The following is a 50,876-nucleotide window of genomic DNA, read 5'->3' on the forward strand; positions in this document are numbered from 1 at the left end:
ACGACCCCGCCGCCTACCGGCGTCTCGCCGGTCGCGGCCAACGGCCAGCTCCGGGTCTGCGGTCGCCAACTCTGCAACCGCGACGGCCGGGCGATCCAGTTGCGCGGCATGAGCACGCACGGCCTCCAGTGGTACGCGAACTGCGCCACCCCGACCTCCCTGGACGTGCTCGCCAGGGAGTGGAACGCCGACGTGCTGCGCATCTCGATGTACATCCAGGAGGGCGGGTACGAGACCGACCCGCGCCGCTTCACCGACCTGGTGCACCAGTACATCGAGCTGGCCACCGCCCGGGGCATGTACGCCGTCGTCGACTGGCACATGCTCAGCCCCGGCGACCCGAACCACAACCTGACCCGGGCGCGCACCTTCTTCGCCGAGATCGCCGACCGGCACAAGGACAAGGTCAACGTGCTCTACGAGATCGCCAACGAGCCCAACGGCGTGTCGTGGAGCGCTATCAAGAGCTACGCCGACCAGGTCATTCCGGTCATCCGCAGCCGAGACCCGGAGGCCGTGGTGCTGGTCGGCACCCCCGACTGGTCCTCTCTCGGCGTCTCCGGCAGCGGCGGCGGGGTGGACACGATCGCGGCGAACCCGGTCGCCGGCGGCAACCTGATGTACGTCTTCCACTTCTACGCCGCCTCGCACGGCAACGCGTACTACGACACCTTCGCCCGGGCCGCCGACCGGCTGCCGCTGTTCGTCACCGAGTTCGGCACCCAGGACTACTCCGGTGACGGCCCGAACGACTTCGCCATGGCCCAGCGCTACCTCGACCTGATGGCCAGCAAGAAGATCAGCTGGACCAACTGGAACTTCTCCGACGACTTCCGTTCCGGCGCGGTCTTCACCACCGGCACCTGTGGCAGTGGCCAGTTCGGCGGCACCAGCCGCCTCAAGCCGGCCGGTGCCTGGATCCGCGACCGCATCCGCACCCCCGACACCTTCCAGTAGCGCCTGGTCAGGCCTTCGGGCGTACCGCCTGTACGGACATCGTGGCGATGTCTGGCTGCGGCGCTTGGATGAGCGGGAACTCGCCGTGGTGCGGGCGCGGTCGAAGGACTTCGCGGCAAGGGTCTTCGCGGGGCTGCGACGGTCGGGCCAGCGGACGACCGGTCTGCGGTATCTGCGTGGGCTGAGTGTTCCGGTTCGCCGGTTCGGCTCGGCGAACACGTGCATGAGGATGTGGTGCAGCGTCACCGGCGTGTGGCGCCACCACCGCACCGAGCCGGGCGCGTCGACCGGAAGCGCCTCGATCGTCGCGTCCGCGCGCGCCCAGGCTCGATGCCACAGGCCGATCCGACGGTCACCAAGGCCGCGTGCCTGACCAGCCCGAGCAGCTTCGTGCCGGTCGGCACGAGCGGGCGCCGAGGTCTGTCGTGGCGCCCAGGCTCTCACCGCCACGTCCACCACGATGCCCCGTACGCCCGAATTGAGAGACACGGCTCTGCGACGGTGACCGATCGCGGTGGGTGATCGCGCCGAGTTTTGTCCGTCGCCAAGCAAGGGACTGGTGCAAACGGGTTTGCTGTGGAAACCTATTGCTATGACCACTGACTCGTTGTCCGCCGGCGATGACCCTCACCGCCTCCTCTCCGACGTGCGCGACCTGGCCGGCCGCGTGCGCCGCGACCAGCGCCTGACCTGGGTCGCGCTGCTGGTGCTGGCCGCGGTGACCTTCGTGGCCGTCGTGTTCGACTGGCTCTTCATGAAGGTGCAGTGCGACGGCGATGGCTGCTCGTTCGCGCGCCGGGGCATGCTCTACTACTGGCCGGCCGCGCTGCTGCTCGCCTACACGGCGATCGCCGTCAGCTACGTGCGGGCCGCCCGGGCGCGAGGGCTGGGTGCCCGCGTGCTGCCGTACGCGATCACCGGTGCCGCGACGGCCGTCGTCCTCACGGCCGCGTACACGGCGGCGGCCGCCTATTTCCCGAGCCACCCGCCTTTCGGGGGCGGCCCGATGCCGTTCTGGTGGATCGTGCTGGACCGGCTGATCGCACCGTGGGGTCTGATCGGGCTTGCGCTGCTGGTGCTGGCCCGCCTGGAACGCAACGTCGCGCTGCTGCTGTTCACCCTGGGCTACCTGGCGCTGGTGCTGCTGGTGCTGCCGACGACCGAGGGCATGGGACTGCCCGATTGGGTGATCCCGTCGTTCATGTCGGGGGCGGACACCCAGCTCCGGCTGTCGATGACGTCACCCCAGCTCATCACCGGCACCGTGCTCCTGGCGGGCGGGATCGGCTTTGCACAGGCCCGCCGGAGGCAGCGGTGACTGCCGAGGCCGACACCCCGGACCCGTCCGACCACCCGGTCACCGGCCTCAACGAGGTCGTGCACCAGCGGGTGCGGCTGGGCATCCTCGCCATCGCGCACGAGGCACGGCGCGTCGAGTTCGGCTACCTGCGCACCCAGCTCGACCTGACCGCCGGCAACCTTTCCAAGCACCTCACCGTGTTGGAGACGGCCGGTCTGATCGACATCGAGAAGGGCTACGAGGGCAAGCGTGGCCGCACCTGGATCACCCTCACCCCCGAAGGCAAGACCGCCCTCGCCGAGGAGATCGGCCGCCTGAAGGTGCTGATCGCCCGCGTCGAAACCACCACAGAGGGCAAATGAGCAGCTGCGGGGTGCTCAGGGCCGCCGGGAGTCGAGCAGCGCGATCCTGCGTGCCCCGGCCGTACGTCGGTAGCTGGCGTCGAGTAGCTCGCCGACCTCATCCCAGCCGGTCTCATCGGTCAGGTCCACCCCGACCCACCCAGAGACACCCAGGTAGGCCGGCACGAAGCAACGGTCTTCCGCCAGCAGCGCCGCGCGCTCGTCGGGGTCAACCAGCACGATCACCGACTGTTCGTGCTGTTGATGAACGCCGTCGACCTTCACCGATCCCCCGTAGTAGGCGAAGACCTTGGTGGTGTAGAAGGCGGGACGCCCGTGGGAGATCTTCTCGGCCGCGTCGGGAAAGGCCAGGGCGAGCGTCCGCAGCCGGTCCAGGAGCGGATCTGCCTCGTCGAACATGATGGGATGCGGCATGTCAGAAGGTAAGCACATCCCGGGCGGCCACGGCGCCCTGCACCGCGCGTCCGCGGCAGGAGCGGATGTTGTCGCGGCGGTGCGATCTTCTTGGCGGAGCGGGGGTACGGTGCCTGAGCGGTGAAGCCCGCTGGGGTGTGCCCCTACCCGGTCACGGTGTTGTGGGCGCTGCGACGTGCGCTAAGCAGGACGACCATCACGGCCAGACCCGGTCCGAGCAGCCGGGCGATCGGCTGACGGCACCAGGCGAAGGACGTCACCTGCCTGACGTACTTCGCCTGGTGAAGTGGGACGGTTCGGCTACTGATGCGTGGATCAAAGCACCGCTTCAGCTCGCCACCGGCGTCGGCGTGTGAACGGTTGGCGGCGCTTCGTCCAGTGCCTTCCGGCGCACGCCGGGTTGGTCGACACACCGGCGATCGAGGCTGCCGATACGGAACTGCCACGCGAGGTCAGCGCGGCACCGGGCCGCAGCGATCGCTGGCCACTGAGGGAGCGCTTTCCGTACGTCGAGGACGGGGCCGGTGGGCCACTACCATCCGAGCATGGCTCACGTTGCTCGGGCCCGCAGGCCGTACTCGCTGCTCGTCGCCGCGGCGGTCCTGCTGGCGCTCGGCGCGGCCACGGCCTGGGGGGTCGGCGACACGCTGGGGCTGAGCCACTCCCCCGCCGCCGTGCCGCGCGAGGACGCCGTCGCCGCCCCGGCGCGGACGCCCGCACCGGTCCCGCCGTTGGCGTCCCTCGTCGTGCCCGACGAGCCGCGCGTCAGGAAGGCCGCGGCCGCCGTGGCCGACGCGGTCGTCTCCCGCGGCCTGCCCCGGCCGGTGCTCGCCCCGGCCGCGCCGCGCCCGGCCAGGTCCGCGCCGGCCGCGCCGGGGACCGGCGCGGCCCCGGACCTGTCGGCGGTGACCACGCTGCGGGCGCGCGTGCTGGCCACCCTCGGCGGGGCGCCCGAGTCGTACCGGCTCGACGTGCACGGCGCCGAGCTGGCCGTCCAGGGCGGCGATGTCGCGGGCGTGGCAGCCGGGATGTACCGGCTGGCCGACCGGATCCGCTCCGGTGCCGAGGCGCTTCCCGCGGCGGACGCGGGTCGGGTGGTCGTCCCCCGGCTCGGCCTGCGGCTGACCGACGCGGGCTCGGTGGGGCGCGAGCCCGATCCGGCCGCCTTCGCCGCCGGCGACGACTACGGCCTGAACACCGACGTGGTCGCATCGGCGGTGCTGCCTGACGCGCCGTGGGTGGACGCCGGCGCGGTGGCCCGCATCGACGCGCAGTTCCGGCAGTTCGTCGACCACTCGGTGGCGCAGGGATTCAACGGAATCGTCGTGCCCGGCTTCCTGGAGTACGTCACGTTCGCGAAGGTCGGCGACGGGCGCGCGGTCTATCCGCCCGGCGACCCGCACGTCGACCGCGCGCGGGCGATGGTCGCGGCGTTCGGCCCCGTCTTCCGGTACGCCGAGGACATGGGCGTACGGGTCTTCCTGCTGACCGACATGCTCGCGGTGTCGCCCCCGCTGGAGGCGTACCTGACGCGGACCGTCGGCGGCCTCGACGTGGCCGACCCTCGGCTGTGGGCGGTCTACCAGGCCGGTCTGGCCGAGCTGTTCGAGAGCATGCCGTTCGTCGACGGCCTGATGGTCCGCGTCGGCGAGGGCGGCGAGGTGTACGCCGGGGCCGGCTGGGACTACTCGTCACGGCTCGCGGTCACCACGGAGACGTCCGTGCGCGCGATGCTGCGGGCGCTGCTGGACACCGCGGGCGCGGCCGGCAAGGAGATCATCTTCCGCACCTGGACGGTGGGCGTCGGCGCCGTCGGCGACCTGCACACCAACCCGGAGTCGTACGCGCGGGTGCTCGGCGGGCTCGACGACCCGCACCTGATCGTGTCCACCAAGTACACCCTGGGCGACTTCTACAGCCACCTGCCGCTGAACACCACCCTGCTCGGCGGCGGGCACCGCCGCATCGTGGAGTTCCAGGCCCGGCGCGAGTTCGAGGCGTTCGGCTCGCTGCCCAACGACCTCGGCCCGCTGCACCGCCAGGCGCTGCGCGCGTTCCTCGCCGCCAACCCGAACGTCGAGGGCGTCTGGAACTGGACCCAGGACGGCGGGCCGCTGCGTGCCGGGCCCATGTCGCTGCACCTGCGTGCCGGCTTCTGGCAGCTCTACGAGCTCAACACGTACGCCGTCGGCCGCCTGGCCTGGGACCCGCACGCCGACCCGGCGCAGGTCACGGCGGACTGGGCGTACCGCACGTTCTCCGGCGACCCGGCCACCGTCGCCGCGATCGGGCAGGCCATGGCGCTGTCCCGGCAGGCGGTCACCAAGGGCCTCTACATCGGCCCGTACGCCGACCGGTCGGTGCGGGCGCTCGGGCTGGAACCGCCGCCCATGATGTGGATCTTCGAGTGGGACATCCCGACCGGCGACTCCGCCGCGCTCGACAGCATCTACGCGGTGACCGGCGGCCGCGTCGACGAGGCGATCGAGGAGGGCACGCAGGCCGTCGCGCTGGCCCGGCGCATGCGCGACCTGGTCGCCGCGACCGACCCGGCGACCTGGCGCGACGCCGAACTGCGCGGGCGCTTCACCACGACGCTCGACTACCAGGTCGACCTGTTCGAGACGCTGGGCGCGTACCGGGCCATGGTGCTGCGGCACGCGCAGTGGCTGGACACCGGCTCCCCCGCCGCCCGCCACGACTGGCGGCTGGCCGCGGCGGCGTACCACGACGCACGCGACGCGCACCGGCAGCGCTACGGCGCCGACCTGGACCTGCCCGCGTACAACTTCACCGCCGCCGACCTCGGGGCACGGCGCGCCGACCGGGACCCGGCGATGGCCTGGGCGGCCCGGGCGTTGCTCGGGTCGATCCTGCTCGTGGTGCTGCTCGGCCTGCGCGGGCGCGGGTTCGGCGCGGCCGCCGCGCGCGGGCTGCTGCTCGGCGCGCTCCGGCCGTGGCGGGTCGCCGCGCTGCCGACGCCCGGGGCGCGGGCGGACCGGGTGTTGGTGTGGCTGGTCCCGGCCGTGGTGCTGGTGGCGAGCCGGCTCGTGCTGACCTGGTTCGCCGCGCCAGCGCACCTGCTGGTCACCCTCGGTGGGTGGGCGCTGTTCGCCCTCGTCGTACGCCTCGTCGTCGGCCGGCGGGAACCGTTTCACCTGTGGGCCGTGATCGGTGGCGTCGCGCTGCTGCGCAGCGTGCTGCTGCTGGCCGCGCTCGCCGGGCGCGGACCGGGCGGGTACTGGTTCGCCTTCTGGACCGCGCCGGGTCTGCGCGCGACGTACGTCACCGTCGCGTTCGCGGCGTTCTGCTGGCTGTTCGTGGCCGCCGCCGTGGTCCTGCGGGACCGGTACGGCCTGCGCCGCCGAAGCGCCGTCGGGCTGACCCTCACCGCCGCGGGCGTGCCCCTCGGCGTGTTGTCCGCCCTGGTCTCGGTGGTGGGCCTGGAACGCGCGCTGACGGTGTGGAACGACCAGCTCGCGCTGCTGCCCTGGGGCCTGTCCCGCATCCTCGGCATCACCGTCCACCTGGGCATCCCCACCCAACTCCCCGCGTACACCGCTGCCGCAGGAGCCGCCCTCGCCGCCGCCGGCCTGCTCCTGTCACTCGGCCGCCGCCGGCAATCCGCCCGACTGTCCCACCCCGACCCCGCTCTGACGTCGTAAAGCCCCGTCGGCGCGGGCCGCTGGTGACCGGGGTCCGCGCCGGGACCTCGGCCGACGGCACTGCGAGCCGCTGTGGACCGTCTGTCATGGAGTTGTGCCAAGCGCTCAGCGCGACGCGCGGGCATGCGCCCAGCCGATGAGTTCGTCGACGTATTCGGCCGCCCGGGGCCGCTCGGCGAAGGCCGCGCGTAATCCGGCGCAGGCAGCATCCAGTTCCGGTGACGGTCCTCGCCCGGAGAGCAGGATGACCAGTGGTGGCCAATGGCCGATCTGCTTGTTGGGCAATGCGTTCAACTCGGCCAGGTAGCGGCCTGGCTGCAGGAGTTCTACCAGCCGATCCGCTGCCCGCGTCACGCCAGTGAGGAGATCAGCGCGCAGCCGATCCACATCGGTGTCGGCTGTCACCTGCCAGCGCTCGCGGTCACTGTCGGCGGGGTGCGGGCACGGCACGCGGCGTTCCATGAGGCCGATGCGGTAGATATCGCTCGCTTTGTTCATCGGCTGGGTCTGCCCGGTTCGGTAAGCCAGCCAGTCCCACCACTCCTTGGGGGCTACCGCAGTATCGATGTAGAACATTCTTGCGTCGGGCCGTGACCGCTCCGACGGCTGTTTGTGAATGACGGCGACGCCCTCGGGCCTGATCAGTCGCCACACCGCACCTGAGCTGTGAAAGCCCCGCGGGTGCAAGGTGACGCCGAGGTCATGCAGCAGGCCGCGCATCACCACATCGAGTTCCGCCATGACCCGACGATACGGTCCGTCCACCGAAGCCCGGGCAGCTCGGCAAGCCGACGCGGACTTCCCCGCGACGATGTCACTGCTGGGACTACTGCGGCACCTGATCGAGGGCCGCATCCTCGCACGTCCGTTCGACGAGCGGCTGTTGACCTGCCCGGACGGTGGCCGGCCGGCGGAGGGCTCCCGCCGGCCGGCCGTCGGCGTCACCGGCCGTAGACCTCGAACTCGTGCAGCGAGAACCCGTACGAGGTGGCCCGCTTGACCCCGTACACCCGCACGTAGCGGGCGGCGACCGGGGCGAAGGTGGCGTTGTCGACGCCGCCGTTGCCGGTGGTGGTGGCGAACACCGGCGTCCAGGAGCTGCCGTCGCCGGAGACCTCGATCCGGTACGACGTGCCGTACGCCGACTCCCAGCGCAGCACCGCCCGGCTGACGGTGCGGGCCGCCCCGAGGTCGACCCGGAGCCACTGGTTGTCGTTGTAGCTGCTGGCCCAGCGGCTGCTCAGGCTGCCGTCGACCGCCTTGTCCGGCGTGTGACTGGTCAGGAACTGGGTGCTCGACGCGGTGGCCGGGCGGCCCTGGGCCAGGTTGGTGACGTCGTCGCCCCGGCGTGCCGGGAACGAGACGACCTGCTGGTAGGTGGGGCGGTTCTGCCAGGCGATCACCGGGTGGGTGATGCCGCCGAGCCCGGAGTGGGCGATCGAGTCGGCGCACCACTGGTCGCCGGCGGAGCAGGACTTGTCGCCCGGGTAGACGGTGGTGGCCGGCACGGCCGCCGCCTGTCCGAGCGCGCCGAGCAGCGTCGTCCGGCACGCGGCCAGGTTGCCGCCGCCGCAGTACGCCCGCCCGGGGCCGCCGGCCACCGGGTCGCCGAGCACGGTGCGCACGTCCTTGTCGACGTAGCCCCACCAGCCGTACTGGAACGACGAGCCCTTGTGCGCCTGACCCTGCAACGCCCAGCTCGCGGCGCCGTCGCGCCCGCCGTTCTGGCCGCCCGACGGCGCCTCGTTGACCTCGATGGCGTCGACCAGCGCGGCGTAGAGGTCCGGCCCGAGGCCGGGGCGGAACTGCGCCGAGGCGAGCAGCGGCCACCACGCGTCGAAGATCCGGATGGCGTCGGCGTGCTGGTAGACCTTCGAGCCGGACGTGCTCTCCACCCGCCGGGCGCCGGCCTGCTGCCAGGCCCGCAGCTTGCCGATCGCGTCGGCCAGCGCCGGGTCGGTGACCGGCGCGCTGTCGAGCACCCGCAGCAGGTCGCCGAGGACCTGCTGGCCGCGCAGGTCGGTCACCGCCGCGTCCGCCATGATCTTGACGACGTCGGCGCGGCCGAGCTTGCGCTGGGCGATCGCCGCGCGCACCGGACCGTCGAGCAACTGACCCCGGTGTACGGAGCCGAAGCTGAAGTTGCCGTCCGCCGCCCCGAAGTCCCGCGCCTGCTTGTTGTTCCAGCTCACGTAGTAGTCCTGGTTGACCGACTGCGGGTGGGCCGAGAGCGGGGCGTAGGTGGCGTCGTTGGTGTCCGGGTTCCAGCCGACCCACTCGTACGCCGGCTCGGCCCTCGCCGGCAGGTTCGGGTCGGCGGTGGCCGGGCGGACCGGGTTCGAGCCGGAGTTGAAGTACGCCGCCTCGGTGGAGTTGACGTAGAACCAGTTGAACGCGTACCCGACGCTCGCGGCGGACGTCTGGAACGCCGCCGCGCTGCCCATCGCCGACGGGTCGTTGAAGGCCTGGAAGCCGATCGCCGAGTCGGCCTCGTGCCGGTAGGTGGAGCGCAGCTTGGTGAACGCGGTCGGCTGCCCGTTCACCAGCCCCCGGTAGGCGACCAGCCCGTACTTCGTGCGCAACGCGCGCAGCGTGTAGGACCCGGCCGGGGTGGAGTCGGCCAGCGTCGGCGACCAGGAGTTGCGCTGCTCCAGCGTCTCCATGGCCAGGCACTGCCCGTGGTAGAGGTAGCGGTTGGTGCGCAGCGTCGGCGCGCTGCCGTCGGTGGTGCACAGCGGCACCGCGTACGTGTCGGTGAGGTCCTGCGAGGCGGAGGTGGCGCTCCACGCGTAGTCCTGGCCGCGGCCGAGCAGCACGTAGAGGTTCAGCCCGGCGAACGCGGCGCCGCGCGCGCTGATGCCCGGTCCCTGCAACTCCTGGAGCATCAGCAGTTGCGGGGCGAAGTAGCCGGTCTGCGGGCCGAACACGGCGACCGGGTTGCCGGTGGTGGTGTGCCGTCCGGAGACCACGACCGCGTTGGACATGCCGTGCGCGCGCAGGTTGGCCAGGCCGCCGATCAGCTCCTGGGTGGCGGTGCTGGCGCCGGTGCGCGCGGCGGCCCCGCCGGTCTGGTCGTAGGCGAGGGGCTCGGCGACCACCGTGCCGGCGTCGGGGAGCACCGCGCTGGTCGCGCCGGGCGGCGTCGCGCCGTACGGGAAGCTCTGCCCGTCGTGCAGGGTGAGCACGGTCTCCGGGTCGTTCTGCGACCGGAACGCCGCCCACACCCGGTCGCCCTCCGTGGCGCCGTACTTGGCCCGGGCGGCCACCCGGACCAGCGCGGACTGGATCTCGCTGCCGCCGCCCCCGCCGAAGAGGCCGCCGATCACGCCGGCGGTGGCGATCAGGTCGGTCATGGTGAAGTGCTTCGGTTTGCCGGCGCCGGCGAGCACGTACTCGCCGGGGTAGTTGTCGTCGGCGATCGACTTGTCGATGTAGGCGTTGATGCCGGCGATGTAGTCGACCACGTCGGTGTAGAGCTGCTGGCCCCGGGCGCCCTTGGTGCGCAGCGCGTTGACCTGGGCCTGGAGGTCCGCCTCGGTGTAGGGCGAGTTGGCCCAGACACTCTGCTCCAGCTCCCGGTTGCCGGGGGCGCCGCCGGCGAACGAGGTGACCTTGCCGCGGCCGACGTGCCGCAACAGGTCCATCACCCAGAGCCGGTCCTGCGCCCCGGCGTAGCCGGCGCCGAACATGGTGCCGGCGCGGGTGGTGCCGGTGACGCGCGGGACGCCGGTGGCCTTGTCCCGCACGATGGTGACGTCGGCGCGCGGCGAGACGGTGCTCTCGACCTGCGCGGCGGGGACGCCGAAGGAGGCGTCGTTGAAGAAGTGGGCGATCTGCTCGTCGGTCAGCCCGGCGTAGTTGTAGACCAGGTTCGCGTACTCGTCGAGCTGGTCGCTGGAGTGCGCGGGGCGGGTGCCGAGCGCCTGGTGGGCCAGGATGGCGGCCAGCGTGGCGTTGCCGTTCTGCCCGGGCGGCAGGATATCGGCGCACTGGCCGAGGCAGTAGTCGTTGGCGGCGAACGTGGCGGCGGCCAGTGCCGGTGACGGCGGGGTGACGGTCAGGACGCTCGCGGTCAGGACGGCGGCGGTGAACGCCGCGAGCCTGGCGCGGAGTGGGGAACGGGGCATGAATTCCTCCGGGGACGCGGAGTCGGGCCTTCGGTACGCCCGGCTGCCGTGCCGACGTCTCGCCCTCCGCGCCCGGGCGTCCACCCGGAGGTGAGATTGGTTCATATCTATCTCCGGGCAATGATCGCGGCCGACCGCCGCCCGGGATAGCAGTCGTTCACCAACCGCCAATGCCGACGTTTCGCCCCGCCGGCGCCGCTCCCCGGGACGTGACAGTGGGGCCGGCGCCGCCGCCACCCCCACCGCGCCTCCTCAGTCCGCTTGAGGGCTGGCCCCGTTCAGGGCTTGCGGGCGGCTGGTCGCTCGCGCAGGGCCAGCGCGCACCGCACGCCTGTGACCAGGGCCGCAGGCAGTTCCGCACTGATCCACTACGGTGGTGGAGCTGTCACACGCGACCGGAGGACACGCATGGCCCGCCCCTACAAACCCGGACCGAAGCAGTTCGTCTTCGCTGTCGGTGATGGCAACGATCAACAAGTCTCGGTGGGCGACCCTCAGGAGGCCTACGTAGCGTTCTCTGCGTTCTTCCGGGGTCGCGAGTCTGACACCTACACCATCAGGGATGAGCCGGCGGGGCAGAGTGTGGTACTCATGCCCCGGCTGGGGGTGATCTCCCGGACCAGGGACGCGGACCAACCTCGATCGGAACACCTCCAGGTCGACCGGCCCAACCGCTACCTTCCGAGCGCGATGCTGTTCTTCGAGAACGGATATGCCGGCCTCGACCGCTTCGGCCAGTGGTTCTCCAACCTCTCGGACCTCGACGCGTCACCGGAGACCCGCGGTGCCGCCCGCGCCGCCACGATCACGACGGAAGCAGCGGCGATCGAAGAAGTCGCCCAGATCTGGGCAGATTCGGGCATCGTCGACCCGAGCGACAAGTACTACGTCTTCTTCGACTCGCACGGTGTCGACGACGACCGAGCCGAACGAGCCGAACTGCTCCAGTTGATCGAATTCCTCGGTCTCGAACGAGTCGACGCCCCGGCCGGGGCCGCCGGGGGCGAGGTCTGGGTACGCACCGACCCACGCCTCGACGTCGAAACTGCGCGGTGGTCGTGAACAGGTGGTGCGGAATGGGCCGCACCATCGCCGTGACACTCGCCGCGGGCCCGGAGCGCCCATGTCCAGCCGGTGCCGTTGCGGGAAGGCCTGAGCGGTGAGAGACGCCGTTTTCACGCGTAGCAGCGGCTGGATCCCGAACGTGATCCGCGAGGACGGCGAGCTGAAGCTGATGCTCGCCGCCGGGGCCGACGCCAACCATGAGCCTCGCACCTTCACGTTCCCGATCGGGGAGGCCCACCTCGCGGTGATCCGGGAGGACCTGGCCAGACACCTGCTGCTGTGGAGTGCGGTCCTTCCGCTGTGCGACGCCGCCGGAACCCGTGGCCGGCTCGACGAGGACGCTGCCGCCGCGCTCCTGGACCCGGTCCTGCTCTCCTCGCCCGCGGACGTCGACGCGCTCTTCCGGCGCATCCGGTGGGACAGGAGCCGGCTCGTCGCCCATGGCGCCGACATCGCTCTACTTGAGCGCGGTCACGTCTGCGAGGCGATGCGCGCGGCGACGGAGAGGTCGAACGAGAAACGTGCCCAGGAGTATCACGCCGACCGCCGTCGCGCCGAGCGCGGAGCAGTCCTCGGGCCACTCGACGCCGCGATTCTGCGGTACACGGGCCAGTATCTGCATGGCGCGACGATTCCCAGGCGGATACCCGATGCCGTCGACCCCGCACTGCTCCCCCAGGTCATGCGTGTGATCGCCACCGCGGAGCAGGCATGCGCCGGGATGCGGATCGGCCTCGATCCGCGGCGGGGAAGGCGGGCCACGGACAAGCGCGACTGGGACCGGATGGCGGCGACGGTCGACGCGGCCGTGCGCCACGCGTACCCCGAACTCGTAAATGACGCGGTGCGTACGGTGAGCTTTCTGATGTGCTCGGAGGCTGCGGACCGCTCCAGGACCGCCCCGGCGGAAGACGACGATGAGGCTGCCGATGACCGCGCCGACCTCGGTGAGAGTGCGAGAAAGACGGCCCTGTCGTTCACCGATGACAAGGGCGGCGAGAGGAAGTGGCGACGGGACGGTCCTCGCACTGCCTCCGCCGAATTCTGGGAGTTCGTCGCCGATCGCTCTGCCGCGGACAACGAAGTGTTCACCATCGAGGACGAGGAGCTGGGCGAGGGGATCCAGCTGCACTTCTATGCGGACTCCATCGCCCGGATCACGACCGTACGACACGGGGAAGCCGGGTCGGATCCGCAGTACCAGGTCGAGTACAGCCTGGTCGACGGGATCGGCGGGTACCGGCACCTGGTGAGCGCCTTCGTCCGCGGCGGCTGCACCGCACTCGAACAGCACGGTCCCTGGATGTCGGATGTCGCCGAGTTCGAGCGTGCGCGTCGTCGGCGCGACGCCCGGTAGTCCCAGAGGGAACCCACGCCCGCGCTACGGCAGGAGCCAGGCGATGAGGATGAGAGCGGTGATGACCATCGCAGGCAGAACGACGTAGATCACGAAGACCAGCCAGGGAAGCAGTCGGAACGCCCTTCCCATGGGGCTCTCCGACGGCGTGTAACGAGCGGGGGGTTGAAGGCCCACCCTCTCCCAGGCCAGTCCGGCCGCGTCCGTGAACCGGATCCTTGCCTGCCCGCCGCTCGCCCCCTCTGCCGGCAGCTCGTAGTCCACCGCCACCGATCCGCTCCGCGTCGAGAACCGGCCACGGCCGACGGCGGCCGTGGCCAGGGCGATCTGGTCGCTGATGCCCTCGACGAGCACCACGGCCACCGCGTCGTCGAGCTTCGTCAGGGCGCGGGCCGTCGCCAGGAACGTGGCGTCAGGGCCACTGACGTACCCGTGAACGAGCTCAGCCGGGCCGTCGTCGTCGGGCGGCTGACCGGCGGCGGTGGCTGTGTCGGCTCGTCGGGACGTGGCCATGGCCGTCATCATCGGTGACCCGCACCCGCGCCGACCACGGACTTAGCGGGCCGTGTGGAGCGGCTGTGCCGATCGGCTCGGGGTTGGCGAGTTGTCGAGCAGGGCGCCCAGTGCGGCGGCGGACTCGTCGGTCAGGCGGTAGACGCCCTGGAGGCTGACGGAGCGTTCGAGACGGCCGTCGACGACGTACTTCAGGGTGCGCTGGTCACCGCGCCGGTTGCGCCAGGTCAGTGTGCCGAGCAGGTCGCCGGGAACGGTGACGTCGAAGCGGATCGGGGTGGCCTCGACATGCACCGGGACCGCTCCACACCCGTCCGCACCGAGCATCGCCCAGGCGTCGTGGCCCGGATGAGCCGGATCCCGCCAGGTCACCGGGGCGCTGCCGCAGCAGTCGCGCCGCTGCTTGTCGACGACGCGGAGGCGGCTCACCACGTGCAGCACGCAACGGTTGACGTGCAGCGCGAAGACGGAGTCGCCGACCCCGACGCTGGTCCAACTGGGCAGGGACTGGTGCACCCCGCTGAACGCCACCGGAGGCCGCTCGCCGACCCGGTGACGACGCAGCTCCCGGCAGACGTCCTGGGTCCACAGCGCGGTGAAGGCAGCCGACATGGCCGTGATCGTAGGAGCCCCGACCGACAGTTCCGGCCGTGACGCCATCGGCCGCAAGCGGACCACGGCGCCCGCCCTGCACTGTGGACGGAATTGTCACCATCGCCTGCTACCTTCGCACCTCCCCGACGCGGAAGGGGTTGCCGCAGTGGAACGCACCACGGCCTACACCGACTCCTGGTACCGACAGCCCGACCCGGTCGAGCGGGAGGATGGCCGCCGGCTGACGAACCAGCACTGGGTACGCCTGGCGGCGGTGTGGCTGCTGGCGGCGTGGTCGCCGGAGCAGGCCGCCGGCTGGTCGTCGACCGTGGTGTCCGGCCGGACCAGGTCCCGCCGGGATCAGCAGTGGCCGGAGCCGCCGCCGTTGACGGAGATCGCGGACGCCGCCGACCTTCCGGAGGTCACCGGCGCGACCGTGCTGACCAGTCGGGTGTCGGTCGGGCCGGGACGGCCGTACGAGCCGGTGCGCACCGACGAGGAGGTGGCAACCGAACTCGTCGGGCTGATCTCGGCCGTGGTGGGGGCACCCGACCGGCGCGCGGAAGTGCTGGTGCGGTTCCTCGCCGACGAGCTGGCGGGCCCGTACGCCGATCTGCTCCGGCTGACCATCGACAGCGAGCGGCCGGACGAGCCGGGCCGGCCGGCGCCGCTGCACCTGCTGCACCGCGACTTCGACGGCAGCACCCTGCGGGTCTCGCTGCATCCGGCTCCGGAGATTCGGCAGCCGCCGATCACCGACTCCGATGACGCCGACGCCGCCCTGCGGACCCGGCTGGCCTGCATCATGACGTTGCTGAGCGACCTGCTCTGGGTCAACAACAACAGCCCGGTCACCTTCCGGTTCCGGATCGGCCGGCTCGACCCCGGGAACGGCGATCCGGTGGCCGCCGCAGCCCGCTGGTGGGTCGAGAACCGCGAGGACGCGGACGAACACGACGAGGAGGCGTTCCGGCCCGTACCGGCCGCCGATCTGCGTGCCGGTCTCCGCAATCTGGTACGCATGCACCTGAGCGAGCTGTTCGACGGCAGCTGGGACGGCATCGACGAGTTCCCGGAGCTTCCGGCCGACCACCTCGCGACGTTCCTGGGCGACAACCTGACCGATCTCGTCCTGGCCCGGATGGGTGCCGACGTCCACATCGGATACGCCGGCCTGCTGCCGACGACCTGGCCACCCGACGACGAGGACTTCGAGGAGGACCCACAGACCACCGTGCTGCTGGTCGACCGGCACGAGGTCGCGGTTTTGGAGATCGACATGACCTGCTGAACCGGTCACGCGGGCGAGCCGGACGCCGAGTGGGTCGACGGGGCGGCCGCCCGGGAGCCGCGACCGGAGTACGGGGTCCGGTCGCGGCTGCCGGGCGACAGCGTCAGCGCTGCGGCAGTGGCCTGACCAGAGTCGGTGCGCCCGGCGCCGGGACGACCGCAGGCACCCGGGCGGCGGTGGCGGTCCGCGCCGCGACGGCGCTCTCACCGACCAGTGCCGTGTTCAGGAACCTGCCGACCGCCTCGCCGATCGGATCCGGCGTGCCGGGCAGCGCGTAGTGCGTCACGTTCTGGGCGAGGCTCACCTGCCGCCGACCGTCCGGAGTGTGCAGCGAGATGGCGCTGTGCCCGAAGACCAGGCCGTCGTGCCCCCAGACGTCGCCGGTGGGCCAGGTCATCCGGTAGAGGCCGAGCCCGTAGCCGGCGGCCTCCGGCTGGGCCGGGTCGAACGGCACGGTGGTCTTCATCGCGGCCAGTTGAGCCGGGCGGAGCAGCCGGCCACCGAGCAGCGCCCGGAAGAAGGTGTTCAGGTCGGCCATGGTCGAGACGAGCGCCCCGGCCGTCCAGGCCCAGGACATGTTGCTGACGCTGAAATCGCGCAGCTCGCCCTCGTACCACGGGACGTAGCCCCTGCTGTGCGGGCCGGCGATCCGGGGACGCACGCCGGGGAAGTACGTGTGCCGCAGCCCGAGCGGCCGGAGGATCCGCCGGTGCACCTCGTCGGTGGCGGACCGACGGGTGACCCGCTCGATGATCAGCCCGGCCAGGATGTAGTTGGTGTTCGAGTAGGAGAAGGCCGCGCCCGGTGCCCCGGTCGACGGCTGACCGAGGCCGGCCTGCACGAGTTGACGCGGCGTGAACGTGGTGGACCGGTGCCGCTCGATGTCCTCCGGGGTGGCGAAGATGACGTGGTCGTAGTCGCTGATCCCGCTGGTGTGGTCGAGCAGCATCCGGACGGTCACCCCGGCGACCGCGAACTCCGGAAGGTACCGGCCGATCGGGGCGTCCAGCGCGATCCGGCGCTCACCGACCAGTTGCAGCAGCGTCGCGGCCACGAAGGTCTTGGTGATGCTGCCGACCCGGTGCTGGAACCCGGGCAGCACCGGTCGACCGGTCGTCACGTCGGCCACCCCGCTGGCGCCCCGCCACCGGTCCCGTCCGTCCCGCGCCTCGGCGAACACACCGGGCATGCCGGCCTCGGTGATCGCGCGCAGGTCGGCGGTGAGCGCCGCGTCCGGCAGCGACCCGGCGGGCGGACGGCCGGCCGCGACTGCCGGGCCGGCACCGGCCAGCAGGGGCGTCGCGAGCGCCGTACCGGTGGTGGCCAGCAGGAAACTGCGGCGTGACAGGTGCATGTCGCCTCCCGTGTGACGTGACTGCTGCCCATCGTGCCCCGGGCCGACAACCGGAAACGTCAGTCTGCGGACCCACATCGGCCTCCCCACCGGGAATGACCCGGCCTCCGACCCACGCGGGAGAATCCGTCCGACCAGCGACGGAGTGCACCGACGCCGATGCCCGACACGGTGCCGGTCCGTGCGACCGCCGAAGCTGTCCGTCGACAGAGCATCCTGCTGAAGGCACAGTCGAAGTACATTCGTCCATAACCATCGATAGGATGACGCGGTGACCGTGCGACGACTGCTACTACACACGACGGCGGCCTGCCTCGCCGCGACCGCACTGACGGCCCTCGTGCCGGCCGGGACGGCGCAGGCGGCCTGCACGACGAGCAGCTTCACCGTCGTCTGGGACTACGCGGGCATGTACACCGCCCCCAACGAGTCGACCCTGTACGGCACCCGCCGCTACGGACAGGTCGTCACCGGCCCCACCGGCAACACCGCCAACGGCTGGACACTCACCTACGACTACTGGAACGGCCTGGCACTCTGGGCCTACATGAAGGACGCCGCGTTGCAGTACCGCGGCTGCGCCTGAAGCGAAACCGACGGGCCGGTCAGCATAGGCCCGCAGACGGCTCGCTCGCGAGCCGGGCATCACACCCTGCGCTCAGTGTGGCGAAGAACGTTTCGGCCCTGGCGTTGTGCAGGATGACACGCCACCCACCGAGGGGTCGCCCAGGGGCGGACCCCGGCCGGGCAGGCAGCAGCGCCACCGAGCGTGGGTAAGTAGTGATGTCGGCAAAACTACTGACGACGCCCCGCACCGGCCGCCGGAAGAATCTCTGCCATCCCGGCGTGCCCGGGCCTCATCCCACCTCGAAGGGAGGTGACCACATGCCGATCGAACGAGAAGACGACGAGTTCGAGCTCGACGATCTCGACCTCAGCGGCCTGACCGTGACGGTCATGCGCGACACCGTTGCGATCCCCGAGACCGGGGCGTCTCGGATCAGCGCGTGCCTGGCGTCCTGCTCCTGCTCCATCAGTCCGGACGAGCCGATGCTGTAGCCGCCGCGGAGCGCGAACCGCGCTGCCTGAGTGACGAGGCGACTGTCGCCGGGCCCGGCGACAGTCGCCCTTCCAACCCCGGACTCCTTCCGACGACCCCAGCCGTTCCCCAACCGGTGAGGCGCGCAGATGTCGACCAGTTCCTGGCAACTCCGCCCCACCGTGCAGGCGACCCGGATCGACGGCGGGCTGCACCTGCGGTCCTGGGACACCAGCCTCACCCTGGACGGCGCGCCACAGCTGTGGCGGCTCTGGCAACTGCTCACCCGGCGCCTCGCGTCCGGCCGGACCACAGCCGACCTGCGCGACCTGTCGCCACGCCCGCCCGTCGCCCTCGCCCTGTACCGGCTGGCCGACCTGCTCCGGGAACACGACCTGCTGGTCCGGGTGCCGGAGCACTGGGCCGGCACCGGGCACGCCCATGCCCCCGCCGACGCCTGCGGACCGGCCCCGGTGCCGCCAGCCGCCGTCGCCACCTGGCTGGCCTCGGTCGCCACCGACCCCGCCGCGTCCTGGACCGGCATCGGCCGGGAATCGGTGACCGTCACGGGAACGGGTCCCGCTGCCACCGCCGCGATCGAGGCGTTGACCGCCGCCGGAGCCCGGGTCCGGCGGGCCGCGACCCGCATCGACGCACCGCGCGACGCCGGACGCGTCACCCTCGCCGCCAGCGACGGGCGTGCCGTGGTGACCGGGGCCAGCGCCACGGTCGGCTACGTCACCCCCGTCGGCCCGGGCAGGCAACTGCGGGCCCAGTCCGGCCTGATCGCCGAGCGGCTCGGACTTGACGGCGCGGCGACGGCCCCTGGCGACCCGGTTTCCGTGGTGGCCGGCGCCTGCGCCGCGCACCGGCTCCTCGGCGCGCTCGCCGAGCTGACCGACCCGACCACGCCGACGGCGCTCGTCGTGCGGAGCGACCCGCTGCGCGCCACCGCCCACCCGTGGCCGCCCGGCGTACGGTCACCGGCGGTCGACGCCCCCGACCGGCGGGACGACGCCGTCCACGCGGGCCTACCCACCTCCCTCACCGACCCGGAACTCGGTGTGTTGCCGCCGGTGGAGCTCGACGATCTGCCACAACTGCCGGTGGGACTGGCCCGGTGCCGGGTCGGCAGTGTTCCCGGCCCGGCCGGTGGGACGCTCGTCACCGGGCACGGTCCGGACACCTCCACGGCGCGGTTGCACGCCACGCTGGCAGCGGTGGAGCTGCTCAGCGTGTCCACCGGAGGGGCCGCCGTGCTGGCCTGCGGGGTGGACCGCAGCCATGCCGAGGGAGTGCTGCTGCGCCGCCTCGCCCGCCGGTCGGTGGCCTCGGCCGGCGTCACGTCAGGGGAGGCTGTCCCCCCGTCGGCGTTCGACGCGCCGGCAGCCCGCCGCTGGTGGCGTACGCTGACCCGCCGCCTCGGCGTCCCGGCGACCGTTCACGTCCGCCGGCTCGCCCCCGGGGCGCAGCTGGCCGTCGTGGGCGGCCCGGACACGACGGACCCCGATGGGTGGATGGAACTCGGCTGGGCGATCGAAGCTACGGCCCACGACGCGGTCGCCTTCGCCGCTCTCACCGCGGTCGCCACGGTCCGCTGGCGTGCACACCGGCCCGGTCCGCCGTACTCGCACGGCCCCTGCGGAGCGTCGCCACGGGTGAGCCGCTCGGCCTCGCCCATGCCCGACGGGTCCGAACGGGAGGCCGCCCTCCGGCGGTCACTGCGGACCCTCGTCGGCGCCCCCGCGGAGCCGATCGTGGTGACGCCGCCAGCTCCGCTGGCCGCCGCCCTGCGTACGGTCGGGCTTGTCGTCCTGCGGGCCGGCGATGACCGGTGATCCTCGGTTGCCCGGGGACGATCGGGGCGGACCCCGGCAGCCGGACCCCGACCTGGCCGGCCAGCTCGCCGAGGCGCTGAGGGGGGCGGGGTCGCCGTACCCGGTGCTGGCCGAGGACGACGGGTGGGCCGGCTCCGGGCCGGCGGTGGTGGTGTCGACCCGGTGGAGTCCGGCGCTGCTGAGCCGGCTGGCCGACCGGGGCACCGGGGCCGGCGGCAGCGTCCTGCCCGTCCGGTTCGACGGCGGTACGGCGCTGGTGGGTCCGCTGGTCGGCCCCGACAGTGCCACCTGCCTGCGCTGCCTGGAGGCCGCCAGGCTGGCGGCGCCGGGCGGCCGGACGCCGCACGGTGATGCCGAGCTGCGGCTCGGCGGTCGGCCGGCGCCGGCCCTGCTGCCCGTGCTCGCCGCGGTGGTCCGGTCGGCGTTGGCCGAGCCGCAGTCCGCCGCCGCGCGGCTCTGGGTCGTCCCGCCCGACGGGAGCGTGTCCGCCCATCCGGTGGCGCCGGTGGGGGTCCGCTGCGGCGGATGCCTCAGCCGGCAGCCCGCCGCTCCACCTGGGACGCCGCTCACCGGCAGCGGTCAGCCGCCGGCCGACCCGTTGCGACTGCGCCGGCCGAACCCGGCGACCGACCTGGCGGGACTTCGCCGGGCACTGCTGGAGCCACGGCTGGGCCACGTCGTCCAACTGCACCGGCACGAGGGGTACGGGCTGCCTGTCACCAGGGCGGTGGTCGCCGGTCCGGCGGTCACCGTGGCGGGCTTCGGCCGGGCGACGACCGCCGCGGAGGCTGACCGGTTGGCGCTCTTCGAAGCGGTGGAACGGCTGGCCGGGTACGCCCCCCACGGGCCCGCCGCCCGGCAGTGGGCGTCCTTCGCGGAGCTGGGACCGGAGCACGCCGTCGATCCCGCGGCCCTCGGTCTGCCCGACCTGCCCAGCGCCCACCACATCCCGTACGCCCCCGACGTGCCGACGTGGTGGGTGCCGGGGTGGTCGCCCAGCCGGGCGACGCCCGTGGCGGTGCCGGAGCACGCGGCGTACTGGGGTGACCTCGGGCAACGCCCGTCGGCGACCTTCCTGTCGGAGTCCTCCAACGGCTGCGGTCTCGGCAACAGCCTGGAGGAGGCGGCCCTGCACGGCCTGTTCGAGGTGATCGAACGGGACGCCTTCCTGATGGCCTGGTACGCCCGTACCCCCCTGGTGGAGGTCGCGCTCCCCGACGAACTCGACGTGGTCGGGCACCTCGCCGACAATCTGGACCTGCTCGACTACGACCTACGGTTGTTCGACGCCACCACCGACCTGGCCGTGCCGGCGGTCGTCGCGCTGGCGCACCACCGGATGCCCGCCGTGGGGGCGCCGACGGCCTTCTTCGCGGCCGGCGCCCACCTGGATCCCCTCTCGGCGATCCACTCGGCCGTGGTGGAGCTGGTCGTCAACCTCCACGAGGTGCGCGACACGTGGCAGGGGGACTCAGCGCGGGCGGACCGCGACCGGCTGCTGCCGATGCTCGACGATGCCGCGTTGGTTCGTCAGATGGACGACCACATGATGCTGCACTGCCTGCCGGAAGCACGGCCGCGCTACGAGTTCCTGCTCGGGGCCGGGCGGACCCGGGCCTGGCGGGAGGTGTGGCCGGGACTGCCCCGCCCCGTCGAGGACCTCGCGGCCCTGTTCGGCGCGCTCTGCGCGGACCTGCACCACCGGGCCGGGGTGGAACCGGTCGTCGTCGACCAGAGCATCCCCGAGCTGCGGCAGGCCCTCGGGTTGCACGCTGCCAAGGTCGTCGTCCCCGGCACCCTGCCGATGACGTTCGGTCACCTGAACCGGCGGACGCGGGGGCTGCCCCGGCTGCTGACTGTGCCGGCGGCGCTGGGCCGCCTGCCCGGGCGGCCCCGCTACGAGGACCTGGCACTGCACCCGCATCCCTTCCCGTGACCGCCCCCTCCCGGGCCCGGCCAGGGGGTCGGGCCCGACGTGCGGGCCCGACCGCCAGGGGTCACCCGGCGGGCCGGCCGACCGGAAGCAGGTAGGCGAGAACCTCGTCGACCCCGTCGAGGAGGAGCAGTTCGTGGGCGATGTCGTCGTAGAACCCACCGACCATGCCCAGCCCGAGTCCCGTCGCCGCTGCCGTGAGGGCCAGGTTCTGGGCCAGGTGACCGGCCTCGAGCATGCCGAAGCGCAGCGCCCGGAGGCCGTAGGTGGCCCGCAGCACGGGCAGGTCGACGTAGACCCCGAGCAGCGCCGGCAGCGCCGACAGATCGATCCGTTCCTGGCTGACCGGGTTGTCCGCCGACTGCGTCGCCGGTCCGGCCCTGAACCACATGGACGCGGTGGCCAGCTCGGCGTCGGTGGGCACCGGGCCGGTGGGCAGCAGGAGCCGGGACTCGGCGTCCACGTCGTACTGGTGGGCCGGGACGCCGACCACGTCCCGGGCCAGCAGGCGCAGCCGGACCGCGTACTTGGCGCCGGCGCTCGGGTAGGGCCGGCGCATCCCGGGCCTGTCGGCCCGATCACTCGCCCCGCTGGCGGTCCACAGCAGAGTGGCCAGGTGCGCGGCGTCCATCGGGCCGCAGAGCGTGCCGCGTCCGCTGGCCCGCGCGGTGAGCGCGTCGCCGAGCGCGGCCGTCACGGGTGCGGCGGGGGGAAGGGCCAGGGGCGGACCGGAGCGTCGCCGGTCGCCGTGCCGCGTCCGGCCCGACGTCCGCGGCCGCTGCCACTCGATCCGGCCCGGGGCGTAGCTGCTGGCCGCCAGGTACCGCCGGTCGGGGCTGGCGGTGCCGTCGGCGAAGAAGTCGGTGGGGCCGTCCGGCGCCAGCAACGCGGCGGCGAGGAAGTGGTAGAGGGAGCGCTCCTCGTCGGGCAGGATGCCCAACCGGTTGAGCAGCATGTGCAGTTGGGACGCCCACACCCCGGCCCACCGGTCGACGCCGCCGGCAGAGCTCTCCAGCTGGGCGCGGGCGGCGCGCACCTGGGCGGCCCACCGGTCCCGGATCCGGGAGCCGTCCGCCGCGGAGGCGGTGATCTCGTGCCAGCGCCGTACCACCGAGCGGGCCTGCGTGGTGGCTGCGGCGAGCGCCGGCCCCTGCACAGTGCCCGCGGTCAGCGTGGTGCTCTCCGGGTGCCACCGCCAGGCGGTCGCGCTGCGGCGCAGCCATCGGGCCGCGGCGAGCATGTCCAGGTCGAGGGCGATCAGGGTGGCGAGGACCAGGTCGGTGGCCGCCACCATCCGCTGGCCGGGTCCCGGGGTACGCGCGACCACCTCGGCGGCGATCCGGCTGGAGGTGCCGAACACCGCCTCCGCCACCGGCAGCGCGGCCGGGCCGCCGTACCGCTCGGTCTCCGGCTCGTAGTCGACCTGCCGGGCCTGTGCGTGCCCCGGCCACCCCGGACGGCTGGCGGTGCCGAGGTCGAGCAGCGGATGGTCGGCGGCCCGGGCCGCGGCCACCAACTGTTCCTGCCACCGGCGGTGCTCGTGCGCCTCGGCGCCCCGCGCCCGCACCCTCAGGTGTGGACCGTCGTCGAAGTAGCGGATGAAGAACCAGTCGGCGATCGTCCCGTTCCGACGCAGTCCCTCCATGAGCGGTGTGAGTGTGCCGGTGATGAAGTCGTCGACGTGTTCCGCACTCCAGTGCAGATAGCAGTGCAGGCTGTGGAAGGAGCCCCGCCCGGGGTGGACGGGGGCGGCGGTCACGGGCATGGGAACTCCTCCGGACAGGTCGGAAGCCGGCGCGGCAGGACGACGTCGGCGGCGGCCGTCGACCGGGGCTCACCCATCGGTGCCCGTACGGTACAGCTCGATCACGACCTCCGTCGCCGGCTGCCCGGGACGGGGAGCGGGCAGTGCCTCCTCCAGGACGACGCCGTCCGGGTAGCGGGCCAGGGTCCGGGACAGGCAACGCAGGTGCAGCGGGCTTGCGAGGTCGACGTACTGGGAACGGGGCTGTTCCAGGTAGGACATGAACGCCGTCAACCCCTTCGCGCCCCCGACGGCGGCGGCGCTGACGAAGACGTGCTCGGGCAGGCCGAGCAGGTGTCGCCAGCGCACGGCGGTGCGTCCCACCTCAGCGGGCCGGGCGTCCAGCTCGGCCCGCCAGGCGGCGACGATGTCCGCGGAGAGCCGCCAGTCCGCCCGGGAGAGGACCACCTCCCGGTACCGCAGCCGGGGCCGGCACCAGACCGGGCCGACCGGGGTGCGGCGGAGCTGTCGGCCCGCCATGGCCCCGCCCAGTCCGACCGATCCCGTGCCCACGTCGGTGAGCATGCTGGTCAGGCGCTCCGGCAGCATCACCGGCACCAGGAACCCGAGATAGACCACGTCCAACGGTTCACCGGTGGCGGTGACCACCAGGCGGACCTGATCGGTGGCGACGTCGTGGACCAGGTGCAGGTCGTCCGGGACCAGGGCTCCGTGGCGGCGGTCGTCGGCGATCTCGTCGCCGACGAGCAGCGGATGCAGGTTGCCGTTGAACCCGTTGACCGGGCGGAGCTGCGCCACCCGTGCGCCGAGGTGGCGCCGGAGCTGGGCGGCGACGGCCGTTTCGGCCTCCGGGGGGAGCTGCCGCAGGAAGCGGCTGGTGAACCGGCCCCAGCCGCCGTACACGTGATTGACACAGAACGACGCGCCGTCGTGGCAGGACTGTCCGAAGACCGCGTACGAGCCGGGTCGGCTGGTGAGCCAACGGGGCAGCCTGGGGGCGACGTCGTCGGGCAGCTCGTCGGGGACGGTCAGGTTCCCGTCGTCGTCGGTCGTGACGGCGGCCACCAGGTCGGCCCGGAGCCGGGCCAGTTCGCGCAGCTCGTCACCGGGGGCGAGGTCGAGCGTCGGGTCCAGGGTGCCGTCGACGCCGACCAGGTGCGTCGCCTGCCAGACCGCGGCGTACTCCTCGGCGAACTCCGTCGGCGACGCGCAGCGGCCGCCCACGCCGTAGCGGGCGACGAAGCGGTCCCGGGCCAGGCGGCGGACCACCGCGTGCTGGTCGAATAGTTCGAAGAGCGGGGTCAGCGCGGCGAGGGTGCCCCGGTGGTCCCGGCCGTGGGCCCGGCCGAGGCCCACCGGGCGGACCAGGGTCACGTCCTCGGTGAGGGGTTGCGGACGACCCGTGCGGTCCGCGCCGAGCAGGGCGAAGGCCGCGTCCCAGCGGGAGCGTAGCCCGGCCAGGGCCGCCGGCCGTTCGGTCGCGTCGAGACCGGCGAACGCGGTGGTCCTGGCATCGATCTCCCGCAGCGACACGGCCACGTCGGCCAGGCCGATCCCGGCCAGCCAGTCGGCGACGGCGGCGAGGCCGTCGACGGCCTGCGGGTCCACCGGGTACGCGGGGCGGAGGACGCCCTGTTCGACGAGCGCGTGCAGGTACGCCCGAGCCGCCGCGGACGCCTGCGGCGCCGGACGGGGCAGCCGGGTGGCCAGTTCCGTCGCGAGCTGGTGCGGCGTCGCCACCCTGCCGGGCTCCAGCAGATCCAGCAGGTGCCGCAGCGCCCGGGTCAGCGGCAGCGTCAGCGCCTCCTCCCGTTGCACCCCGGGTGGCGCGTCGGGGGCCTGAGTCTGGCGACGCAGCCGGATCACCGCCCCGTCCACCCACAGGCCGGGCGCCAGCGTGTGGGGCAGATCGCCGCGACGGTCGGGGTGTCGGAGCACGGCGTGGACGAGGGCGGACAGAGTGGCCCGGTCGGCGTTGGCGACAGCCACCACCTCCGGGGAGCCGGTCGGGTCCGGCGCCGGCCCGTCCCAGCGGCCCCAGCCCACGCGGGTGAACCAGGACAGCGGCACGGTCCTGGTGGCTGCCCGCATCGCGTACCGGAGCACGGTGGCCTCCGACTTGCGTGCCCGGTCGTCGGGTGCCGGGCCCTGCTCGGCCGCCCGGCGCAGCGCCCGCAGCAGGTCCACGCTGGTCAGCGCGACGGCCCGGGACAACTCCTCGGTGCGGCACAGCTCGGCCAGGGCGACCCGGTCGGCGGCGAGCGCCGGCGCGAGAAGGGCGTCGAGTTCCGCGGTGTGCCGGTCGATGTCGTCGCGGAGGCCGAGCCAGGACGCCAGGCCGGGCAGGTGGTCGGTCCAGCCGGCCAGCCGGGTACGCGACGCCACCGACGGGCTGCGCCCGTTGTGCACGTCGCGGCGCAGGGCCAGCAGCACCCGACGCTGGTCGGAAGAGGCCCGGACGACCTGCTCGTGCAGCACGTCGGCGAGCGCCGCGGCCATTCGCTCGGCGCGTGCGGTCAGCTCCAGCAGGCGGGCGGCGACATCCCGGAACTCCTCGGTCACGGCCGACGGCTCCGGGAGGGTGACACCGGCGACCCGCACCACCGCGTACGGTGCCACGGTGACCTCGGGCGCTTGGGTGACAGGCCCGACCCGGCGTACGCCCGGCGCCGGCGTCCCGCCGACCGTGGTCCCGATCATCCTGTCTCCTCTCCCCCGTGACCGCTTCCTGGTGGAGGACGGTGACGGCGTGTCCGCCGACACTCGCAGCCGTGGCCGTGGGAGGCGTCCGCACAACTACGGATCCGGTTACGTACTCGGTGGCAGGTGCCGGCTGCGTACTTCTCCGGATGGTGTCCGAGCTGACCGTCGTCAACGTGCACGATTCGGGAGCCCTGCCGGAGCCCTGTGGACTGCCGCCTGGGACCGCGGCTCTACCAGCCTCGACCAGCTCCGGACGGCGGCGGGCACGCTCGTCGCCCCGCTGAAAATCAACTGCCCGCCGCCTTTCTACCCCAGCCCTAGATCGACGGCAATCCTTCCTCCGCCGGGAAACTACACCTGGACCGATCAACTCGAGATCTGGCCGGATCGAAGAGTGCGGTGAGCTGTTGACTACGAAGCGTCCGCCTTGTGTACTCGACATCCCCAAAGAGGATCTTCCCCCTAAGGATCCCTAATGCCAGGTAAACGGCCTTCTCTGATCACACTGGGGTTGCGGTTCCGCACCCACAGCCAGCGGCCGTCCCGCGACACCGTCCGATGACGCCCATCCCGGCCGACCGGCTCGTACCAGCTCGACCGAAGTCCGGTCGGATCACCGGTCACCCGCTGCCCCGGACGGAATTCGCCGCACTCCGTCGTCAGCTCGACGACCTGCACGCGGGAACCGGCGCAGCCGTCGCCCTCGCCGGAGAACCGGGAATCGGCAAGACCACTTTGATCTCCGCCCTCGCGGCGCAGGGCAGGGCGCACACCCTCACGGTGGTCGCCGCCACCGGCCGGACGGGCACCGGTCCGCCGGTCGTGGTGGGAACGGAACCCACCCTTGTCCTGCTCGACGACGTGCACCTGCTCGACACGGCGCACCGGGACCAGATGCAGCTGCTGATCGAACTGACCACCACCGCGCCGGTGCTGCTGGTCCTCGCCTACCGGGACCGACAACTGTCCCGTGGGGCGGCGGCGGTGCTGTCCCGGGCGGCCGCACGCGGCCAGCTCACCCAGCACCGACTAGGTCCACTGGACCTCGGCCAGACCCGCGAGCTGCTCGGTGACCGGCCGGACCTGACCCGGCTGCACGCCGAGGGTGACGGCAACCCCCTCTACCTGCAACTGCTGGCCGCCGCAGACACGGAGGCCATGACCGACGCGCACCTGATCCTGCTCGGCGAGCTGGCCGAACTCGCCGACCGCGAACTGCGGGTCGCCCAGGCAGCCGCCGTGCTGCGTACCCCCGGTTCGGCGGAACTGCTCGCCGCGGTCGCCGAACTGGACGTCACGGAGACACTGTCCGCCCTGGACACCCTCACCGAGCTGGACCTGATGCGCCCGGTGCAGTTGCTGCCGCGCTTCGCGTTCCGGCACGACGTCGTCCGTCGGTTCGTCTACGCGCAGATCGGCCCCAGCCAACGCCTCGCCGCCCACCGGCGCGTGGAGACCGAACTGCTGGCTCGCGGCGCTCCGGTCATCCAGCGCGCCCACCACATCGCCCGGGCCCTCGACACGGGCCGTCCCGAGCAGTTGCCCGTTCTGATCGACGCGGCGCGGAGCACCATGCACGACGCACCGGCCGATGCACTTGAGTGGTTGGAGTCCGCGCTACAAGTGCTGCCCGAGGGCGACGACCGCTGGTACGAAGCGCAGGTGCTGGCCCTGCGGGCCCAGTTGCTGCGCGGCGGTCGATGCGACGTGCAGCAACTGGTGCACACCTTCCTACCCCGGGCGGTCCGCATACCGGGTGGGGACTTCTCCTCGACCATGGCAGTCGCCGTCCGGGTACGCCGGATCCAGGGCCGGCACGCCGAGGCGTCGGTTCTGATCCGGGAGGGGCTGGCCGCGCTGCGGGGCACCCATCCCTGCGCTCCCTCCACGGCCGTGGCCATGCACACGGAACTGGCGGCACTCGCCCTCGACCGGCTCGATCAGGAAGCCGCCCGCCTGAACGCCCGCGAGGCCGCCACCATCGCCCGGCAGCACGGGGACCGGCTCGGGGAGGCGGCCGCCGTCGCCCAGATGGCGATGGCGCACCTGCTCGCCGCGGACAGCGACGCCGCGGACCGGGCCGCCGACATCGCGGCCGATCTGGTGGACACCACGCCGGACAGCAGCGTCGTCACCAACCTGCCGGCCCTCTACCTGGTGGGCGCGACGGAGGACGCCCTGCACCGGTTCACCGAGGCGCAACGGCACCTGTCCCGGGGTGCCGACGAGGCCCGCCGAACCGGACAACGTTTCATCCTTCCCGCCATCCTGACCTCGCTGGGGGCGGTGGAGTTGCAACGTGGACTGCTCGACCGGGCCGGCCGCACCCTGGAGGAGGCTGCGGAACTGCTCGAACCGGAAGGCACGTCGACGGCCCGGGCTTCGGTCGCCGCGCTTCTCGCGCTCGTACGGTACTGGCAGGACTCCGACCGAGAGGCCGCCGCGGTGATCGCCCTGGGCGATCAGGCCCTCGCCCTGGTCCGGGACCAGGGGCCGGCCGAGGATGCGATCGTGCCCTGTCTCCTGGCGGACCTGCTGATCAAGGTGGCGGAGCCGGAACGCGGGCGTCGGCTGATACTCGACGCTCTCGGCGGCCCGGAGATGCCACGGATCGCCCCGCCGAACCGGTCCCGGTGGTACGAGGCGCTGTCCACGGCCGCGCTGCGGATGGGTGACACGCGTGACGCGAGCCGGTGGGTCGACCTGGCCGAGGCCTCGGTGCGCAACCTCTCCGTCAGCCGTCAGGGCTTCCTGATGCGCGCCCGCATGCGGCTGTACGCCGCACGCGGGGAAACCAGCCCGGCGCTGGCCGACGCGGAGCAGGCAGTCGAATGCTTCGCCGGTCGGGGACTGGACCTGGACCTGTGCCGGACGATGGCGGCGGCGGGAACCGTGCTGGTCGACGCCGGCCGCACCGACGATGCCCGCGCCTGGCTCGGACGGGCCGCCGCGCTCGCCGAACAGTGCGGTTCGGCCCGTCTGGTCGATCGGGTTCGCCGACAGCAGAGCCGTCTCGTCCCCGACACGTCAACCAGGGGTGGCGACCCGCTGGCCGTGCTGACCGAGCGTGAACGGCAGATCGCCGATCTGGTGAGCCGCGGTATGACAAGCGTGGAGGTCGCACACGGGCTCTTCCTGAGCGTCCGTACGGTCGACACCCACCTGGGCCGGATCTACCGCAAGCTCGGCGTGTCGAACCGGGCGAGCCTGGCCCGGGCGATGCTCCGGTCGCACCCGACGGCGTTGGCCGGGGAACCTCGGTGAGGTGCGCGGTGCGTCGTCGCCGCGCGGCGGGGCCCGGCAGAGCACCGCTGCCGCACCGGGCGGCGGACCCCGACCGGCCGGACGGCGGGCGGGCACGCCTCGACGGGTAGGACACGCGCAGGCGCGAGGCGCGCCCACCCTCTACGGCGGGACCGTGCCCCTGGGGCTCACCCACGTCGGCAGTCAGCGTCGCCCGGCGTACGCCTGGCAAGGGTGACGCACGGCCCCGGGGTCGGCGCTCCCGGAGGTCGACGAGCGCAGGCTCCGGTGGCCTCAGACGATCCGGATGGCCCCGGCCGGGCAGAGATCGGCGGCGCGACGGACCCGCTCGCCGCTTCCCGCCGGCGGCGCGGCGGCCCGCAGCAGCACCAGCCCGTCGGAGTCGTCCTGCGCGAAGACCTCCGGCGCGGCGAGCACGCAGTTGCCCGACCCGCAGCAGGCGTCCCGGTCGACCTCCACCCGCACCGGCGCCTCCTCGCCGACGGGCCGGCCGCCGGCGGTCACCAGGTCACCGGCAGCGCGTCGAGTCCGAAGACGACCGAGCTGTCCCGGATCCTCAGCTCCTCGGGCGCGGCCGTCACCTGAAGGCCGGGAAAGCGGCGGGCCAGCGCCACCAGCGCGATACGTAGCTCGGCCCGGGCGAGCGGCTGCCCGATGCACTGGTGCACCCCGAACCCGAAGGCCACCTGCTGGTGCGCCTGCCGGTACGGATCGAACCGGTCGGGCTCGTCGAAGACGTCGGCGTCCCGGTTGGCCAGGGAGATCAGCACGACCGCGCCCTCACCGGCCCGGATCAGCCGACCACCGATCGCGACGTCCTCGGTGGCCACCCGGAGCAGGCCGGTCCGCACGATGCTCAGGTAACGCAGCAACTCCTCCACCAGCTCCGCTGCCCGGTCGGGCTCGTCCCGCAGGATCGCGTACTGCCCCGGGTCCCGGGTCAGCCGCAGGACGCTCAGCCCGATCATGTTGGCGGTGGTCTCGTGGCCGGCGATGAGCAGCAGCAGCGCCATCCCGACCAGTTCGTCCACGTCGAGCTCCCCCGGCTCGACCCGTTCCCGGATCAGCCGGCTGAGCAGGTCGTCCGCCCCTTCGGGCCGGGCCCGTTTGGCGTCGACGAGCGCCCGAAGGTAGTCACGCAGCTCCTCGAAGTCGCGCTGGACCCGCGCCGGCGGCATCTCGCGGTCGAGCAGGGTGCGGCTGCGGGTCTGGAAGAAGTCGTGGTCGGCATAGGGGACGCCGAGCAGATGACAGATCACCATGGACGGCAGCGGCAGGGCGAAGGACGACACCAGGTCGGCCGGAGGCCCGGCGGCAGCCAGGACGTCGAGCGCCTCGTCGACGGTGCGCTGGATCAGCGGCTCAATCCGGCGGACATTTTTGATCATGAATTCGGCGGTGAGCATCCTCCGCAGGCGGGAGTGCTCGCCACCGTCCATCTGGATGAACGAGCCCCTGCCGTCCTCGGCCGCCTGCGGCGGCAGCGGGCGCAGCAACGGGAAGCCGGGGCGGCGGAAGTCGGAGCTGAAAGCGGGGTGGCGCAGCAGTTGGCGGACGTCGGCGTGCCGGGTGACCAGCCAGGCCGGAGCCCCGGTGGGCAGCCGCACCCGCCGCACCGGGCCGACGTAGCGGTCTCGTTCGGCTTCGTCCAACGGGGTGAACGGACCTCGGGTGGGATTGACCGGCGGCCATTGGGGCAGTTCCGCCTCCACGGCACGTGTCACATGGACCACCTCCGACGACAGCAGTGGGTAGCCATATCGATGCGCTACGTTACCTATCGGCGAAGGTCGACACAATCCCCGTCACCCCGACCGGTGCGGCGTTCGCGACCGTCCCGCCGGGCCGGCCGACCAGGCTCGGGCGACCGGCCGCCGGCGCCGCGCTGCGGCTGGCTGCCCGGCTCCTACGAGCCGCACGGCGTCGGCTCCTCGGGCGACGGCATCCGCGCACCGGCTGTCGACGACCTGCACGGTGCTGGGCCTGGGCTACGCGGGCCAGAGCGCGACCCTGCGGTGCGGCGCGGTGGGTAACGACAGGTGGGGCTGGTACCACGTCAGGAACAACAGCACCGGCGTCACCGGATTCGTCCGGTGTGACGGCCTGACGGGCGTACCGATCTCCACCCTGGCGTGCGACGCCCGGTGTCGGCCGGCAGCGGTCGGCACCGATCTCCGGCCGCGTCGGGCACCTGTCCGGCGCGGCCCGCCGCGTCCGGCCGGGAACTCAGCTTCGGTGCGTCGCGCGTCGGCTGCCAGCGGACATGCCGGATGATGCGCGGGTGACCTCCTTGTCGGGCGCGCACCTGTTCCCATCCCCCTCGGCTCCGCTCGGCCATCGTGGTTCGCCACCGCTGCTGGACTACTACCTGCTCCACGCCGTGCCCGTGATCGGCGGTAATCCGGCGGAGCTCGAAGGCATACTCGCCGAGGAGTTCCTACTCGCCGAGGATCACTCTGCCGTGGGGCTCGTCAGCACCGGGTGGACCGTGTGGGACCGTCGGTGGTGTGACGCCTCGGTCACCAGTCAACGCATTCGCGCCGATGCCGGCCTGCGACGACGGGTCATGCCGGTCGACCGGGCCACCGCAGCCGCGATCTACCGGGAATCCTGCGGCGACGAACTGCCGTCCGAGGCCACCCTTCGCGCCCACTTCATCGACTGGCCAGCGGCCAGAATGCCAGGTGCGCTACGGCTGAGTACGCCCGAAGTCAGGCCTGGCTTTCACGAGACGCGCGTCTATCGCATCCTGTTCGCCAACGAATTGTCCCCGGACGGCCTGGCGGCCCTGTGCGCGTCCTGGCAGATGTCGGCGACGGGCGACGTCACCGATCCGGGCACCCGGGTCGTCGGAACCGCCGGACACCGCACTCGCGGCGACGTCTTCACCTGGGATCTGCGCCGCGTCGGCGCTGGCAGCGCCTGGTGCCTCGATGTGACCTGCGAGCTGGCCGGAAGCCGGGACGAGACGGTCGGGTTCCTGCTACGGGAGCTGACCACACATATGCGCGCGCAGGGACTGATACCGGTCACCATCGACCGTTTCTGCTGATCAACCGGTCGGGGGCGGCGCCGCGTCCGCGACCTTCTCACCGACCAGCGGCCGGATCGGATCGCTCACACGGGGCGAAGTTGAGCACGACGGTCACCTCCAATGGGGTGCCGGGACGACGCACGCGGCCTCTGGCACAGGACGTACGGCATGGTGTCCGAGGCGACGGCGATGGACACCCACGTCCGGCATCGTCGTTCAGTCGCTGACGTCACCGGGACCGGCCTCTCGGAACCCTGCTCGGCGGTGTCGTCAGCTGGCGCACTGAGTCTGGCCCGACCGGGCGATGACAGAGGGGAGTGCGACCGTCACAGCCGCAGCCTAAACTCGAGGTACGACGTCAGGTGGAGGGTCGTCCGTCGATGCGTATGTCTCGGGTGCAGTCTGTGGTGATGGCCGCAACCGTTCTGTCGGCCGTACTGCTGGGGCTTCTGATCCATCACCTCATCCGGGATCCCGCGACGCTGGCCGACCCGTCCGACGGATCGTCCAGCGCGCCCGCGGAGCCCTCGAAGCCACCCACCCTGGCCTATCTCGCCGCAGACGAGCTGGCCCTGCTTGTCGACGGTCGACTGGTAAGTCGGATCGAGGGCGACTTCTCCGGGTACCACACGGCACCGGGCTGGACCAGTAGCGGACGGTACGTCTTCGCAGTGACCGCCGCAGGCACGGACGAGGCGACGGTCGCGGTCATCGACCGCACGACCGCGACCAGCTTCTCCCTCCCCTGTGTCGGCTGCTCAAGCAGCATCTCCGTCGGTACGGACGAGGTCCTCGTCGTGGACGGAAAGCGGAGGATCCACCGGCTGGCGTTGACCCGGGGGCGGGACGGCACATCTGAACCGGTGGACGCCCCGGTGCGGTTCAGTCAGCAGCTCACCGCCCTGGCTGGCCTGCCGGAGGTGGCCCTCTTCGCTGGCGCCGATCTCGACAGCACGGCGGCCTACGGTGGACCGGAGCAGTTGCTGCTCGCCTCCTCGGACGGGCAGGTCAAGCGGATCGGCATGACGAAGGGAAACATCGCAGTCTCCCGGGGGACCGCCGCCGCCACGACCGCCTACGGCGGAGCCCGAATGGCCTTCGTCGAAGGCGGTCACTTCGACGCCTGCCGGGAGAACGCGACCGTCACCGTCCTGGATCCAGCCACCGGACGTAGGCAGGCGACCCCTGGCCTCGATGTGGCGGAGGGCCCCACCCCGTTCGGCGCGGATGGTCGGGGTTCCCGGGTGGTCGACCTCTGGTGGGAGGACGGCCTGCTGTACGCCACCACGATCGGTTGGTCCTGCGGGGAGGCATCCGCCTGGGCCTACGGCGCCCCGGTCCTGTGGCGTCTGGAGGCGAACAGCTCCTGGAGCCGGGTAAGGGGCCAACTGCCGACGCAGTCGGTACGCACCAGGTCCGGGCTGGTCTTCGCCAGCCTGGCGCCGTCGACCGACGGTCAGAGCGCCACCGCGTTGACCTGGTTCTCGGGGCCTGAGCAGCGGGTCGTTCACCCCGCGGTGACGGCGATCGCGACACCGCCTCAGTGACCGGACAGGAGGAACGACGGGTCACGCCACCCGTGCTCATGAGCGACGACGATGGTCAGGAGAAGGACATGGCACCAGAACCGCCGCTACCGGGAGCAGACAAGGACGGCGAGAAGACCACCGCTGCGCCGCCACCCGCGGCAGCGGAACCGGGGCCACCGGCTACGGAACCGGCGCCACCGAAAGGTCGTTCACTCCTCGCCCACGCCGGGGAGCAGATCGCGCCCGGCATGAAGGATCTTCCGCCGCCGGAGAAGCCGAAGTTTCTACTCATCATGATCGCGGTGGCCATCGTGTCCCTACTGGCGACTCTGGTCGTCACCCACTTCTTCAACCGGGAGACCGCGGATTCACGGGTCGGGACGGACCTGGACGCCGGCCAGCGGCACGACCAGGCCAAGACACCCTTCGTCGCTTCGGTGAAGTACGACCGCACCATCCCCGAGTTCTGGCGGATCGTCCTCGACCGGCCGTTGACCCAACCGGAGCAGGTGAAGCTGGAGTCGCTCGGATCCGACGTGGAGATCTGGCGCTTCCTCCGTACGTTGGGTGGACGTCTGCTTCCCTTTCCGTCGATGATCGGTGGCTTGCCGGGTGGCTTCACAGACCCGTCCACCAGTGACGCGGCGGTCTTCACCATGAACATCATCAGTGACCGGACGACCCAGCTCTCGATCATCGACATGCACGCGGTCAACGTCTCCTGCCAGCCGTCGACGGCCAAGGCGGTGATCGACGTCGCCCCGGAGGGCGGTGCCGCTTACGAAGGGATGCTCTTCGATCTGACCGAAGAGGATCCGATCCCGTACATCGCCGATGACGTCGAGGAGCAGGGACGGCCGTACTTCAGTCGCCGTAAGATCGACCTGGGTGGTGGCATGTCCCCCGGCGGGCTGCGTGTGGAGGCGGTCACCGGGGAAAAGTCCTGTAGTTGGGAGATCGAGGCCACTTACCACGATTCCACGCCGCAGGGTGGCGGAAAGCTGATTCTCCGCGACGGGGAGAAGCCGTTCGTCGTGGAGGCCCGGCCCCGGCACCCGGAGCAGTACTGGATCCGGAGTTCCGCCACCTTTCCGGTGTTGAATCCCCCGAACCTGGTCCCGTGCCACCGGATGCCCACGGCTGCGGCGTGTCAGGGCCGGTTCGACCCACCCTGACCGGACCCCTCGCCAACCCGAGCCGGGACAACGTGTCTGCTCACCTGCGGTACCCGGCACGACGACGAGCATCGTCGATGTTGCCGGAGCGGTCCGGGTCGTGTTGCAATGGCTCACATCGCCGCAGCGCGGGGGCAACCGCGCTGGGAACGGCAGCACGGGAGCAGCAGCACCGGTAGCGCGCCGGTCTCACCGGCCCTCGCGCGCCGCCTCGTCGGGCCGTCTCCACGTACGACGGGCACACCCCTGGGCAACCGTCCCCGCCGTACGTGTCCCACCACAGCCGACGCCGGAGATCCGACCGGCCGGAGGCATCCGGGCCGTCTGCCAGGGCACCGGAAACGGCGACCAGACAAGAGGTGAGCATGTTCTCCCGGCAGAGTTTCGCGGGATGGTACCGAAATCGATTCGTGTGGGTGGCAGCGATCCTGACCTTGACGGCCGGCGCGGTCGTACTGACCAACTCGGCCGGATCGGAAGCCGAGCCGACGGATCTGCGGACACGGATCATGGCCCGAATGCGGAGCACGCTCGAACAGGTGGACCCGGGGCAACACCACCACGCTGGACATGACGCACCGGCCGCCACCGAGGGCCGGGCGAAACCGGCGGTGATCTGCGGAGTCCGCGTCTACGGTCACGAGCCGGCGGAAGCCACCGCCCTCGCCGACGTGCGAACGGTCTACGGCTTCCGCCTCTGCGGGATCGCCGAGCAGAAGCGTCCGTGGGACTGGGCCGTCAAGCTCGTCGGTCCAGTGATCATGGACATGTCCATCGAGCCCCCCGGCATTCGGACGGTCGAGGCGAGCGCCGATGTCGCGTTCGTCGACCGGTTGCGCGAGATGTTCCCGCAGAAGTACGTGGAGCAGGCGCGCGAGGAGGCGCTGACCGGGCCGGAAATGGCAGACCTGCGTCGCCGGTATGACGCCGCGGCCGGGCTCTGACCGCGTCAGGAGGACCGGAACCGGCGGCCGGGCCCGGCGAGCGATCCCGGCCGGCGGGTGTCTGCGCACGGGCCGGGTAGAGCGACGGCATCGCGTGACCGGCGTCGCGCAGGCCGTCGGGCAGCTTGCGCAGGTCACCCATCGCCGGGCTGGTGTTCAGGTCCCCGGCGAGCAGCACCGGTTGGGGGTTGGACCCCACGTCACGGGCCAGCGCCCGCCACTGCGGTTCCCGCTGGGCGTGCTGCTCGCGCAGCACCCGGTAGAAGTCTCCGTCGAACGGGCCGTGCTCGGGCGAGAGCTGCACGGGCAGATGCAGGTTGTACGCCGACAGCACGCGGCCGCCGCCGAGGTCCAGGTCGGTGCGGAGGGTCTTGTAGCGCCACTGGTCGCCGGCTCCCGCCACCGCCGGCGGCAGGCCGGCCGGCTCCAGCGGCACCTGCCGCAGCACCGGCAGGCGGGAGACGGGTGACCAGCTCGCCGGCGACCACGACCTGGAAGCCGGGGAACTCGGCGCGCAGCCGGTCGAGCGTGGCCGGCGTCGGTCCGGCGCTCTTCTCGTACCAGTATTCCTGCAACAGGTAGACGTCGGCGTCCGCGTCGCGCAGCAACCCGTACAGCGCCTCGGTCTCGCCCCCAGTTACCTTTTTCGTGGCTCCGCAATGGGGCCTCCGGCCTTCGGGTCCGGCATGACTTCCCCTCCTTGTTGTTCATGATCCGGGGGGTGGTGTCACCGGGCCCGGAGGCATCGACTGGCCGGACGGATCGAGGAACTCCTGGACGCCCACCCTCTTTCCAAGGTCCTGACCTCGATGCCGGCGTCGGCGTCAGGACCGGCGCCCGCATCCTGATCGAGGTCGGCGACGGCAGCACCTTCCCGACCGCCGGCCACCTCGCCGCCTACGCGGGTCTCGCCCCGGCCACCCGGAACTCGGGCTCCTCCATCCGCGGCGAACAGCCCTCCAAGAGAGGAAACAAACAGCTCAAACGGGTTTTCTTCCCTTTCCGCGTTTGCGGCCCTGGGCGACCCGGCGTCCCAGGCCTACTACGATAAGAAGATCGCCCAGGGCAAGCACCACACCCAGGCCCTGCTCTGCCTCGCCCGGCGCCGGACCGACGTCCTCTTCGCCATGCTCCCCGACGGAACCTTCTACGAACCCCAACCCGTCAAAGCGACTTGAGACTTGCTTGCCCTCGACCCAAGCCCATGGTCAGCTTCGAGCATGAAGGACGAGACTTCCGAGCATCTGGCGCTCATCCGTCGCTGGCTCGCGGGCGAAGTCGTCAACGACACCGTCGGCATCAAGATCGTCGGCGGCCCGTTCAACGGGCAGACCAAAATCGTTGAGCTCGACCAGGCAGGACTGCCACCCGCAGGCTTCCGAGGCCGCCCAGGTCGAGCACCAGGACCCTGGAACCCTGCCGTCAAACACACATACCTGGCAGTCCGAGCCCCCGACACATCTGCAGGCTGGATCTACGAATACGCCGAGGCCGACACCACCGCAGAGACTTGCCCAAACCCATAGGGGCACCCCCCTCGTCCCAGTAATTCCAGACGAACACGCGCAGGGCGTCGGGCGGGGCCGGGCCGTCCCCGCCCTGCCACCGGCGGACGTTGACGCCGCTCTGCCCCGCGCCGAGCAGCAACGCGGCGGCGGCGAGCAGCGCCACCGTGCGGCGCCGCCGCCGGACCGCCGCCGCGCCGGCCCCCAGCGCCAGGGGCGCCAGGAGAAAGAAGAGCGGCGGCACGGCGTCCACCGCGAGCCAGAGCCACCAGCGCCCACTGAGCGCCAGGTGCGCGACGGTGAACGCGAGCCAGAGCGCGCCGGTGCCAGCCAGGACCGGCACCAGACCCAGTGGTGGTGCCAGGAGACCGGCGAACGAACACGCCCGTCGTCGCGCAGGCCAGCGGGCCGCGCAGCTCGTCTCCGGCGCGGGCGCAGCGGGCCGCGACGACGATCCCGGCCACCGCTGTCAGCGCCGCCACCGGCAGCCAGACGGCACGCACGTCGGCGAGGCGCGCCAGCGCGCCCGCCCGGTAGGCCGCGAGGTCGCCCCAGAACCGGCCGGTCGCCCGGTACACGACGACCGCGCTGGCGGCCACCAGCACCGGGAGCAGCAGCAGGGCGGTGGCCGGGAGCGCCGGGCCGGGGTGACGTCGCGGCCGAGGGCCGGGGTCTGGTGCCGACGAAAGGGTCGTCACCGATCCCCTTCAGGCGTCGGCGGGAGAACGGTAGCGATCGATCGCTGAACGCATCCTGTAACTGGTCAGGATTACCCACCGTCCACAGCGGCCGGATCGACACCGGCCGTCGCGCCGGACAGAGTCACATCGGAGACCCGGCTATCGCCTACCGCTGAGGGGCCGATAGCCGTCTCGCGACAGCGACGACTGCGGCTGGTCCTCAGGGGCAGTGCCGCCAGGCGGTGGTGAACAGGTCCGGTTCGCCGAAATTCCCCGACTTGAGCAACAGGGCGAGCGTGGGGCTGCCCTCGGCAACCATCCACGGCAGGCCCGGGCCGGCCGTCGGTCCCACTCGCAGTGTGCCGAGCTTGAGTGCCCGGACCACCGCTCCCGACGTCTCGCCGCCGGCCACCAGCAGGCATCGGACCCCGAGGGTGTCCACCGCGTGACGGGCAATCTGTGCGGTCGCCGCCTCCAGTAGTGCGGCGGCTCGTCCCGGGCCGAGCCGGGATTCGTACCGCGCGACGTGCTCTGGACCAGACGAGGAGGTGACCAGAACGGGTCCGCTCGTGTTCCGGTATGCCCCGGCCACCGCAGCGGCCACGGCGTCGACCGTCTCGGCGAAGCCGATGTCAAGGTCGACTGGGGACAGCGTCACCCGAGGCCCAGGGAACTCATTCACCTGTTCACGGGTCCGCTCAGAACAGCTGCCAGAGAGGATCAGCTGCCGGCCCTCCGGCACCACCGGTACAGTCCGCGCGGGGATGATGACGCCGCTCCGACAGGCTCCGGCCGTCGAAGTCCGCGTCGCTGTGCCGGATGTCCGTGCCAGCGCAGCCGCCAACCCAGCGGCACCGCCCGCCAGCACCCCGTTCGGCATTGCCAGCAGAGCGATGGCCAGCGTGTCCAGATCCCGGTCGGCGAGGGCGTCGACGATCACGTGTCGGGCGCCGTTACAGCGAGCGGCCTCAACCGCTGCGGTGACGGCGGCCGGGCCAGCGGCGACCGTAGTCTGGTCGACGAGCGCAACCTCACCCTCGGCCTGGCGGGAGAGCACCCGCACGAGGTCGGGGTCGCGCATCGGGGTGAGCGGGTGGTCCCGCAGCGGCGACTCGGAGAGCAGTCGCCGGCCGACGAAGAGGTGCCCCTGGTAGACCGTGCGGCCCACCCGAGGCGTGGCCGGCGTGCCCACCGCGACGGCGTCGCCGATGAGGTCGACCAGGGCGTCCGCCACCGGGCCGATGTTGCCCGCGTCGGTGGAGTCGAACGTCGAGCAGTACTTCTGGTAGAGGGTGGTGCAGCCGGCGTCGAGCAGCCACCGCGCCGCGGCGAGTGACTCCGCGACGGCCTGGTCACGCGGGGCGGTCCGGGACTTCAGCGCCACGACCACGCAGTCGCTGGCGGGCGGCGGCACCGTGGGGCGGCCCACCACCACGACCGCCGACCCACCCGCCTCGCTCACCGCGTCCGCGAGGTCGCAGGCCCCCGTGAAATCGTCGGCCACGGCACCGAGCCAGGGCCCGGTCACGGTCCGGCCACCCGGGTGGCGCTCGCCGCCGGCCGGGACGCCGGGACGGCCGTCCCGGCGTCCAGCGGCGCGACCACCACCTCCCGGCAGGTCGCCCGCAGCAGCGCGAGCTGGTCGGCATCCGTCCCCGCGTCGACGACGACCGTGTCGACCGCCGCCAGGTCCAGGAACCGCATCGGGGCGTGCGCCGCCAGCTTGCCGTGGTCGAGCAGCAGGACCACCCGGCGGGCGATGCGGGCCATCGCCCGCTTGATCTCGGCGTCCGCGGCGTTGGCGGAGTAGACCCCCGTCGGCCCGGCGGCCGTCGCGGAGAGCACGGCCACATCCACCGCCAGGTCCTCCAGGCCGGCACGCGTGATCGGCCCGGTGAAGGAGCGGGTCGCGCGGTGGTGGGCGCCGCCGAGGCAGATCAACTCGAGGTCCTCGCGCCCGGTGCACGCCAGGATCACCGGTATCGAGTGGGTGACGACGGTGAGGCCGCCGGGCAGCCGGGCGGCGAGGGCCGCGACCGTGGTGCCGGCGTCGAGGGCCACCACCGCGCCCGCCGGCACGAGCGGCACGGCGGCCCGGCCGACCGCTTCCTTCTCCGCCGTCGCGGCATCCCTGCGTTGCTCGAACGGGACGCCGTACGCCGGCACGGGGGCGCTCGCGCCACCGGCGACCCGGTTCACCAGTCCCTGGGCGGCCAGCTGCCGCAGGTCACGGCGGATGGTCATCTCCGACACGCCCAGCTCGGCCGCGGCGTCGGTCGAGGAGACGTAGCCGGCCTCGGCCGCCCGGCGCAGGAGTTCGCGGCGCCGCTCGGGAGCCTGCGTGTAGCGCACCGGTCCATCCAAGTGCGACCACCCCCGTTTGTCAATTGCCGAACATCGACCTTGACCCGTTCGTTCGAAACCGAACAGAATGGCCCCGTGAATGGCGCCACGCGTCCCACCGACGCGGTCGAGGCCGACCCGCCGGAGGCGCCGCGTGGCGGCCCCTCGGACGGGGCCTGCCTGAGCGTGGGCATCGACGTGGGAACCACCAACACCAAGGTGGCCCTCGTGGCGATCGACGGTTCCGCGGTCCGGGTACGCGCCGTCGCCACCGCCCCCACTCCCCCGCCCGACTCCGTGCGGCGCGTGCTGGTCGGCCTGCTCCGCCAGGTGCTGCACTGGTCGCCGGCGCCGGACGCCGTGGGCATCGCCTCGATGGCCGAGACCGGCGTGCCGCTCGACGCGACCGGAACGCCACTCGGTGCCTGGCTGCGCTGGGACGGCCACCGGGCCGGGGCCGAGGCCGCCGAGCTGTCCCGCCGCCTCGGCTGGGCGCACCTCGTCGCGGCGACGGGGGTACGACCCAGCGCCAAGGTCCCGCTGGCCACCTGGGCGTGGCTGCGGGCCAACCGGCCGGACACGTGGCGGGCCATGGCGTCCTGGGCGGGCGCGGCGGACCTCGTCTGCCTGCTGCTCACCGGCCGTCTGACGACCGACCACACGCTGGCCGGGCGGACCATGGCGTACCGGTTGCCCCGCCCCGGCCAGCCGGTGCCGGAGGCCTTCGACACCGACCTGCTGGCCGAGGTGGGCCTGCGACCGGAGCAGCTGCCGACCGTCGTGCCACCGGGCACGTCCGCCGCCACCGTCCGGGACCCGGCCTTCGTGGACGCCGGGCTGCGGGCCGGGACACCGGTGGTGGTGGCGGGCCACGACCACGCCGTCGGCGCGTACGCCTGCGGGGTGCGGGAGCCGGGCGACGTCGCGAACTCGCTCGGTACGGCCGAGGCGGTGCTCTCCGTCGTCGCCGGCTGTCCCGACCCGGTGGCCGTGGCCCGGGCCGGCATGAGCACGGTCGTCCCGGTGGCCGGCCGGCACCGGGCGATCCTCGCCGGCTCGTCGAGCGCCGGAGCCACCATCGCCTGGTGGCTGGCCCACGAGTCCGGCGGCGTCCCGGCTGCCGAGCTGTCCGCCCAGGTGCTCGGCCGCGGCGACCGGCCCACCGACGTGATCGTCCTGCCGTACCTGTCCGGGCGGCAGGCCCCGGCGCCCGACCCGCGGGTCCGGCTGCGGATCCTCGGGCGGCGCCCCACGCACACACCGGCCGAGCTGGCCCGCGCGATGTTCGAAGGACTGTGCCTGCAGACCCGGTGGATGCTGCACGAGCAGGCCCGGCTCGCCGGCGGGCCCGCCGATGCGGCGGTGACCCTGTTGGGTGGGGCCGGCGCGGCCAGCCCCGCCTGGGTCCGGGTCAAGGCCCACGTCCTCCCCGCCGAGCTGCGGGTGGTGCCGGCGGCGCAGCCGGTGGCCGCGGGCGCGGCGATCGTCGCCGCCGTCCGGGCGCACCGGACCGGGCCGGGGGCCCCCGCGCTGGCCTGGCAGCCAGGACCGACGGTCGCGGGGGCCGGCCGGGACTACGACGAGCCGTTCGCCAGGTTCGTGACGGCCGCGACCGATGCCGAGGCGGCTGACGACGATTCGCGAGGAGAAGAGGTCAGATGACGGGATCGGGAAGCGCGGAGCCCACCCTGGACGCCATTGCGCGGCCGGCGGGCGGGTTCGCGATGGTGGCGATGGACCAGCGGGAGAGCCTGCGCACGATGTTCGCCGAGGCGGGCGCCGGCCGGCCGGACCACGACGGGATGGTCGCCTTCAAGACCGCGGTGGCCCGCGCGCTCGGCCCGCTGGCCTCCGGCTTCCTCATCGACCGGACGACCGGCCTCGATCAGATCCGCCGCGACGGGCTGCTGCCCGCCGGGTGCGGGCTGATCCTCGCCGCCGACGCCCTCGACCAGGAGCCCGGCCAACCGGTCGAGGACACCCGGCTCGACGAGGTGGTCGCCGCGCCGGAGTTCGACCTCACCGGCGTACGGGCGATCAAGCTGTTGCTGCTCTGGCGCCGCGACGCGCACCGCGAGCGACGCGTCGAACTGGCCCGGCGGTTCATCGGCCTGGCGGCGGAGCGCGACGTGCTCTCGGTGCTGGAGCCGGTGGTCCGGGCCACCCCCGAGGAACTGTCCGCCGGCCGGTGGGACCAGGACGCGGCGATCCTCGAGGCGGCCCGGGAACTCTCCCCGCTGCGTCCCAGCCTCTACAAGGCGCAGGTGCCGCGGCAGGGCCGGGGCACGACGGACGAGCTCCGGCGGGCGTGCGAGGACCTCGGCTCCGCCGTCACCGGCCCCTGGGTGGTGCTGTCGCAGGGCGTTCACCGCGACGACTTCCTCGACGCGGTAAGGGCCGCCTGCCAGGGCGGTGCCAGCGGCTTCCTCGCCGGCCGTGCGCTGTGGAGCGACGTGGTGGGCCGCCCCGACGTGGACCGGGCACTGGCCGAGATCTCCGTGCCCCGCCTCGAACGGCTCGTCGAGGTGGTCGACCGGGAGGCGACGCCGTGGCGGAAGGCATGACCGCCGACCCGGGCACGGTCGGCCTGTTGCACACCGTTCCCGCGCTGGCCGCGACGTTCGACGACCTGCTGCGCGCCTCGATCGCGACGCCCCGCCGGATCCACGTCGCCGACGCCTGGCTGCTGGACACCGCACGCCGCGAGGGCGTCACGCCGGCCGTCCGGGACACCGTGCTCGCGCACCTGCGCCACCTGGAGTCGGTCGGGGTCGACGCCGTCCTGGTCACCTGCTCCTCCATCGGCGAGGCGGCGGAGGCGGCGGCCGGGCGGGTGCGCGTTCCGGTCGTACGGGTGGACGCGGCGATGGCCGACGAGGCGGTCGCCGTCGCCGCCGCCCCCGGGGCACGGGGACGCATCCGCGTGCTCGCCACCCTCCCGTCCACGCTCGGGCCGACCGGACGGCTCGTCGAGCGGGCGGCCCGCGGCGCCGGCCGGCCCGTGGAGGTGACCGCGGAGTTGGTGGCGGACGCCGCCGAGGCGCAGGACCGCGGCGACCGGGAACGCGTGGACAGCCTCGTCGCGGCGGCCGTCGTCCACGCCGCGGCAGGCGCGGACGTGGTCGTGCTGGCCCAGGCATCCATGGCCCGCGCCGCCGCGCTGGCCGACGTCGCGGTACCGGTGCTCAGCTCGCCGCACGGCGGCGTGGCCGCGCTGTTGTGTGTCCTGTCCGACCGGCCGGCCTGATCCGGCAGCACCTTCGAGGAAGTGACCGATGACGACACACCGCTTCCCGCCCGGCTTCCTCTGGGGCGCGGCGACCTCCGCGTACCAGATCGAGGGCAGCCTCGACGCCGACGGGCGGGGGCCCTCGGTGTGGGACACCTTCGCCGCGCGCCCGGGCACCATCGAGGGCGGCGGCGACGGCTCGCGGGCCTGCGACTCGTACCGGCGGTGGGACCGCGACGTGGAGCTGGTCGCCGGGCTCGGCCTGGGCGCGTACCGGTTCTCGGTCTCCTGGTCCCGGATCCTGCCGCAGGGTCGCGGCCGGGTCGAGCCACGCGGCCTGGACCACTACGAGCGGTTCGTCGACGCGCTGCTCGCCCGCGACGTGACGCCGGTCCTCACGCTCAACCACTGGGACATGCCGGAGGCGCTGCTGGCCGACGGCGGCTGGGTGGGCCGCTCCAGTGTGGACGCGTTCACCGAGTTCGCGGCGGCGGCGGCCGACCGGCTCGGCGACCGGGTGCACTGGTGGATCACTCAGAACGAGCCGTGGATCATCGCGCTGCTGGGCTACCAGCTCGGCCTGCACGCCCCCGGCGTCCGGGACCTGCGCGCGTCGGTCGCGGCCGGTCACCACGTCCTGCTCGGGCACGGCGCGGGCGCCGACGTGATCCACGCCCGCGCGCCACAGGCGCGGGTCGGCTGCGCGCTGAGTCTGTTCCCGTGCGACCCGGCCAGCGACGACCCGGCCGACCTCGCCGCCGCCCGGGGCTCGGACGGCTACGTGAACCGGTGGTACCTCGACCCGCTGCTCGGCGACGGCTACCCGGCGGACATGTGGGCGCACTACGAACGGGCCCTGGGCGGCGGCCTCGACGACATCATCCGGCCCGGCGACGCCGAGCTGATCGGTGGCCGCAGCGACTTCCTGGGCGTCAACTACTACACCCGCCGGGTCATGGCCGCGGCGCAGCCGGGCCCCGGGCGTCCCTTCCCGTGGCGGGTGGTGGGGCCCTCCGGTGACGTGACCCGCACCGACGAGGGTTGGGAGGTGGCCCCGGACAGCCTGCGCGACCTGCTGATCCGGTTGCACCACGACCACCCCGGGGTCCCGCTGATGATCACAGAGAACGGAGCGGTGTACGGCGACACCCCCACCCACGACGGGCTGGTGCACGACCAGCGGCGCATCGACTTCCTGCTCGGCCACCTGCGGGCGGTGCACCAGGCCGTCGACGCGGGCGCGGACGTGGTGGGCTACCTGCACTGGTCGCTGCTGGACAACTTCGAGTGGGCGCTGGGCTACCGCCCCCGGTTCGGCCTGGTGCACGTGGACTACCCCTCCGGCCGGCTGACCGTGAAGGACTCCGGCAGGGTGTACGCCCGCATCGCCGCCACCGGCCAGCTTCCCGACACCCGCCCCACCGTGCCGCCGTTCGGCTGACATCGAAGGAGAACTCCCATCAAGCTCACCTCTGGGCCCGGCACCCACACCGTCACGGCTGCCGGCTACGTGTTGCAGGTACGCGCGCCGCAGCGGCTCGCCGTCCTGGCCGACGCGGACGGCCGGATCTGGTCCCGGCTGAGCCTGCTGGCCTCGGTGGACCGGGTCGACCTGGCGGACGAGTCGTACGACTTCGACGAGCCGGTGGTGTCCGCCGAGCGGTACGACGGCGAGGACGTCGTCGAGGTGGAACTGGCCTGCCGGAGCACCGCGTGGACGGCCAAGTCGGTCCGGCTCCGCTGCTTCGCCGACCGGATCGAGGCGTCGGTCGGCGTCACCGGCTCCGGCACGCTCGGCGACGTCCGGTTGCTGGGCGGCCGGGCGGTCCTGCCGAGCGGGGCGTGCGGCACCTTCCGTTCCTCGACCGACTTCGCCTCGGTGTTCAACCCCACCCCCACCGAGCCGGTCCAGGTGGTGCGGCCGGCCTCCACCGCCGCCGCCCTCGGGGTCGTCGGCGACGCCTCGGCCGGACGGCTGCACGCCGTCTTCTCCCCGCCGCCGCTGTTGCTGGCGTTCGGGCGGGAGACCGCCCGGCACGCCACCCACGTCCCCGACGGTGGCTGGCTCACCGCGGGAGTGCTGGGCCACGTCGCCGACCTGCGCTTCACCGAGTTGCGGTACGTCCCGCTGGACGGCGGCTTCCTGCTGGAGCTCGACTACGACGGGCACACGCGCGTCGACGGGTCGTTCGAGAGCCCCACCGTCGTGCTCCGGCCGGCGGCCGACCCGTGGCAGGGCCTCGCGACGTACCGGGCGGACCTGGTGGAGCGCGGCTTCGCGCCCGCCGCCGCGGCCACGCCCCGCGCCGGCTGGTGGACCGAGCCGATCTTCTGCGGCTGGGGCGCGCAGTGCGCCGCCGCGCCCATCCCGGGCCAGCCCATGTCGTACCCGTACCACCTGTCGGAGCTCGGGCCGGCGCTGGTGCCCGACGGCCTGCCGGTCGCCTTCGACCTGGCCCGCCAGGACCGCTACGACGGCTGGCTCGGCCGGCTCGCGGAACACGGCGTCGTCCCGGGCACGGTGGTGATCGACGACCGCTGGCAGCTGGCGTACGGCACCGCCGAGCCGGACCCGGCCCGCTGGCCCGACCTGCGGTCCTGGATCGACCAGCGGCACGCCGCCGGCCAGCGGGTGCTGCTCTGGTGGAAGGCGTGGGACCCGACCGGCCTGCCGGCGGCGGAGTGCGTGACCGACCCGGGCGGCCGGCCGGTCGCCGTCGACCCCGGCAGCCCCGCGTACCTCGACCGGCTGGCCCGGATCGTGACCGGGCTGCTCGGTCCGGACGGCCTGGACGCGGACGGCTTCAAGATCGACTTCACCCAGCGCGCGCCGACCGGTCGGGGGCTGCGGCGACCGGGAGCCCCGGCCGACGCCCCGTGGGGGATCGCCGCGCTGCACCGGATGCTGGAGACGCTGTACCGGGCAGCGAAGGCGGTCAAGCCGGACGCTCTCGTCGTCACCCACACGCCGCATCCCGGCTTCGGCGACGTCTGCGACATGATCCGGCTCAACGACATCCTCGAACGCGATCCGGACGGCGGGGTCGTCCCGGCCGTCGACCAGCTCGCCTTCCGGCACGCCGTGGTCGCGGCGACGATGCCCGACCATCTCGTCGACACCGACCAGTGGCCGATCGCGGACCGGGCGGAGTGGCGCGCGTACGTCGAGGCGCAGCGCCGGCTCGGCGTGCCGGCGCTCTACTACGCCGAACGCGTCGACCGCTCCGCCGAGGAGCTGACCGGGGACGACCTCGCCCTGGTGGCCCGCACCTGGCGGGACTACCGGGCCGGGCGACAGACGACCGGCGAGGCTCCGGCGGCGACCGCGCGCCGACCGCTGGAGGTCGGATGAGCACGCCGGCCGAGGTGGTCGTGTACGCCGCCACCTCGGCCGGCGTGTGCGCGGCCGTCGCGGCCGCGGACGCGGGCGCCGACGTCCTGCTCCTCGAACCGGGCCGACACGTCGGCGGGATGACCTCCGGCGGACTCGGCTACACGGACGTCGGTGACGTGCGGGTGCTGGGCGGCCCGGCCGCCCGGTTCCGGCGGGAGGTCGCGGAGCACTACGGCGTGTCGGTGGGCCACTACGCGGGCCCCGAGCCGCGGGTCGCCGAGGCGATCTTCCAGCGCTGGCTCGACCACCCGAGGATCCGGCTGGTCACCGACAGCGCGGTGCGCTCGGCGCGGCTGCGGGACGGTCGGATCGTCGAGGTGGCCACCGGCGACGGCCGCACGTTCGCGGGCGGAGTCTTCGTCGACGCGAGCTACGAGGGAGACCTCCTCGCGCTCGCCGGGGTCCCGTACGCCGTGGGCCGGGAGGACCGCGCGTCGTACGGGGAGCGCTGGGCGGGACGCCAGGAACTGCTGCCCGGCCGGCACACCATGCCCCCGTTCATCTCCCCCTTCTCCGACGATCCGGCGGGCCACCGCGAGGGCCCCGTGCTGCCACAGCTGCGTACCGGCCCGCTGGTCCCGGTCGGCACGGGCGACGGCGGCGTCATGGCGTACGGCTACCGGGTCTGCCTCACCACCGACGCCGACCGGATCCCGTTCTCCCGCCGCGACGGCTACGACGAGGCCCACTGGGAACTCGGCCGCCGCCTGTTCCACCACTGGCGCCGACAGGGCTTCGAGCCGACGGCCGGGGCACTGCTCGGGCTGGAGGCCAACCTGCCCAACGGCAAGTGCGACGGCAACTCGCTCGGCCCGTTCTCGCTCAACGTCCTCGACGGCTCGGCCTGGGAGTATCCCGACGCCGACCCCGTGCGCCGGGAGGAACTGCGGCTGCGCCACCTGCACCACGCCCAGGACCTGCTCTGGTTCCTGGCCAACGACCCGGCCGTTCCGGCGAACGTACGGCGGGAGCTGCGGCGCTGGGGCCTGCCGGCCGACGAGTTCCCCGACACCGGGCACCTGCCGCACCAGCTCTACGTCCGCGAGGCGCGCCGGATGCTCGGCGAGTACGTCCTCACCGAGCACGACCTGCTCGGCGCCCGGCCGCAGCACGACGTCGTCGCCCTGGGCTCGTACCACCTGGACGTCCGGGAGGTGCAGCGGACCTGGCGGTGGGTGCCCGAGCATCCCCGGCCGGTGGCCATGGTGTTCACCGAGGGCTACCTGTCGGTGCCCACGCCGCCGTACCCGATCCCGTACCGCGCGCTGGTGCCCCGCTACGCCGACTGCCTGAACCTCATCGTCCCGGTCTGCGTCTCCGCCTCGCACGTGGCGTTCTCGTCGATCCGGATGGAGGTGCAGTACCAGATGCTGGGGCACGTCGCCGGGTTGGCCGCCACGCTGGCGCTGCGCGACGGCCGTCCCGTGCAGTCGGTGGACACCCCGCTGCTACAGCGACACCTCCGGGACGCGGGGCAGATCCTCGGGCTGTGACGTCCCGCGCTGCCGGTGGGCAGCCGGCCCCGGCCGCTCCCCCGCGGCGGACGCGGAACGGCCCGGGGCCGCGCAGGCATCCAGCGCGGCCACGACCAGCGCCCGCCCCTCGGCGGTCATCAGCCACGGCGCCAGGCCGTCCGCGCCCAGGAACACGCCGACCCGCGGCGCGGGTGCGACGGTCCCGTCCGCCAGCCGGGCGCCCCGCGGGTAGCGGAACAGGGCCGGGCGGTTCTCGTCCACGACCAGCGCCACGATCTGCGCGTCCGGCCCGACCTCGGCGACCGTCAGCTTGGCCGGTCCCCGGTAGACCGTGACCACGTCGTCGAGCCCGGCGGCGGCGGGGTCGGCCGGGTCCACGATCCGCACCCGGTCGCGGGCGAGCAGCACCTCGCTGTGCCGGGCGAGCCCGAGCGGGACGAGGCCGTGCCAGGCCAGCAGCGGTGCGCCGGCGTGGGCGACCGCCTCGATCGCCGGTCCGTCGGCGCCCCGGGTGACGACGACGAGCGACGCCGCCGCGACCTCGTCGGGGTCCGGCGCGTGCTGCCGGCACACCGCGTACCCCCGCTCGCCGAGCAGCGCGGCGACGGCCTCGTCCCCGGCGGTGCGGCGCTCGCCGGTGACCAGCAGTGCCACCGGCCGACCGTCGGCGCGAGCGGGGCGGCCGGCCGCGTCCCGCTCCGCCTGTCCTGCCGGCCCCGGGTCCGCCTGAACGGTGCGGTCCAACACCTCCCGCACGAACGGCGGGACGACCGCGCGCAGGACGTCGGCGTAGTGGCTCTCGGCCCGCGCGAGGGCCCGCCGGGTGTCATCGACGGCGGTGGCGGTCGCGGTGTCCAGCAGGCGGACGGCCGCCAGTCCCGCCGCCGCCATGTCGGCGCCCGCGACGAGCCACGGGCGCAGGGCCGCCACCAGGAGCTCCGGCTCGGCCGCCGCGCGGCACGCCCGGGCCAGCCCGGTGAGGCGCCCGGTCAGCACCCCGGCGGCGCCCGGCCGCCCGGCGAGGGTGTCGGCCACCGCGCGGACCAGTTCGGCGTCCGGTTCGGCGCTCGGCGGCCAGGAGCCGCACACCCCGACCAGCGGCGCCAGGTGCTCCGCCCCGGCCCCGGCCACCGCGTCCAGCGCCCGCCGGCCGGACGCCGCCGGGTCGTAACGATCCGGCTCGCGGGCCCAGTCGGCCACCGACATCAACGGGATCCGGGACGGCACGGCCTGGATCATCGGATTGGCGAGCACCCCGACCAGCGGCGAGCCGGCCAGCTCGGTGGTGCGCCCGGTGAGCGGACCGAGGAAGAGCCGGCTCGGCTCGAAGTCGTTGACCGGGAAGTTGTCCCACAGCATCAGGCGGCGCTGGTAGCTGGCGGAGGCCTTGTCGATGTCCGACCGGCTCACCTCGCCCACCACGATGTCGTGCCCGGTCCAGGCCACCACGACGTCCGGCGGGGCGGTCGCGGCGAACCGCCGGCGGTAGGCGGTCTCCTCGACCCCGGCGTAGTCCGTGGGGCAGACCAGCAGCGGTTCCCGGATGCCACGGGGCGCGAGGAACTCCGCCACGAACCGGGTGCACGTCTCGCCGTGCGCGGCGCCGGCCGCCCCGGCGCCGGGCCACCGGTCGACCTCCTCGGGCCGGGTCAGTTCGGCCGGTACGTCGTCGAAGAACAGGGCGAACGAGTCCACCCCGGCGTCGTGCAACTGGGCGGCCTTCGCGGCGAGCGCCTGGTAGTCCACCTCCTCGGCGAAGCGCATCGACAGGCCGGGGCTGATCGCGTACGTGAAGCGGACGCCCAGCGTTCGGGCGGTCTCCGCCAGCTCGGCGAGCCGGGCGAGGTCGGGTGCCGGGTAGCGGTGCCGCCAGCGGGCCCGGTGGTAGGGGTCGTTCTTCGGGGCGTAGACGTACGCGTTCAGGCCGACGCGGGCGGAGAACTCCAGGTGCGCCATGCGCTCGGCGTGCGACCAGGGCGGGCCGTAGAAGCCCTCGACGGTGCCGCGGGTGGACAGGGCGGGGGGTG

At 73.0% G+C, this 50,876-nt stretch carries 37 protein-coding genes and 2 pseudogenes; 24 read left to right on the plus strand and 15 right to left on the minus strand.

The features are described 5' to 3' along the window. Positions 1 to 957: glycoside hydrolase family 5 protein (locus F6X68_RS04180; RefSeq protein ID WP_151453006.1), on the plus strand; the 957-nt coding region annotated here is incomplete at its 5' end. Positions 958 to 1,206: 249 nt separating this feature from the next. Here the strand turns inward: F6X68_RS04180 and F6X68_RS34795 are convergent. Then, a pseudogene (locus F6X68_RS34795) lies at positions 1,207 to 1,557 on the minus strand (hypothetical protein); the annotation flags it as partial. On the opposite strand from F6X68_RS34795, the gene F6X68_RS04190 reads away from it, so the two are divergent. Together F6X68_RS04190 and F6X68_RS04195 are read left to right on the plus strand one after the other, a co-directional pair. Then, positions 1,550 to 2,275 (plus strand): hypothetical protein, encoded by a 726-nt coding sequence (locus F6X68_RS04190; protein ID WP_151453007.1) that lies wholly within the window; start codon positions 1,550 to 1,552, stop codon positions 2,273 to 2,275. The pseudogene F6X68_RS34795 and the gene F6X68_RS04190 sit on opposite strands and share 8 nt — an antisense overlap. Further along, positions 2,272 to 2,619, plus strand: coding sequence for a transcriptional regulator (locus F6X68_RS04195; RefSeq protein ID WP_151453008.1), 348 nt, complete (start codon positions 2,272 to 2,274; stop codon positions 2,617 to 2,619). Before F6X68_RS04190 ends, F6X68_RS04195 begins: the two co-directional genes overlap by 4 nt. Positions 2,620 to 2,634: 15 nt before the next feature. Here the strand turns inward: F6X68_RS04195 and F6X68_RS04200 are convergent, their stop codons facing one another. Next, the gene (locus F6X68_RS04200; RefSeq protein ID WP_225851963.1) at positions 2,635 to 3,018 is read right to left on the minus strand and encodes an MmcQ/YjbR family DNA-binding protein; all 384 of its coding nucleotides are present in this window, start codon (positions 3,016 to 3,018) and stop codon (positions 2,635 to 2,637) included. A gap of 560 nt (positions 3,019 to 3,578) precedes the next feature. Here F6X68_RS04200 and F6X68_RS04205 point away from each other — a divergent pair. Further along, a complete protein-coding gene (locus tag F6X68_RS04205; protein ID WP_151453010.1) occupies positions 3,579 to 6,698 on the plus strand; it encodes a hypothetical protein in 3,120 nt (1,039 codons plus the stop codon). A gap of 105 nt (positions 6,699 to 6,803) precedes the next feature. Here the strand turns inward: F6X68_RS04205 and F6X68_RS04210 are convergent, their stop codons facing one another. Further along, positions 6,804 to 7,439 (minus strand): DUF4304 domain-containing protein, encoded by a 636-nt coding sequence (locus F6X68_RS04210; protein ID WP_192581270.1) that lies wholly within the window; start codon positions 7,437 to 7,439, stop codon positions 6,804 to 6,806. 200 nt (positions 7,440 to 7,639) lie between these two features. Continuing rightward, the gene (locus F6X68_RS04215; protein WP_151453012.1) at positions 7,640 to 10,825 is read right to left on the minus strand and encodes a penicillin acylase family protein; all 3,186 of its coding nucleotides are present in this window, start codon (positions 10,823 to 10,825) and stop codon (positions 7,640 to 7,642) included. A gap of 408 nt (positions 10,826 to 11,233) precedes the next feature. On the opposite strand from F6X68_RS04215, the gene F6X68_RS04220 reads away from it, so the two are divergent. Further along, positions 11,234 to 11,887: a hypothetical protein gene (locus F6X68_RS04220; protein WP_151453013.1), complete on the plus strand. Its 654-nt coding sequence runs from the start codon at positions 11,234 to 11,236 to the stop codon at positions 11,885 to 11,887. A 97-nt stretch (positions 11,888 to 11,984) separates the two neighbouring features. Then, positions 11,985 to 13,247, plus strand: a complete 1,263-nt coding sequence (locus tag F6X68_RS04225) for a DUF6357 family protein (RefSeq protein WP_192581271.1) — start codon at positions 11,985 to 11,987, stop codon at positions 13,245 to 13,247. A gap of 24 nt (positions 13,248 to 13,271) precedes the next feature. Here the strand turns inward: F6X68_RS04225 and F6X68_RS04230 are convergent, their stop codons facing one another. Further along, complete coding sequence (locus F6X68_RS04230; RefSeq protein ID WP_151453015.1) at positions 13,272 to 13,760, minus strand: hypothetical protein; 489 nt, start codon at positions 13,758 to 13,760, stop codon at positions 13,272 to 13,274. A 42-nt stretch (positions 13,761 to 13,802) separates the two neighbouring features. Further along, positions 13,803 to 14,372 (minus strand): hypothetical protein, encoded by a 570-nt coding sequence (locus F6X68_RS04235; protein ID WP_151453016.1) that lies wholly within the window; start codon positions 14,370 to 14,372, stop codon positions 13,803 to 13,805. A gap of 148 nt (positions 14,373 to 14,520) precedes the next feature. Here F6X68_RS04235 and F6X68_RS04240 point away from each other — a divergent pair, with 148 nt between their 5' ends. Further along, on the plus strand, positions 14,521 to 15,645 hold the full coding sequence (locus F6X68_RS04240; RefSeq protein ID WP_151453017.1) for a hypothetical protein: 1,125 nt from the start codon (positions 14,521 to 14,523) through the stop codon (positions 15,643 to 15,645). 103 nt (positions 15,646 to 15,748) lie between these two features. Here F6X68_RS04240 and F6X68_RS04245 read toward each other — a convergent pair whose 3' ends face one another. Continuing rightward, positions 15,749 to 16,834: a serine hydrolase domain-containing protein gene (locus tag F6X68_RS04245; RefSeq protein WP_370518904.1), complete on the minus strand. Its 1,086-nt coding sequence runs from the start codon at positions 16,832 to 16,834 to the stop codon at positions 15,749 to 15,751. 436 nt (positions 16,835 to 17,270) lie between these two features. Here F6X68_RS04245 and F6X68_RS04250 point away from each other — a divergent pair, with 436 nt between their 5' ends. The 4 genes from F6X68_RS04250 (at position 17,271) to F6X68_RS04265 (ending at position 21,812) form a co-directional block, all read left to right on the plus strand. Then, positions 17,271 to 17,585, plus strand: a complete 315-nt coding sequence (locus F6X68_RS04250) for a hypothetical protein (protein ID WP_151453019.1) — start codon at positions 17,271 to 17,273, stop codon at positions 17,583 to 17,585. Positions 17,586 to 17,884: 299 nt separating this feature from the next. Continuing rightward, a complete protein-coding gene (locus tag F6X68_RS04255; RefSeq protein WP_132234202.1) occupies positions 17,885 to 18,058 on the plus strand; it encodes a thiazolylpeptide-type bacteriocin in 174 nt (57 codons plus the stop codon). Between the two features lie 129 nt (positions 18,059 to 18,187). After that, entirely contained in the window at positions 18,188 to 19,876 is a 1,689-nt protein-coding gene (locus tag F6X68_RS04260; RefSeq protein ID WP_151453020.1) for a hypothetical protein, read from the plus strand. Positions 19,877 to 19,883: 7 nt separating this feature from the next. After that, entirely contained in the window at positions 19,884 to 21,812 is a 1,929-nt protein-coding gene (locus F6X68_RS04265; protein ID WP_225851964.1) for a TOMM precursor leader peptide-binding protein, read from the plus strand. A gap of 61 nt (positions 21,813 to 21,873) precedes the next feature. On the opposite strand, the gene F6X68_RS04270 is transcribed toward F6X68_RS04265, so the two are convergent. Together F6X68_RS04270 and F6X68_RS04275 are read right to left on the minus strand one after the other, a co-directional pair. Then, positions 21,874 to 23,574 (minus strand): thiopeptide-type bacteriocin biosynthesis protein, encoded by a 1,701-nt coding sequence (locus F6X68_RS04270; RefSeq protein WP_151453022.1) that lies wholly within the window; start codon positions 23,572 to 23,574, stop codon positions 21,874 to 21,876. Positions 23,575 to 23,643: 69 nt separating this feature from the next. Beyond that, on the minus strand, positions 23,644 to 26,274 hold the full coding sequence (locus F6X68_RS04275; protein WP_151453023.1) for a lantibiotic dehydratase: 2,631 nt from the start codon (positions 26,272 to 26,274) through the stop codon (positions 23,644 to 23,646). A gap of 561 nt (positions 26,275 to 26,835) precedes the next feature. Between F6X68_RS04275 and F6X68_RS04280 the strand changes: the two genes are divergently transcribed. Then, the gene (locus F6X68_RS04280) at positions 26,836 to 29,541 is read left to right on the plus strand and encodes a LuxR family transcriptional regulator (RefSeq protein WP_151453024.1); all 2,706 of its coding nucleotides are present in this window, start codon (positions 26,836 to 26,838) and stop codon (positions 29,539 to 29,541) included. A gap of 273 nt (positions 29,542 to 29,814) precedes the next feature. On the opposite strand, the gene F6X68_RS04285 is transcribed toward F6X68_RS04280, so the two are convergent. Both F6X68_RS04285 and F6X68_RS04290 read right to left on the minus strand, forming a co-directional pair. After that, positions 29,815 to 30,045: a ferredoxin gene (locus tag F6X68_RS04285; protein ID WP_225851965.1), complete on the minus strand. Its 231-nt coding sequence runs from the start codon at positions 30,043 to 30,045 to the stop codon at positions 29,815 to 29,817. Next, positions 30,042 to 31,265, minus strand: coding sequence for a cytochrome P450 (locus F6X68_RS04290; protein WP_151453025.1), 1,224 nt, complete (start codon positions 31,263 to 31,265; stop codon positions 30,042 to 30,044). Before F6X68_RS04290 ends, F6X68_RS04285 begins: the two co-directional genes overlap by 4 nt. A gap of 557 nt (positions 31,266 to 31,822) precedes the next feature. Between F6X68_RS04290 and F6X68_RS04295 the strand changes: the two genes are divergently transcribed. The 6 genes and pseudogenes from F6X68_RS04295 to F6X68_RS04320 all read left to right on the plus strand — a co-directional run. Beyond that, positions 31,823 to 32,593 carry a hypothetical protein gene (locus F6X68_RS04295; RefSeq protein ID WP_225851966.1) on the plus strand — a complete coding sequence of 257 codons (771 nt, stop codon included), beginning with the start codon at positions 31,823 to 31,825 and terminating at the stop codon, positions 32,591 to 32,593. Positions 32,594 to 32,985: 392 nt separating this feature from the next. After that, on the plus strand, positions 32,986 to 34,122 hold the full coding sequence (locus tag F6X68_RS04300; RefSeq protein ID WP_151453026.1) for a hypothetical protein: 1,137 nt from the start codon (positions 32,986 to 32,988) through the stop codon (positions 34,120 to 34,122). Further along, the gene (locus F6X68_RS04305) at positions 34,119 to 35,279 is read left to right on the plus strand and encodes a hypothetical protein (RefSeq protein WP_151453027.1); all 1,161 of its coding nucleotides are present in this window, start codon (positions 34,119 to 34,121) and stop codon (positions 35,277 to 35,279) included. The genes F6X68_RS04300 and F6X68_RS04305 overlap by 4 nt, the downstream gene beginning before the upstream one ends. 365 nt (positions 35,280 to 35,644) lie before the next feature. Further along, positions 35,645 to 36,223 (plus strand): hypothetical protein, encoded by a 579-nt coding sequence (locus tag F6X68_RS04310; protein ID WP_151453039.1) that lies wholly within the window; start codon positions 35,645 to 35,647, stop codon positions 36,221 to 36,223. Between the two features lie 181 nt (positions 36,224 to 36,404). Further along, on the plus strand, positions 36,405 to 36,692 hold the full coding sequence (locus F6X68_RS04315) for a hypothetical protein (protein WP_151453028.1): 288 nt from the start codon (positions 36,405 to 36,407) through the stop codon (positions 36,690 to 36,692). A gap of 292 nt (positions 36,693 to 36,984) precedes the next feature. Beyond that, positions 36,985 to 37,401: pseudogene (locus F6X68_RS04320) on the plus strand (transposase); the annotation flags it as partial. A gap of 244 nt (positions 37,402 to 37,645) precedes the next feature. Here the strand turns inward: F6X68_RS04320 and F6X68_RS04325 are convergent. The 3 genes from F6X68_RS04325 to F6X68_RS04335 all read right to left on the minus strand — a co-directional run bounded on the left by F6X68_RS04325 (position 37,646) and on the right by F6X68_RS04335 (position 40,760). Then, on the minus strand, positions 37,646 to 38,071 hold the full coding sequence (locus F6X68_RS04325; protein ID WP_151453029.1) for a hypothetical protein: 426 nt from the start codon (positions 38,069 to 38,071) through the stop codon (positions 37,646 to 37,648). 557 nt (positions 38,072 to 38,628) lie between these two features. Further along, positions 38,629 to 39,936 carry a 3-oxo-tetronate kinase gene (gene otnK, locus F6X68_RS04330; protein WP_151453030.1) on the minus strand — a complete coding sequence of 436 codons (1,308 nt, stop codon included), beginning with the start codon at positions 39,934 to 39,936 and terminating at the stop codon, positions 38,629 to 38,631. Then, positions 39,933 to 40,760, minus strand: a complete 828-nt coding sequence (locus F6X68_RS04335; protein ID WP_192581272.1) for a DeoR/GlpR family DNA-binding transcription regulator — start codon at positions 40,758 to 40,760, stop codon at positions 39,933 to 39,935. Before F6X68_RS04335 ends, otnK begins: the two co-directional genes overlap by 4 nt. An 87-nt stretch (positions 40,761 to 40,847) precedes the next feature. On the opposite strand from F6X68_RS04335, the gene F6X68_RS04340 reads away from it, so the two are divergent. From F6X68_RS04340 to F6X68_RS04365, 6 genes are all read left to right on the plus strand, one after another. Beyond that, a complete protein-coding gene (locus tag F6X68_RS04340; RefSeq protein WP_192581273.1) occupies positions 40,848 to 42,413 on the plus strand; it encodes an L-fuculokinase in 1,566 nt (521 codons plus the stop codon). Then, positions 42,410 to 43,315 (plus strand): hypothetical protein, encoded by a 906-nt coding sequence (locus tag F6X68_RS04345; protein WP_151453032.1) that lies wholly within the window; start codon positions 42,410 to 42,412, stop codon positions 43,313 to 43,315. The genes F6X68_RS04340 and F6X68_RS04345 overlap by 4 nt, the downstream gene beginning before the upstream one ends. Continuing rightward, complete coding sequence (locus F6X68_RS04350; RefSeq protein ID WP_151453033.1) at positions 43,300 to 43,998, plus strand: aspartate/glutamate racemase family protein; 699 nt, start codon at positions 43,300 to 43,302, stop codon at positions 43,996 to 43,998. Before F6X68_RS04345 ends, F6X68_RS04350 begins: the two co-directional genes overlap by 16 nt. 28 nt (positions 43,999 to 44,026) lie before the next feature. Next, positions 44,027 to 45,421, plus strand: coding sequence for a GH1 family beta-glucosidase (locus F6X68_RS04355; RefSeq protein ID WP_151453034.1), 1,395 nt, complete (start codon positions 44,027 to 44,029; stop codon positions 45,419 to 45,421). Between the two features lie 69 nt (positions 45,422 to 45,490). Beyond that, complete coding sequence (locus F6X68_RS04360; RefSeq protein WP_151453035.1) at positions 45,491 to 47,332, plus strand: hypothetical protein; 1,842 nt, start codon at positions 45,491 to 45,493, stop codon at positions 47,330 to 47,332. Then, entirely contained in the window at positions 47,329 to 48,867 is a 1,539-nt protein-coding gene (locus F6X68_RS04365) for an FAD-dependent oxidoreductase (protein WP_151453036.1), read from the plus strand. The genes F6X68_RS04360 and F6X68_RS04365 overlap by 4 nt, the downstream gene beginning before the upstream one ends. Here the strand turns inward: F6X68_RS04365 and F6X68_RS04370 are convergent. After that, positions 48,823 to 50,876: protein O-GlcNAcase (locus F6X68_RS04370; RefSeq protein WP_151453037.1), on the minus strand; the 2,054-nt coding region annotated here is incomplete at its 5' end. The genes F6X68_RS04365 and F6X68_RS04370 overlap by 45 nt on opposite strands.

The organism is Micromonospora sp. AMSO12t (assembly GCF_008806585.1).
Classification (GTDB): domain Bacteria; phylum Actinomycetota; class Actinomycetes; order Mycobacteriales; family Micromonosporaceae; genus Micromonospora; species Micromonospora reichwaldensis.

Bases quoted from the DNA above. Each gene is read 5' to 3' on its own strand.
- F6X68_RS04230 (WP_151453015.1), bottom strand. From the start codon at position 13,760: ATGGCCACGTCCCGACGAGCCGACACAGCCACCGCCGCCGGTCAGCCG.
- F6X68_RS04215 (WP_151453012.1), bottom strand. From the start codon at position 10,825: ATGCCCCGTTCCCCACTCCGCGCCAGGCTCGCGGCGTTCACCGCCGCC.
- F6X68_RS04355 (WP_151453034.1), top strand. From the start codon at position 44,027: ATGACGACACACCGCTTCCCGCCCGGCTTCCTCTGGGGCGCGGCGACC.
- F6X68_RS04280 (WP_151453024.1), top strand. From the start codon at position 26,836: ATGACGCCCATCCCGGCCGACCGGCTCGTACCAGCTCGACCGAAGTCC.
- F6X68_RS04310 (WP_151453039.1), top strand. From the start codon at position 35,645: ATGTTCTCCCGGCAGAGTTTCGCGGGATGGTACCGAAATCGATTCGTG.
- F6X68_RS04200 (WP_225851963.1), bottom strand. From the start codon at position 3,018: ATGTTCGACGAGGCAGATCCGCTCCTGGACCGGCTGCGGACGCTCGCC.
- F6X68_RS04275 (WP_151453023.1), bottom strand. From the start codon at position 26,274: ATGATCGGGACCACGGTCGGCGGGACGCCGGCGCCGGGCGTACGCCGG.
- F6X68_RS04220 (WP_151453013.1), top strand. From the start codon at position 11,234: ATGGCCCGCCCCTACAAACCCGGACCGAAGCAGTTCGTCTTCGCTGTC.
- F6X68_RS04255 (WP_132234202.1), top strand. From the start codon at position 17,885: ATGCCGATCGAACGAGAAGACGACGAGTTCGAGCTCGACGATCTCGAC.
- F6X68_RS04345 (WP_151453032.1), top strand. From the start codon at position 42,410: ATGACGGGATCGGGAAGCGCGGAGCCCACCCTGGACGCCATTGCGCGG.
- F6X68_RS04365 (WP_151453036.1), top strand. From the start codon at position 47,329: ATGAGCACGCCGGCCGAGGTGGTCGTGTACGCCGCCACCTCGGCCGGC.
- F6X68_RS04270 (WP_151453022.1), bottom strand. From the start codon at position 23,574: ATGCCCGTGACCGCCGCCCCCGTCCACCCCGGGCGGGGCTCCTTCCAC.
- F6X68_RS04210 (WP_192581270.1), bottom strand. From the start codon at position 7,439: ATGGCGGAACTCGATGTGGTGATGCGCGGCCTGCTGCATGACCTCGGC.
- F6X68_RS04190 (WP_151453007.1), top strand. From the start codon at position 1,550: ATGACCACTGACTCGTTGTCCGCCGGCGATGACCCTCACCGCCTCCTC.
- F6X68_RS04205 (WP_151453010.1), top strand. From the start codon at position 3,579: ATGGCTCACGTTGCTCGGGCCCGCAGGCCGTACTCGCTGCTCGTCGCC.
- F6X68_RS04300 (WP_151453026.1), top strand. From the start codon at position 32,986: ATGGCCGCAACCGTTCTGTCGGCCGTACTGCTGGGGCTTCTGATCCAT.
- F6X68_RS04245 (WP_370518904.1), bottom strand. From the start codon at position 16,834: ATGCCCGGTGTGTTCGCCGAGGCGCGGGACGGACGGGACCGGTGGCGG.
- F6X68_RS04260 (WP_151453020.1), top strand. From the start codon at position 18,188: ATGTCGACCAGTTCCTGGCAACTCCGCCCCACCGTGCAGGCGACCCGG.
- F6X68_RS04235 (WP_151453016.1), bottom strand. From the start codon at position 14,372: ATGTCGGCTGCCTTCACCGCGCTGTGGACCCAGGACGTCTGCCGGGAG.